At 62.0% G+C, this 56,066-nt stretch carries 55 protein-coding genes, 1 tRNA gene and 2 pseudogenes (1 of these 58 running past the window's edge); 17 read left to right on the top strand and 41 right to left on the bottom strand.

Annotation, left to right across the window (positions count from 1 at the left end; translation table 11 throughout):
- Together LB571_RS20980 and LB571_RS20985 are read right to left on the bottom strand one after the other, a co-directional pair.
- Nucleotides 1-2,107, bottom strand: partial view of an amylo-alpha-1,6-glucosidase gene (locus LB571_RS20980; protein WP_140616516.1) — the 5' portion only. It extends 56 nt beyond the left edge of the window; 2,107 of the gene's 2,163 nt are visible here — the first part of the coding sequence; it begins with the start codon at nt 2,105-2,107; the stop codon falls past the left edge of the window.
- Between the two features lie 45 nt (nt 2,108-2,152).
- On the bottom strand, nt 2,153-3,214 hold the full coding sequence (locus LB571_RS20985; protein ID WP_015317742.1) for a glycosyltransferase family 4 protein: 1,062 nt from the start codon (nt 3,212-3,214) through the stop codon (nt 2,153-2,155).
- Between the two features lie 217 nt (nt 3,215-3,431).
- Here LB571_RS20985 and LB571_RS20990 point away from each other — a divergent pair, with 217 nt between their 5' ends.
- The gene (locus LB571_RS20990; RefSeq protein WP_224527789.1) at nt 3,432-3,878 is read left to right on the top strand and encodes a hypothetical protein; all 447 of its coding nucleotides are present in this window, start codon (nt 3,432-3,434) and stop codon (nt 3,876-3,878) included.
- A 63-nt stretch (nt 3,879-3,941) separates the two neighbouring features.
- Here the strand turns inward: LB571_RS20990 and LB571_RS20995 are convergent.
- A tRNA-Lys gene (locus tag LB571_RS20995) sits at nt 3,942-4,017 on the bottom strand.
- 256 nt (nt 4,018-4,273) lie between these two features.
- Here LB571_RS20995 and LB571_RS21000 point away from each other — a divergent pair.
- A complete protein-coding gene (locus LB571_RS21000) occupies nt 4,274-4,744 on the top strand; it encodes a BA14K family protein (protein WP_224597631.1) in 471 nt (156 codons plus the stop codon).
- Between the two features lie 105 nt (nt 4,745-4,849).
- On the opposite strand, the pseudogene LB571_RS21005 reads toward LB571_RS21000, so the two are convergent.
- The 16 genes and pseudogenes from LB571_RS21005 to LB571_RS21080 all read right to left on the bottom strand — a co-directional run bounded on the left by LB571_RS21005 (nt 4,850) and on the right by LB571_RS21080 (nt 21,614).
- Nucleotides 4,850-5,325: pseudogene (locus tag LB571_RS21005) on the bottom strand (DUF6882 domain-containing protein).
- 32 nt (nt 5,326-5,357) lie between these two features.
- A complete protein-coding gene (gene glpK, locus LB571_RS21010; protein WP_224597638.1) occupies nt 5,358-6,851 on the bottom strand; it encodes a glycerol kinase GlpK in 1,494 nt (497 codons plus the stop codon).
- A 91-nt stretch (nt 6,852-6,942) separates the two neighbouring features.
- Entirely contained in the window at nt 6,943-8,670 is a 1,728-nt protein-coding gene (locus LB571_RS21015) for an ABC transporter substrate-binding protein (protein ID WP_015317738.1), read from the bottom strand.
- 79 nt (nt 8,671-8,749) lie between these two features.
- Nucleotides 8,750-9,037, bottom strand: coding sequence for a DUF2160 domain-containing protein (locus LB571_RS21020; protein WP_224597640.1), 288 nt, complete (start codon nt 9,035-9,037; stop codon nt 8,750-8,752).
- 2 nt (nt 9,038-9,039) lie between these two features.
- A complete protein-coding gene (locus LB571_RS21025; RefSeq protein WP_411908819.1) occupies nt 9,040-9,921 on the bottom strand; it encodes a carbohydrate ABC transporter permease in 882 nt (293 codons plus the stop codon).
- A gap of 37 nt (nt 9,922-9,958) precedes the next feature.
- Nucleotides 9,959-10,825 carry a carbohydrate ABC transporter permease gene (locus tag LB571_RS21030; protein ID WP_027044598.1) on the bottom strand — a complete coding sequence of 289 codons (867 nt, stop codon included), beginning with the start codon at nt 10,823-10,825 and terminating at the stop codon, nt 9,959-9,961.
- Nucleotides 10,826-11,893: an ABC transporter ATP-binding protein gene (locus LB571_RS21035; protein WP_140790183.1), complete on the bottom strand. Its 1,068-nt coding sequence runs from the start codon at nt 11,891-11,893 to the stop codon at nt 10,826-10,828.
- A gap of 10 nt (nt 11,894-11,903) precedes the next feature.
- Complete coding sequence (locus LB571_RS21040) at nt 11,904-12,983, bottom strand: ABC transporter ATP-binding protein (protein WP_140726882.1); 1,080 nt, start codon at nt 12,981-12,983, stop codon at nt 11,904-11,906.
- A gap of 41 nt (nt 12,984-13,024) precedes the next feature.
- On the bottom strand, nt 13,025-14,551 hold the full coding sequence (glpD, locus tag LB571_RS21045; protein WP_140616337.1) for a glycerol-3-phosphate dehydrogenase: 1,527 nt from the start codon (nt 14,549-14,551) through the stop codon (nt 13,025-13,027).
- Nucleotides 14,552-14,676: 125 nt separating this feature from the next.
- Nucleotides 14,677-15,444 carry a DeoR/GlpR family DNA-binding transcription regulator gene (locus LB571_RS21050; protein ID WP_224597643.1) on the bottom strand — a complete coding sequence of 256 codons (768 nt, stop codon included), beginning with the start codon at nt 15,442-15,444 and terminating at the stop codon, nt 14,677-14,679.
- 114 nt (nt 15,445-15,558) lie between these two features.
- Entirely contained in the window at nt 15,559-16,983 is a 1,425-nt protein-coding gene (locus tag LB571_RS21055) for a pyridoxal phosphate-dependent decarboxylase family protein (protein WP_224597646.1), read from the bottom strand.
- Between the two features lie 114 nt (nt 16,984-17,097).
- A complete protein-coding gene (locus LB571_RS21060) occupies nt 17,098-17,829 on the bottom strand; it encodes a peptidase (protein WP_023773863.1) in 732 nt (243 codons plus the stop codon).
- A gap of 32 nt (nt 17,830-17,861) precedes the next feature.
- The gene (locus LB571_RS21065) at nt 17,862-18,653 is read right to left on the bottom strand and encodes a transglutaminase domain-containing protein (protein ID WP_140821761.1); all 792 of its coding nucleotides are present in this window, start codon (nt 18,651-18,653) and stop codon (nt 17,862-17,864) included.
- Between the two features lie 64 nt (nt 18,654-18,717).
- Entirely contained in the window at nt 18,718-19,659 is a 942-nt protein-coding gene (locus LB571_RS21070; RefSeq protein ID WP_224597649.1) for an alpha-E domain-containing protein, read from the bottom strand.
- Nucleotides 19,660-19,793: 134 nt separating this feature from the next.
- Nucleotides 19,794-21,206 (bottom strand): circularly permuted type 2 ATP-grasp protein, encoded by a 1,413-nt coding sequence (locus tag LB571_RS21075; RefSeq protein WP_181166272.1) that lies wholly within the window; start codon nt 21,204-21,206, stop codon nt 19,794-19,796.
- Between the two features lie 171 nt (nt 21,207-21,377).
- Entirely contained in the window at nt 21,378-21,614 is a 237-nt protein-coding gene (locus tag LB571_RS21080; protein ID WP_010909609.1) for an Lrp/AsnC family transcriptional regulator, read from the bottom strand.
- A gap of 314 nt (nt 21,615-21,928) precedes the next feature.
- Between LB571_RS21080 and LB571_RS21085 the strand changes: the two genes are divergently transcribed.
- On the top strand, nt 21,929-22,348 hold the full coding sequence (locus tag LB571_RS21085) for a DUF4864 domain-containing protein (protein WP_224597652.1): 420 nt from the start codon (nt 21,929-21,931) through the stop codon (nt 22,346-22,348).
- A gap of 6 nt (nt 22,349-22,354) precedes the next feature.
- Here LB571_RS21085 and tgt read toward each other — a convergent pair whose 3' ends face one another.
- From tgt to coaD, 7 genes are all read right to left on the bottom strand, one after another.
- Nucleotides 22,355-23,485, bottom strand: coding sequence for a tRNA guanosine(34) transglycosylase Tgt (tgt, locus tag LB571_RS21090; protein WP_224597655.1), 1,131 nt, complete (start codon nt 23,483-23,485; stop codon nt 22,355-22,357).
- The gene (locus LB571_RS21095; RefSeq protein WP_224597658.1) at nt 23,478-23,747 is read right to left on the bottom strand and encodes a hypothetical protein; all 270 of its coding nucleotides are present in this window, start codon (nt 23,745-23,747) and stop codon (nt 23,478-23,480) included. Before LB571_RS21095 ends, tgt begins: the two co-directional genes overlap by 8 nt.
- On the bottom strand, nt 23,737-24,822 hold the full coding sequence (queA, locus tag LB571_RS21100) for a tRNA preQ1(34) S-adenosylmethionine ribosyltransferase-isomerase QueA (protein ID WP_224597660.1): 1,086 nt from the start codon (nt 24,820-24,822) through the stop codon (nt 23,737-23,739). The genes LB571_RS21095 and queA overlap by 11 nt, the downstream gene beginning before the upstream one ends.
- A gap of 6 nt (nt 24,823-24,828) precedes the next feature.
- Nucleotides 24,829-25,278: a DMT family transporter gene (locus tag LB571_RS21105; protein ID WP_015317721.1), complete on the bottom strand. Its 450-nt coding sequence runs from the start codon at nt 25,276-25,278 to the stop codon at nt 24,829-24,831.
- A 12-nt stretch (nt 25,279-25,290) separates the two neighbouring features.
- Nucleotides 25,291-25,803, bottom strand: a complete 513-nt coding sequence (locus tag LB571_RS21110) for a peptidylprolyl isomerase (protein WP_140726865.1) — start codon at nt 25,801-25,803, stop codon at nt 25,291-25,293.
- A gap of 27 nt (nt 25,804-25,830) precedes the next feature.
- On the bottom strand, nt 25,831-26,325 hold the full coding sequence (locus LB571_RS21115; protein WP_411961388.1) for a peptidylprolyl isomerase: 495 nt from the start codon (nt 26,323-26,325) through the stop codon (nt 25,831-25,833).
- Between the two features lie 108 nt (nt 26,326-26,433).
- Nucleotides 26,434-26,934, bottom strand: coding sequence for a pantetheine-phosphate adenylyltransferase (gene coaD, locus LB571_RS21120; protein WP_224597666.1), 501 nt, complete (start codon nt 26,932-26,934; stop codon nt 26,434-26,436).
- A gap of 194 nt (nt 26,935-27,128) precedes the next feature.
- Between coaD and LB571_RS21125 the strand changes: the two genes are divergently transcribed.
- Nucleotides 27,129-27,281, top strand: a complete 153-nt coding sequence (locus LB571_RS21125; RefSeq protein ID WP_015317717.1) for a hypothetical protein — start codon at nt 27,129-27,131, stop codon at nt 27,279-27,281.
- A 64-nt stretch (nt 27,282-27,345) separates the two neighbouring features.
- Here the strand turns inward: LB571_RS21125 and gyrA are convergent, their stop codons facing one another.
- Together gyrA and LB571_RS21135 are read right to left on the bottom strand one after the other, a co-directional pair.
- On the bottom strand, nt 27,346-30,144 hold the full coding sequence (gene gyrA, locus LB571_RS21130) for a DNA gyrase subunit A (RefSeq protein ID WP_224527805.1): 2,799 nt from the start codon (nt 30,142-30,144) through the stop codon (nt 27,346-27,348).
- A 235-nt stretch (nt 30,145-30,379) separates the two neighbouring features.
- Nucleotides 30,380-31,210, bottom strand: a complete 831-nt coding sequence (locus tag LB571_RS21135) for a helix-turn-helix transcriptional regulator (RefSeq protein WP_224597669.1) — start codon at nt 31,208-31,210, stop codon at nt 30,380-30,382.
- Between the two features lie 85 nt (nt 31,211-31,295).
- On the opposite strand from LB571_RS21135, the gene LB571_RS21140 reads away from it, so the two are divergent.
- The 3 genes and pseudogenes from LB571_RS21140 to LB571_RS21150 all read left to right on the top strand — a co-directional run bounded on the left by LB571_RS21140 (nt 31,296) and on the right by LB571_RS21150 (nt 32,964).
- On the top strand, nt 31,296-31,829 hold the full coding sequence (locus LB571_RS21140; RefSeq protein WP_140726854.1) for a hypothetical protein: 534 nt from the start codon (nt 31,296-31,298) through the stop codon (nt 31,827-31,829).
- Between the two features lie 32 nt (nt 31,830-31,861).
- Nucleotides 31,862-32,253: pseudogene (locus LB571_RS21145) on the top strand (VOC family protein).
- 81 nt (nt 32,254-32,334) lie between these two features.
- Nucleotides 32,335-32,964 carry a MarC family protein gene (locus LB571_RS21150; protein WP_015317712.1) on the top strand — a complete coding sequence of 210 codons (630 nt, stop codon included), beginning with the start codon at nt 32,335-32,337 and terminating at the stop codon, nt 32,962-32,964.
- 6 nt (nt 32,965-32,970) lie between these two features.
- Here the strand turns inward: LB571_RS21150 and LB571_RS21155 are convergent, their stop codons facing one another.
- Entirely contained in the window at nt 32,971-33,396 is a 426-nt protein-coding gene (locus tag LB571_RS21155; protein WP_015317711.1) for an OsmC family protein, read from the bottom strand.
- Nucleotides 33,397-33,523: 127 nt separating this feature from the next.
- Nucleotides 33,524-34,048 carry a single-stranded DNA-binding protein gene (locus tag LB571_RS21160; RefSeq protein WP_023773877.1) on the bottom strand — a complete coding sequence of 175 codons (525 nt, stop codon included), beginning with the start codon at nt 34,046-34,048 and terminating at the stop codon, nt 33,524-33,526.
- A 225-nt stretch (nt 34,049-34,273) separates the two neighbouring features.
- Between LB571_RS21160 and LB571_RS21165 the strand changes: the two genes are divergently transcribed.
- The 8 genes from LB571_RS21165 (at nt 34,274) to LB571_RS21200 (ending at nt 42,357) form a co-directional block, all read left to right on the top strand.
- Nucleotides 34,274-34,588: an ArsR/SmtB family transcription factor gene (locus LB571_RS21165; RefSeq protein WP_015317709.1), complete on the top strand. Its 315-nt coding sequence runs from the start codon at nt 34,274-34,276 to the stop codon at nt 34,586-34,588.
- Nucleotides 34,585-35,046 carry an SRPBCC family protein gene (locus LB571_RS21170; RefSeq protein WP_140664213.1) on the top strand — a complete coding sequence of 154 codons (462 nt, stop codon included), beginning with the start codon at nt 34,585-34,587 and terminating at the stop codon, nt 35,044-35,046. Before LB571_RS21165 ends, LB571_RS21170 begins: the two co-directional genes overlap by 4 nt.
- A 24-nt stretch (nt 35,047-35,070) precedes the next feature.
- Nucleotides 35,071-35,676: an ATP-dependent Clp protease proteolytic subunit gene (locus LB571_RS21175; RefSeq protein ID WP_015317707.1), complete on the top strand. Its 606-nt coding sequence runs from the start codon at nt 35,071-35,073 to the stop codon at nt 35,674-35,676.
- 87 nt (nt 35,677-35,763) lie between these two features.
- Nucleotides 35,764-36,063: a hypothetical protein gene (locus tag LB571_RS21180; RefSeq protein ID WP_140664216.1), complete on the top strand. Its 300-nt coding sequence runs from the start codon at nt 35,764-35,766 to the stop codon at nt 36,061-36,063.
- A gap of 697 nt (nt 36,064-36,760) precedes the next feature.
- Complete coding sequence (gene uvrA / locus LB571_RS21185; RefSeq protein ID WP_224597672.1) at nt 36,761-39,682, top strand: excinuclease ABC subunit UvrA; 2,922 nt, start codon at nt 36,761-36,763, stop codon at nt 39,680-39,682.
- Nucleotides 39,683-39,723: 41 nt separating this feature from the next.
- Nucleotides 39,724-40,191: a GNAT family N-acetyltransferase gene (locus LB571_RS21190; protein ID WP_224597714.1), complete on the top strand. Its 468-nt coding sequence runs from the start codon at nt 39,724-39,726 to the stop codon at nt 40,189-40,191.
- Between the two features lie 28 nt (nt 40,192-40,219).
- The gene (locus LB571_RS21195) at nt 40,220-41,026 is read left to right on the top strand and encodes a DUF72 domain-containing protein (protein WP_224597675.1); all 807 of its coding nucleotides are present in this window, start codon (nt 40,220-40,222) and stop codon (nt 41,024-41,026) included.
- Nucleotides 41,027-41,208: 182 nt separating this feature from the next.
- Complete coding sequence (locus LB571_RS21200; protein ID WP_224597678.1) at nt 41,209-42,357, top strand: sensor domain-containing diguanylate cyclase; 1,149 nt, start codon at nt 41,209-41,211, stop codon at nt 42,355-42,357.
- A gap of 37 nt (nt 42,358-42,394) precedes the next feature.
- Here the strand turns inward: LB571_RS21200 and LB571_RS21205 are convergent, their stop codons facing one another.
- The 6 genes from LB571_RS21205 to urtA form a co-directional block, all read right to left on the bottom strand.
- Nucleotides 42,395-42,571: a hypothetical protein gene (locus LB571_RS21205; protein WP_013531844.1), complete on the bottom strand. Its 177-nt coding sequence runs from the start codon at nt 42,569-42,571 to the stop codon at nt 42,395-42,397.
- A gap of 261 nt (nt 42,572-42,832) precedes the next feature.
- On the bottom strand, nt 42,833-43,528 hold the full coding sequence (gene urtE / locus LB571_RS21210) for an urea ABC transporter ATP-binding subunit UrtE (protein WP_015317701.1): 696 nt from the start codon (nt 43,526-43,528) through the stop codon (nt 42,833-42,835).
- A gap of 69 nt (nt 43,529-43,597) precedes the next feature.
- Complete coding sequence (gene urtD, locus LB571_RS21215; RefSeq protein ID WP_015317700.1) at nt 43,598-44,344, bottom strand: urea ABC transporter ATP-binding protein UrtD; 747 nt, start codon at nt 44,342-44,344, stop codon at nt 43,598-43,600.
- A 6-nt stretch (nt 44,345-44,350) separates the two neighbouring features.
- Complete coding sequence (gene urtC / locus LB571_RS21220) at nt 44,351-45,586, bottom strand: urea ABC transporter permease subunit UrtC (RefSeq protein WP_140821786.1); 1,236 nt, start codon at nt 45,584-45,586, stop codon at nt 44,351-44,353.
- Nucleotides 45,583-47,199, bottom strand: coding sequence for an urea ABC transporter permease subunit UrtB (gene urtB, locus LB571_RS21225; protein WP_224597681.1), 1,617 nt, complete (start codon nt 47,197-47,199; stop codon nt 45,583-45,585). The genes urtC and urtB overlap by 4 nt, the downstream gene beginning before the upstream one ends.
- Before the next feature lie 110 nt (nt 47,200-47,309).
- Entirely contained in the window at nt 47,310-48,590 is a 1,281-nt protein-coding gene (gene urtA, locus LB571_RS21230) for an urea ABC transporter substrate-binding protein (RefSeq protein WP_224528120.1), read from the bottom strand.
- 344 nt (nt 48,591-48,934) lie between these two features.
- On the opposite strand from urtA, the gene LB571_RS21235 reads away from it, so the two are divergent.
- The gene (locus tag LB571_RS21235; protein ID WP_015317696.1) at nt 48,935-49,342 is read left to right on the top strand and encodes a hypothetical protein; all 408 of its coding nucleotides are present in this window, start codon (nt 48,935-48,937) and stop codon (nt 49,340-49,342) included.
- A gap of 156 nt (nt 49,343-49,498) precedes the next feature.
- Here the strand turns inward: LB571_RS21235 and LB571_RS21240 are convergent, their stop codons facing one another.
- The 3 genes from LB571_RS21240 to LB571_RS21250 all read right to left on the bottom strand — a co-directional run bounded on the left by LB571_RS21240 (nt 49,499) and on the right by LB571_RS21250 (nt 52,121).
- On the bottom strand, nt 49,499-51,070 hold the full coding sequence (locus LB571_RS21240) for a GMC family oxidoreductase (protein WP_224597683.1): 1,572 nt from the start codon (nt 51,068-51,070) through the stop codon (nt 49,499-49,501).
- A gap of 46 nt (nt 51,071-51,116) precedes the next feature.
- The gene (locus LB571_RS21245; protein WP_015317694.1) at nt 51,117-51,647 is read right to left on the bottom strand and encodes a hypothetical protein; all 531 of its coding nucleotides are present in this window, start codon (nt 51,645-51,647) and stop codon (nt 51,117-51,119) included.
- A 78-nt stretch (nt 51,648-51,725) separates the two neighbouring features.
- The gene (locus LB571_RS21250; RefSeq protein ID WP_140664242.1) at nt 51,726-52,121 is read right to left on the bottom strand and encodes a VOC family protein; all 396 of its coding nucleotides are present in this window, start codon (nt 52,119-52,121) and stop codon (nt 51,726-51,728) included.
- A gap of 246 nt (nt 52,122-52,367) precedes the next feature.
- Between LB571_RS21250 and LB571_RS21255 the strand changes: the two genes are divergently transcribed.
- Entirely contained in the window at nt 52,368-52,667 is a 300-nt protein-coding gene (locus LB571_RS21255) for a ribbon-helix-helix domain-containing protein (RefSeq protein ID WP_015317692.1), read from the top strand.
- Here LB571_RS21255 and LB571_RS21260 read toward each other — a convergent pair.
- Nucleotides 52,664-53,377: a DeoD-type purine-nucleoside phosphorylase gene (locus LB571_RS21260; protein WP_140726833.1), complete on the bottom strand. Its 714-nt coding sequence runs from the start codon at nt 53,375-53,377 to the stop codon at nt 52,664-52,666. The two genes, LB571_RS21255 and LB571_RS21260, sit on opposite strands and share 4 nt — an antisense overlap.
- An 86-nt stretch (nt 53,378-53,463) precedes the next feature.
- A complete protein-coding gene (gene cckA / locus LB571_RS21265; protein WP_140716916.1) occupies nt 53,464-56,040 on the bottom strand; it encodes a cell cycle histidine kinase CckA in 2,577 nt (858 codons plus the stop codon).
- Nucleotides 56,041-56,066 lie beyond the last annotated feature (26 nt).

Genomic DNA, 56,066 nt, shown 5'->3' on the forward strand with positions numbered 1-56,066 from the left:
CGACACGATCCCCCACGCGCTGAAACGTCAGGTCCACCGCCACATGTCCCACCGAGAGATGGCGAATGACAAGATTGTCGATGCCGATCGGCAAGTGCGGCCGGGTCACGTGAATCTCGTTCGTCCAACCGTCGATCTGTAGGCCGAGGCAGGCCTGCATGAGCATGAAGGCGGAGCCCGCGGACCAGGCCTGCGGCAGGCAAGCCACCGGATAGGCAATCGGCGCCTCGCCGGCCGAGCGCGTGAACCCGCAGAACAGTTCGGGTAGCCGCATGTTGAAATGAACCGCGGATTCGAAGGTCCCGCTCATCAACCGCACCACGCTGTCGCGGATGCCGTATCGCGCCAGCCCGGCGGCGCAGATCGCGGTGTCGTGCGGCCAGATGGATCCGTTATGATAGGACATCGGATTGAAGAAGATCGCATCGTCCGCCAGCGTTCTCAGCCCCCAGCCGGAATGGAACGAAGCCGACAGCAGCTGGTCGGCGACCATGCGTGCGCGATCCGGATTGGGAAGGCCGACATAGAGCAGGTGACCCGCATTGGACGTGCGCACCTTGCAAGGCTGGCCATCGCCATCGATCGCCAGCGCATAGTAGCCAAGCTCTTCGATCCAGAAATGGCGTTCGACTTGTTGGCGAATGGCATCGGCGCGCAGCTCCCAATTCTCCGCCCGCTCCTCTTCGCCGCGCAGCCGTGCCAGCTTTGCCAATCCCCGAAATGCTGCAAAGACGTAACCCTGCACCTCGACCAGCGCGATCGGCCCTTTCGGAATGCGGCCGTCGGCATGGAAGACGGAATCGAAGCTGTCCTTCCATCCCTGGTTGGCAAGGCCGGATTCCGCGGCGCGCTGATAGGTAAGAAACCCTGTCGAACGGCTCGCTGTCTCGATCCACTCGGCGGCGGCGCACAGCGATGGCCAAAGGCCATCGATGAAAGCCGTGTCTCCCGTGCGGTCCGCATAGGCGCAGGCGAGATGGATGTAGAGGGGCGTCGTATCGACGCCGCCATAGTAGCGGCCGAACGGCAACTCGCTCAGCGCCGCCATCTCGCCCTTGCGGGTCTCGTGCATGATCTTGCCGGGCTCGGAATCGCTGAAGGGAGAGGTTTCGGTCGCCTGGTGCTGGGCGAGAAAGGCAAGCACGCCACGAGCCAGGCCGGGATTGAGCCAAAGCATCTGCAGAGCTGAAATCACGCCGTCGCGGCCGAAGGCGGTGGAGAACCACGGGATCCCGGCATATGGGTAAGGCCCGGTCGCCAGTTCCGTGGTGAGCAATGCCACATCGGCACGCGCCCGTTCCATCCAATCATTGAAGACGCGGCCTGAACTGTGCAGCGTTGCCCCATGCCGGCGCTTGGCGCGCATGCCGAAACGGGCGCGCGCCGCCGCGGCCCGGAAACGTTCACTTTGCGGGCGGGCCGTTGTCTTGCTCCCCACCTCCACATACAGCGTCTGGCGGCTGCGCTTGGTGACGGCAATGAAGAAATCCGCCCGCTCGGAGGTCAGTTGATCCGGGGGCTGTGAAAACGAAATGGCCGAGGTCCGCACGACCTTGTCCAGCCCTTCGTAGCGGAGCACGACCGAACTCTGGTCGATCTCGGCCGTGTGCGCGGTACCGCGCTTGGAGCGGGTCGAGCCCCGGACTTCGAACATGTCGCGAAAATCAACACCGAAGCGCAGTGACACCAAGACCGTCGAATGCTCCCGGCTATAGTTCGAGAGCGTGATGCGTTCATATAGCCTTTCCTGCCACAGAAGCCTGACCCGCTCGATATGGATCGCGCCCTGCGGAATCTGGCGGCCCGCGGCGCTCTCGATCGGCAGATTGGTCAGGTTGCTGGTGAACAGGACGTTGTCCTGGCTGAGCGATGCGCCCAGCAGCGACAACGATCGTCCGCCAACCGTCAGGCGAAATTCGGAGAGCACGCGCGTGTCGTCGCGGAAGAAGCCGTCGCCGGCGCCACGTATGTCGCCATAGGCGTCGGCGACGGCAAAGCAATCGCCATGCTTGAGAGCGTAAAGCCGATGCGGCTCCCTGGGCGCGGTTTCGTCCAGGGAAGCCAGTGCTATCGCAGGATCGAGCTTGCGCTCGTCGAGTTGGGTAATGGTCAAGAAGATTGTCCCGTGCTGGTTTCCGAACGGGTTGAAGATCTATGAGGCCCTGCTCTCTTCGTGGCCGGTGGTCAGCCGCGAATAGGCCTCGACATAATCCCTGGCCATTCTATCGGCCGAAAACCGCCTTTCGAAGGCCGTTCTTATTCGTCGCCTGTCGAGTTGCAGGAGAGCCGGCATCGAGGCGACGGCATCTTCGATGGTTTCGACGACAAAGCCAGTGACCCCATGATCGATGATCTCGGGCATAGCGCCGCAACTCCAAGCCATGACCGGGGTTCCGCACGCCATGGCCTCGATCACCGCAAGCCCGAAGGGTTCAGGCCAGTCGATGGGAAACAGCAAGGCGGCCGCATTGCCCAGAAACCGGGCCTTCTGGTCCTCACCAATCTCGCCGACATACTCGACCCGGTCGCCATCGATCAGCGGCTGCACGACTTCCTCGAAATAGGCGCGGTCGCCATCGCCGACCTTGGCGGCGAGCTTCAGTTTCAGGCCGGTTCGGCGGGCAATCTCGATTGCCCGGTCCGGCCGCTTGTCGCGTGACATTCTGCCGAGAAAAGCAAGGTAGGTACCGTCCGAACCGGCCTCGAAATCGGCCTCATAAAGGTCAAGCGGCAGCCCGTGATGGATCGTCGCCAGCCAGTTCGCGGATGCGAACCGCGCCCGCTGGCTGCGGGATATGGAAATCATGGGGAACCGCGGGAACCGGTCATAGGCTTGCGCGAGGTCCGCGTAATCCAGCCTGCCATGCGGCGTTGTCACCGTGCGCTGCGGCATATCACGGAAAAACGGGAAATGCAGGAAATGGCTCAGATGGAAATGCACGACGTCGAAGTCGTCGGCCCGTTTGCGCACTTCGTCGAGCATCGACAAATGTGCCGCGATCTCGGACTTCAGCGGACGCGGATCGAGACGAAGCGCCCTTTCGCGGCATGGCACCAGTTTGGCGGAGCTCTTCGTGTCGCCGCTGGCAAACAACGTCACCTCGTGGCCGAGATCGACGAGAGCTTCGGTAAGATACGAGATGATACGCTCGGTACCCCCGTAAAGTCGTGGCGGCACCGATTCGTAGAGTGGTGCGACATGGGCAATCTTCATGTCCCGGCGTCCCTCAATGAGCTGGTCATAGAGCCAAAATGCATCAAGGCCCGGATCGTTCCTATATCAGCGCAAGATGCGTCGAATGATCGATCCGTCCCCTGTTTGAGTAGATCCGCCGCCCTATTTCCTTCTGGTGCTGTCGACCTTGCGCTTGCGGCAGCCGAAGGAGGCCCAGATGCAGCAACCCAGGGATATCGCAGCGCGGCGCCTGAGCATGATCATCGAGCAATATGTCGAGGCCAGAAAACGGCATTTTGGCTTTGTGTCGACTGATCAGGCTGCCCGAGTGATCCGCAGAACCCTGAAGCCCGATCCTTCGGAGCCAGCGCTTTCCGATCACGACCTCGACGACATGGTCGCCGCCCTCGCCGTGAAGAACGGCCTGGCCGTCATCTTCGACCGTGGCGTGCGGGGACCGGCCAACGGCGCCGAGGCCGACCTGAACAGAAAGGAACCGATCATGCGAGCACCGACGGAGACCCCGGATGTTGCCGGCGCGGTGGACGCTATCCTGAGCGATCGCACTGCCCAGCTTTCGATGAGCGCGGTCATCTCGTTGCTGCGCGAACGGACCGGCACCAAGCGATCCGACGCGGATCTGACAGGACTGATCGCCAAGAAAGCCGCCGTTCTGGACGTGCACCTGTCAGGAGGCGTCTGAACGGTCGTTGAGCGCCGCAAGGATACATGGGCAAATCAAAAGCGCTGACATGTCATTTGACGATGGTGAGCGCGATGGGATTCGAACCCATGACCTACTGATTAAAAGTCAGTTGCTCTACCGGCTGAGCTACGCGCTCCCGCGGGCTCGAAAAGGCCGCCCTCGAAATTGCGCGGAACATAGGGAGAGTGCCGCGACCGGTCAACCGGAAAAGATGGGTTCCAAACCTGCTCTTTGCCCTAATTCGCCGCCTCTTGCTTGTTCCCCCGGGTTCTGGCGAGCAGTCCGGCGGTTTGGGTTTCGGTGCGGGAACGGCTGCCTACACGGCGGAACAAATCCGACGCACTGTCGTTTTTTGCCAAAGGGACGTTCGCCAAACCTCGAGGAGAATACCAATGAATAGAATTACAACGGGCCTGCTTGCCGCCACCCTTTCGGCGACATTCGTCGCGGCGGAGGTGGCGCCGGTCAACGCCCAGCCCAACTACGTGCCACTCTCCCAGGCGGCAGCGCCGGATGTGCAGACGGTGCAATACCGGGAGTGGAGGAGAAACCGCTCCTTCGACCGCAATTTCTCGCGCAATCGAAGCTTTAGCCGCAACGGTGACATGTATTGGAACGGGCATCGCGGCTATCGTGAATATCGCCGCGGCTATCGCCGTCATGGCGACTACTGGTTCCCGCTGGCCGCCTTCGCGACTGGCGCGCTGATCACCGGCGCGATTGTCAACAACGAGAACAACCGCGTCTATGAAGGCAACTCGCACGTTCAGTGGTGCTACGATCATTATCGGAGCTACCGCGCTTCCGACAACACCTTCCAGCCGAACAATGGTCCTCGTCGGGAGTGCCGCTCCCCTTACTGATCCGTATTGAGTATCAGTAGCTGGTAATGGTGAGTAAAGGCCCGCGTGTAGAAGACGCGGGCCTTGTCGCGTCTATCCTAACATGGTTGGCAGTGGTCGCGTTTGTCAGCTGGCCCAGCTCAGGCTCTTGATAACCAGGTAAAGACCGCCACCTTTGCCGCGGGGAGAGCGGTACGCTCCAACAGCGTCGCAAATCCGTACCATAGCCCCGCTGAGTTCCCATCCGAGTGCTTCGAGGTCGTCGTCGGTATCGACCACGTAAGCCTGCGCCAGCTCGTCGATGCCGTTCTGTTCCCCGAAGGATCGGACCTGCTTTGCGTCCGCAAGGAGTTCGTCGGCAGGTTGGAGTTCGCCCAGGCCCACAGCCAGTTGCCAGCCATTGTGCTCGTGGAACCTGCGATCTGGATTTCGGCGACGACCGCGACCTTCCCTTCCTGTGAAAACAGCAGCTTCCCCGTTGTCAGGTCGTAGTCATAGCGCGGCCAGTGCCCCAAGTGGAAATCCTTCTCCAGACGGGCGTTCTTCGCGGTAAGCTGTTCGAATGCCTCCGCGCACCAGTTGCTATACCATCCCGGCGTCATTTCCCCCTCGCCAAGCCCTCACCTCAAGGCGATTATGGCACGCTCAATGTCCGGCGCACAGCGTCCCGCCAGCCCGCCAATTTGACGGACCGGGTAGCGGATTCCATGTCGGGCACGAACCGCCGCTCCAGGGCCCAGGCCTTCGCGAATTCCCGCGCCTTCGGCCATACGCCGGCCTTCGAACCGGCAAGCCATGCCGCCCCCAGCGCGGTCGTCTCCAGAATTGTCGGCCGATCGACCGGCGCGTCGAGAATGTCGGCCAGGCGCTGCATGGTCCAGTCCGATGCCACCATGCCGCCATCGACCCTGAGCACCGTCTTTGCCTTGGCGCCCTTCCAATCCTTGTGCATGGCGTCGAGCAGGTCGCGGGTCTGGTAGGCGACGGATTCCAGTGCCGCGCGGGCAAACTCCGCCGGTCCGGTGTTGCGGGTCAATCCGAAAATCGCGCCCCGCGCCTCGGCATCCCAGTGCGGCGCACCGAGCCCGACAAAGGCCGGCACCAGATAGACGTTCTGCGTCGGATCGCCTTCCGCCGCGAGTTTGCCGCTCTGCTCTGCCTTGCCGATCACCTTGATGCCGTCGCGCAGCCATTGCACGGCAGCCCCAGCGATGAAGATCGAGCCTTCCAGCGCATAGGTGGTCTTGCCGTTCAGCCGATAAGCAATGGTGGTCAAGAGTCGGTTCTTCGACCGCACCAGGTCGCTGCCGGTGTTGAGCAACGCAAAACAGCCGGTGCCATAGGTGGATTTCATCATGCCCGGCTCGAAGCAGGCCTGACCAATCGTCGCGGCATGCTGGTCGCCGGCAACGCCGAGGATTCTGATTTCGGCGCCAAACAGGTTTTTCTCTGTTATTCCATAATCATCGGCGCAATCCTTGACTTCGGGCAGCATCGCGGCGGGGATGCGCAGGATGGCCAGCAGCTCCTCGTCCCAGGCATTCTCCGCAATGTTGTAGACCAGCGTGCGCGAGGCGTTGGTGGCATCCGTGGCGTGAACCTTGCCGCCGGTCAGCCGCCAGATCAAAAAGCTGTCGATGGTGCCGGCGAGCAGCTCGCCCTTCTCGGCACGCTTCCTCGCGCCCTTCACCTTGTCCAGCATCCAGGCGATCTTGGTGCCGGAGAAATAGGGGTCGAGCAGCAGGCCGGTCTTGCGGGTGAATTTCTTCTCAAGCCCCTGCTTCCTGAGCTTCTGGCATAACGGTGCGGTGCGCCGGTCCTGCCAGACAATGGCGTTGTGAATCGGTTTGCCGGTCGCTTTGTCCCAGATGACGACCGTCTCGCGCTGGTTGGTGATGCCGATCGCAGCCACATCCGAAGCGTCGCGGCCGGCATTCTTCAGCGCGGCCCTCACCGTCTCAATGACGCTCGACCAGATCTCCTCCGGATCGTGTTCGACCCAGCCTGAGGCCGGATAGTGCTGGGCGAATTCCTTCTGTCCGCTGCCCGCGACATTCATCGTGCCGTCGAACAGGATCGCCCGTGTCGATGTCGTTCCCTGGTCGATCGCAAGCACCAAACCGCTCATTCTGCATCCTCCGCCTTGACAAAAAGAAGGGAGACGGCAACGCGCCGCCTCCCTCAATTTCACACGGGCGCGAACGCCCGCATAGATCGTCTTACTTTTGCCAGCTCTTGACCAGTTCGTCGTAGTTGATGGTGACCGGCTTTTCCTTCTCGTTCTCGATCTTGAGCTGAGGCGCGAGATTGCCCTTCTTGACCGCGTCGGCGTTCCAGTAGGCGAGATCATGCTCTTCGGCCATCTTCGGGCCGATATCGCCCTGGACACCCGATTTCTCGATGCGGCTCATGACCTTCTCCTGCTCGCCGCAGAGCGAGTCCATCGCTTCCTGCGCCGTCTTGGCTCCGGACGACGCATCGCCGATTGCCTGCCACCAGAGCTGAGCCAGCTTCGGATAGTCAGGCACGTTGGTGCCGGTCGGGGACCACTGCACACGGGCGGGTGAGCGGTAGAACTCGATCAGGCCGCCGAGCTTCGGCGCACGTTCGGTGAAGCTCTTGTCGTGGATAGTACTCTCGCGGATGAAGGTCAGGCCGACATGGCTCTTCTTCACGTCCACGGTCTTCGAGGTGACGAATTGCGCGTAGAGCCAGGCGGCCTTGGCGCGATCGGTCGGCGTCGACTTCATCAGCGTCCAGGAACCCACGTCCTGGTAGCCGAGCTTCATGCCGTCCTTCCAGTAGACGCCGTGCGGCGACGGCGCCATGCGCCACTTCGGCGTGCCATCGTCGTTCAGCACCGCCTTGGCGCCGGCGTCGACCATCGAAGCGGTGAAGGCGGTGTACCAGAAGATCTGCTGGGCAACCGCCCCTTGCGCCGGCACCGGGCCGGATTCGGAGAAGGTCATGCCTTGCGCTTCGGCAGGCGCGTAGGCTTTCAACCAGTCGAGATACTTCTGGATCGAATAGACCGCCGCAGGACCATTGGTATCGCCGCCGCGGGCGGTGCAGGAGCCGACAGGGCGTGAATTCTCGTCGACCTTGATGCCCCACTCGTCGACCGGCAAGCCATTCGGCAGGCCCTTGTCGCCATTGCCGGCCATCGACAGCCAGGCGTCGGTGAACCGCCAGCCCAGCGACGGGTCCTTCTTGCCGTAGTCCATGTGGCCATAGACCTTCTTGCCGTCTATCTCGCGACCGGTGAAGAATTCGGCGATGTCCTCATACGCCGACCAATTGACCGGAACGCCGAGGTCGTAGCCGTATTTCGCCTTGAAGTCGGCCTTGTTCTTCTCGTCGTTGAACCAGTCGTAACGGAACCAGTAGAGGTTGGCGAACTGCTGATCGGGCAGTTGGTAGAGCTTCTTGTCGGGAGCCGTCGTGAACGAGGTGCCGATGAAGTCCTTCAGGTCCAGGTTCGGATTTGTGACGTCCTTGCCCTCACCCGCCATCCAGTCGGTCAGATTGCGCACCTGCTGGTAGCGCCAGTGGGTGCCGATCAGGTCGGAATCGTTGACCCAGCCGTCATAGAGGTTCTGGCCGGTCTGCATCTGCGTCTGGATCTTCTCAACGACGTCGCCTTCCTGGATAACGTCATGTGTGATCTTGATGCCGGTGATGGCGGTAAAGGCCGGCGCCAGCACCTGCGATTCATACTGGTGGGTGGCGATGGTTTCAGAGACGACCTTGATGTCCATGCCGGCGAACGGCTTGGCGGCGTCGATGAACCATTGCATTTCGGCTTCCTGATCGGCGCGCGAAAGCGTCGACAGGGGGCCGATTTCCTTGTCCAGGAAGGACTTGGCTTCGTCCATTCCGGCATAGGCATTGCCTGCCCCCAGCAACAGGACAAGGGCGGTCGTTGACGTTAAAAATTGCCGTCGCATTAGTTTCCTCCACAGTTTTAAGTTTCAAGTGCGATCTGGAGCAGTCGCCGGCACGCGGCCGCTCCAACAGTTTCCCCCTCTATACGTAGCGGAACACGCCGACGGCGTAGACCACGGAGAGAGCGAGAGCCCACCAAAGGTTGGATCCGACGAGACCCAGCCAAGCGAGATGAATAAAGGCACTGCCAAGCAGCGACAGAAACAGGCGATCGCCGCGTGTCGTCTCGAAGCGCAGTATGCCGACGCGCGGATTGCCGCCTGGCGAGGCGTATTCCCAAGCGGCCATGCCGCACAGCAACAGAAGAATGGTGGCGAAGAAAGCGGCCGTCGGCCACGTCCACGCCATCCAGGAGAGGTCGAGATTCATGATCATACCCTCCCCAGGGCGAAGCCCTTGGCGATATAGTTGCGGACAAACCAGATGACGAGCGCGCCAGGGATCAGCGTCAGCACGCCGGCTGCGGCAAGGAGGCCCCAGTCCATGCCGGCGGCCGATACGGTGCGCGTCATGGTGGCGGCGATCGGCTTGGCGTCGGTGGTGGTCAGCGTGCGCGCGATCAACAGTTCCACCCATGAGAACATGAAGCAGAAGAAGCAGGCGACGCCGATGCCGCTGGCGATCAGCGGCATGAATATCCTGACAAAGAAACGCGGGAACGAATAGCCGTCAATATAGGCGGTTTCATCGATCTCCTTCGGCACGCCCGACATGAAGCCTTCGAGGATCCACACCGCCAGCGGCACGTTGAACAGGCAGTGCGCCAGCGCCACCGCAATGTGCGTGTCGATGAGGCCGAAGGCCGAATAGAGCTGGAAGAACGGCAGTGCGAACACGGCCGGCGGCGCCATGCGGTTGGTCAGCAGCCAGAAGAACAGATGCTTATCGCCGAGGAAACGATAGCGCGAGAAAGCGTAAGCCGCAGGCAGCGCCACCGACACCGAAATCACCATGTTCATGACGACATAGGTGATCGAGTTGATGTAGCCGGAATACCAAGCCCTCTGCGTGAAGATGGTGACGTAGTTGGCGATCGTCGGCGTGTGCGGGTAGAGCGTCATCGAGTTGACGATCTCGGCATTGGTCTTGAAGCTCATATTGATGAGCCAGTAAATCGGCAGCAGAAGTACGATGATGTAGAGCGTCGGCACGATCCACCACCAGCGCGATTCCTCGCCGCGCCGGCGCATGCGCCTGTCGAGATCGCTCTGCGACAGTGTACCGGCGAGACTTTCCGAGGCGGTCCCGTTCATCGAATTGCGCTCGGTTCGTTCATTGGCGCCAGCCATTTCAGCGCTCCGCGTCGTAATTGGTCATCACGGTGTAGAACACCCATGACAACAACAGGATGATGAGGAAGTAGACCAGCGACATGGCGGCCGCCGGGCCAAGGTCGAACTGGCCGAGCGCCGTCTTGACGAGGTCGATCGACAGGAAGGTCGTCGAGTTGCCCGGCCCGCCGCCGGTGACGACGAACGGTTCGGTGTAGATCATGAAACTGTCCATGAAGCGCAGCAGCACGGCGATCAAAAGCACGCGCTGCATCTTCGGCAGCTGGATGTAGCGGAATACCGCCCAGCGCGAGGCCCCGTCGATCTTTGCCGCCTGGTAGAAGGCATCGGGGATCGAGACCAGCCCGGCGTAGCAGAGCAGCACGACAAGGCTTGTCCAGTGCCAGACATCCATGACGATGATCGTCACCCAGGCATCGAACGGATCCTGCACGTAATTGTAGTCGATGCCGATCGCGTTAAGGTAATAGCCCAACAGTCCGATGTCGTTGCGTCCGAACACCTGCCAGATAGTGCCGACGACATTCCACGGGATCAGCAGTGGCAGCGACATCAGCACCAGGCAGACCGGCACGCCCCAGCCCTTCTTCGGCATGTTGAGCGCGATGAAGATGCCGAGCGGCACCTCGATCGCCAGGATGATAAAGGAAAAGATCAGGTTGCGAACCATCGCTTCCCAGAAGCGGCTGGATGAAAGCAGTTCCTCGAACCATTCGGTGCCGGCCCAGGTGAAGACATTGTTGCCGAACGTGTCCTGCACCGAATAGTTGACCACCGTCATCAGCGGTATGACGGCGGTGAAGGCCACCAGCACCAGCACCGGCAGCACGAGGAACCAGGCCTTGTTGTTCCAGGTCTTGTCCATCTATGCCCCCATCTCGACACGCCAGGAATCGGCATAGATGTTGATGCCGGCCGGATCGAACCGCACCTTCGGTTCGGCTGGCACGGTCTCGTCCTCACCGATGACGGCAGCGATGTCCCTGCCTTCCAGCTTGGCGCGAACCACCTTGTGGCGGCCGACATCCTCGACCTTGGTGATCGAGACGGCCATGCCGTCCGGGCCGAGCCGCACATATTCGGGGCGAATGCCGAGTTCGACGGCGCCGCCGGCGGCTTTGGGCGCGCCCGGCAGTTCGATACGCTGCGAGCCGAGCGTCGCCGTCTTGCCGTCGATCGCCACAGGCATGACGTTCATGCCCGGCGAACCGATGAAATAACCGACAAAGGTATGGCGCGGCCGCTCGAACAGTTCGGCCGGCGTGCCGATCTGCACGATGCCGCCATCATACATGACGACGACCTGGTCAGCGAAGGTCAGCGCCTCGGTCTGGTCGTGGGTGACATACACCATCGTGTAGCCGAAGCGGCGATGAAGCTGTTTCAATTGCGAGCGCAGCACCCACTTCATATGCGGGTCGATGACGGTCAGCGGCTCGTCGAACAGGATGGCGTTGACGTCCGACCGCACCAGGCCGCGGCCGAGCGAGATCTTCTGCTTCTGGTCGGCGGTCAGGCCCCTGGCCTTCTTCTTGGCCCAGGACGCCAGGTCGATCATCTCCAGCGTCTCGCGCACCTTGCGGTCGACGTCTGCCTCCGGCACGCCGCGATTGCGCAGCGGGAAGGCCAGATTGTCATAGACAGTCATGGTGTCGTAGATGACCGGGAACTGGAACACCTGCGCGATATTGCGCTCCTGCGTCGACAGGGTGGTCACGTCCCTGCCGTTGAACAGCAACTGGCCATGCGAGGGATGCAGCAGCCCCGATATGATGTTGAGCAGCGTGGTCTTGCCGCAGCCGGACGGCCCGAGCAGCGCGTAGGCACCACCATCCTCGAAAGTGTGATGCACTTCGCGCAGCGCGAAATCGGCATCCTTGCGCGGGTTCGGTAGATAGGAATGCCTGACATGGTTGACGTCGATGCGCGCCATATCGTCCTCCTCAAGCCGCCAGCTTCGGCGCGGTTACGGCCCGGCCGTGCTCGTCGAAGACCATGATGTGACGTGGATCGATGAACACTTCGACCACCGCGTCTGTCTCGAAATCCCTGATGCCATGGGTCAACATCACCCAGCGTACATCGGCAAAGTCGAGATGGATGAAGCTTTCGGACCCGGTGATTTCCGTGATGGTGACTTTCGCCCGCACCGGCACCGCGGAGGCATTGGGCCGGTCGAGCGAAAGATGGTGCGGCTGGAAGCCGACCGTATAGTTCGCATCGGCGATGTCGACGAGATCAGCGGGCACCGGCAGCTTGACGCCGCCCTCCAGCAGAAAATCCGCCCCCTTCTTGGCCAGCACGATGGTGTTGAGCGGCGGATCGGCGAAGGTCCTCGCCGTCACCAGGTCGACCGGTTTGCGGAACACGTCGATGGTCGGCCCAAACTGGGTGATGCGGCCTTCCGACAGCGTTGCCGTATTGCCGCCGAGCAGCAGGGCCTCATGTGGCTCGGTGGTGGCATAGACGAAGATGGTACCGGCGGCCGCGAATATCCTCGGCAGTTCGGCTCGCAATTCCTCGCGCAATTTGTAGTCGAGATTTGCAAGGGGTTCGTCGAGCAGCACAAGGCTGGCATTCTTGACGATGGCGCGCGCCAGCGCGGTGCGCTGCTGCTGCCCGCCCGACAGACTGAGCGGCGTGCGGTCGAGATAGGGGGTCAGTTTGAGGAGTGCCGCCGCTTCGCGCACCTGGCTGTCGATCTTGCCCTGCTCGACGCCGGCCACCTTGAGGGGTGAGGCGATGTTGTCATAGACGGTCATCGCCGGATAATTGATGAACTGCTGGTAGACCATGGCGATCTTGCGCTTCTGCACAGGCGTGCCAGTGACATTCCGGCCGTCGAACCAGACCGAGCCGGAGGTCGGCACATCGAGGCCGGCCATCAGCCGCATCAGGCTGGTCTTGCCTGAAAGTGTGGGCCCGAGCAAAACGTTGAGCGAGCCGTGCTGAAGCGTCAGCGACACGTCGCGGATGTGCTCGACCGCACCGACCGTCTTGGTGACGTTCCTCAGTTCTAGCATGACGCCTCCTCCCAGGCTTTCCGCATCAGCTCAAAACCTCTTCATTCGGCGGCCGCGACGTGCTGCCGGCTTATGCCGCGCATGAATTCATCGAGTGCCGCGACCTGCTCGCGGTTAAGATGCAGGCCGCGCTTGGTTCGCCGCCACAGCACGTCTTCCGCCGTGACAGCCCATTCGTTTTCAACGAGATAGCGCACCTCGGCTTCGTGGAGATCGCCACCGAAATTGCGGCCGAGATCGGCAATCGACTTGGCCAAGCCGAGCAGCACCTGTACACGCGTTCCATAGAGCCTCGTCAGCCGGCGCGCCAAGCGCTGGTCGAGGAAAGGATAGGCGCTTTTCAGCTTCGCCACCTGCGCATCGAAACCCGTGGCCGGAAAATCGCCGCCCGGCAGCGGCGCATCTGATGTCCACGGCTTGCCGCGCTTGCCGAGAAAACCTTCGATCTTCTCCAGCATCGATTCCGACAGCCGGCGATAGGTGGTGATCTTGCCGCCAAACGCGTTGACCAGCGGCGCGGCGCCGTCGCCGCCATCCGCCTTCAGCACATAGTCACGTGTCGCTTCCTGCGCCTTGGAGGCGCCGTCATCGTAGAGCGGACGCACGGCCGAATAGGTCCACACGATGTCGGAACGCTTGACGGGAACCGCGAAATACTCGCTCGCCGCGGCACAGAGATAGTCGATCTCGGTGTCGCTGATCCTCACATCATGTGGGTCGCCGGGATAATCCTGGTCGGTGGTGCCGATCAGCGTGAACTCGTCCTCGTAGGGGATGGCGAAGATGATGCGGCCGTCCCTGTTCTGGAAGAAATAGGCGCGCGGGTCGTCGAACTTCTTGGCGATGACGATGTGGCTGCCCTGCACGAGGCGGACATTGTGCACGTCGTTGAGGCCGACGACGCCGGACAGCACGTGGTCGACCCAAGGACCCGCCGCATTGACCAGCAACCGTGCCTTGACCTCGTCGGTCTCGCCGGTCCGCAGGTCCTCGATCTTTATCGCCCAGATTCCGCCCTCGCGGCGCGCTCCAACCACTTTGGTGCGAGTCCGGATCGTTGCGCCCCGGTCAGCGGCGTCACGAGCATTCAGCGCCACCAGCCGCGCGTCGTTGACCCAGCCATCCGAATATTCGAAAGCCTTTTTGAACAGCGGCTTCAAAGGCTTGCCCGCCGGGTCGCTTGCCATGTCGAGCGTTCTGGTCGCCGGCAGCAACTTGCGCCCGCCGATGTGGTCGTAAAGGAAAAGGCCGAGCCGGATCAGCCAGGCCGGGCGCAGGCCCTTGGCATAGGGCAGCACGAAGCGCATCGGCCAGATGATGTGCGGAGCGTTCTTCCACAGAACCTCGCGCTCCATCAGCGCCTCGCGCACCAGGCGGAATTCATAGAATTCGAGATAGCGCAGCCCGCCATGGATCAGCTTGGTCGAACCGGACGAGGTTCCGCTGGCGAGATCGTTCATTTCGGCGAGAAAGACCGAGAACCCGCGTCCGACCGCATCACGGGCGATGCCGCAGCCATTGATGCCGCCACCTATGACGAAAATGTCCCGGACTGAAGATGTATCCACTAACTCCTCCACGATTTCGCATTGCACCATTTTTGCTCTTTTGCGAAACCGTGGCGGAATTATTTCGAACTCATAACGAATGTCAAACGAAATATCACACGCCTGTGAGAAGACCGTGAATTGCGTCAGCCAAGCGACGTCTCGATCAGCTGAACCTCGGTCTCCTGGCAGATCCTGCGCACCGACGGGATGTCGCAGCGATCGGTGATGAAGGTGTTGACCTGCGACAGATGGCCGATACGCACAGGCGCCGTGCGTTCGAACTTGGTCTGGTCGGAAACCAGGATGACATGCCTGGCATTGGCGATGATCGCTTGCGCCACCTTCACCTCGCGGAAATCGAAATCGAGCAACGCGCCATCATGATCGATAGCCGAGGCGCCGATGACGGCATAGTCGACCTTGAACTGCCTGATGAAATCGACCGCCGCCTCGCCGACAACACCCCCGTCGGAGCCGCGCACCACGCCGCCCGCAATCACCACCTCGATCGAGGGATAGATGCGCATCCTATTGGCAACATTGATGTTATTGGTGATAACCATCAGGCCGTCGTGATCGAGCAGTGCCTTGCTGACCGCCTCTGTCGTGGTGCCGATGTTGATGAACAGCGAGGCGTTGTCGGGAATCAATCTGGCCGCCGCGCGGCCTATCGCTTCCTTCTCGTCGGCCGCGATCTTGCGCCTGGCTTCATACTCCATGTTCTCGATACCGGACGGGAACAAGGCGCCGCCATGGACTCGCGAAAGCAGCCGCTGGTCGCACAAATCGTTGAGGTCCTTGCGTATGGTCTGCGGCGTCACGTTGAAATGCGTGGCCAGGTCATCAACCAGCACGCGGCCGTTGTCCTTGGCCATCTGGATGATCTCGGCATGGCGCGGCGACAGATACATAAGGCAAGCTCCCGTTTTCGTTTTTCTTGCTTATAATAGAAAACGAAACCGATGAAAAGGTGCAAGCCGGCTAACGAAATCTGATGATTGTACGGGTGAACCTCGGTGCCACCTTCATCCAGCCTTTTCAGGCCGTGCACGCGCAATTTCGGTAATGGCGGTGAAAGCGGCATCGACGTCTCCCGCCGTCGCGTCGAACTGGCCGACCTGGAAGCGGATCGCCACCTTCCCATCGACCTTCGTTTGCGTCAGGTAGATGCGGCCATCGTCGTTGATCGCATTGACGAGCCGCAGATTGTGCTCGTCGGCATCGGCGCCCGAGGCAGCCTTGTGCCGGAACGAAAACAGCGACAGCATCGGCTCGGTGACGATCTCGAAATCCACCTCCCTTGCCAGCCGAGCGGCAAGGCCCTCGCTCCAGGCGACATGGTTGCGGATCATGGTTCGCAGGTTTTCCAGCCCATGCGCGCGCAGCAGAAACCAAAGTTTCAGCGCCCGGAAGCGCCGACCAAGCGGCACCGACCATTCGGAATAGTTGATGATGCCGTCGCGGCCATGTGTCTTAAGGAATTCGGGCTTGATGGCCAGCGTGCGAACGAGGTCCTCGGGCTGGCGAATGAACTGCATCGAGCAGTCGAATTGCGCGCCCAGCCATTTGTGGGGGTTGAAGACGATGGAATCCGCCAGCTCGGCGCCGGCCCAGAAATGCCGGTACTCCGGGCAGATCATCGCCGACCCGGCCCAGGCGGCATCGACATGCAGGTAGAGCCCATGCCGACCGGCGACTGCCGCAATTGCTGAAATATCGTCCGTGCCCCCGGTGCTGGTGCCGCCGACGCTGGCGATGATGCCGGCGGGCAACATGCCGGCCGCGCGGTCGGCGACGATTGCCGCGTCGAGTGCGGCTGCGTCCATGGCGCGAAAACGGCCGGCGACAGGAATGCGCACGAGATTGTCCTCGCCTATGCCTGACACCCAGATCGCCCGATCGATCGAAGTGTGCACCTGGTCGGAGGAATAGATGCGCAATCGGCCCTGCCCGGCCAATCCTTTTTTGTTGCCTTGCCAGTCCAGCGCCCGCTCGCGCATCGTCAACACCGCATTGAGTGTCGCCGACGAGGCCGAATCCTGGATAACGCCGGAGAATCCTTCCGGCAGGCCGAGCGCCTGGCGCATCCAGTCGACGGTCCGCATTTCAAGCTCGGTCGCCGCCGGCGAGGTCTGCCAGAGCATGCATTGCGCGGCCATCGCCGACACCAGATATTCAGCCACCACCGAGACCGGCGCCGCGTTGGCCGGGAAATAGGCGAAGAAGCGCGGGTGCTGCCAATGCGTCATCCCCGGCACGATCTTCTCTTGGAAATCGGCGAAAATCCTGTCCATCGACTCCGCGTCTTCGGGCGGCGACGCCTCGATGCTCCTGAAAATGTCGCCCGGCTCGATCAGCGGCCGCACCGGCCGCTCACGCAAATTGTTGCGATAGTCGGCGCCCCAATCGGCGGCGCGTTGCGACCATTGCCGGAAATCATCATTGTTCATCTTGTCCTCCCGACAGGTCATTCGCTGCCGGTGGTAGCCGCCGGCTCCTCAAGATCGGATATTAGTCACCATGTGAAATATTTGAAGCCGCCGACGGGCGGCGAGATATTCGGACTAGCCAGGAAAATCCGGCAGGCTGGCGAAGGCCGTCTTCAGCGCATTCGACCATCCATCGGAGATCGTGCGGTAATACTGGTCGTCCTGGCCGATCCGCTTTTTAAGGCCGACCTGAAAGGCGTCCTGCTCCAGGAAAAGCAGGTCGAGCGGCAGGCCGACCGACAGGTTCGACTTCAGCGTCGAATCGAACGACACCAGAAGCAGTTTCACCGTCTCGGCCAGGCTCATCGTCTTTTCGTAGGCGCGAATGATGATCGGCTTGCCGTACTTGGTTTCTCCGATCTGGAAGAACGGCGTGTCCTCGGTCGACTCAATGAAATTGCCTTCGGGGTAGATCATGAACAGGCGTGGCGGGCTGCCCTTGATCTGCCCGCCCAGGATGAAGGAAGCATTGAAATAGGAATCAGCCTTCTCGCCGGCGGGCGACGATTGCGCGATCACTTCCTTCACCGTGTCGCCGAGCAGCCGCACCGTCTGGTACATGGATGGCGTCTCGAGCAGCTTCTCATGACGGTCGGTCACCGCCTTTGTGCGTTCGTCGAGCAGGCTGACCACGGCCTGTGTCGTCGCCAGGTTGCCAGCCGACATCAGCACGATGACGCGCTCGCCCGGCTGTTCCCAGACATGCATCTTCTTGAAGGTCGAGATCGAATCCATACCGGCGTTGGTACGCGTGTCCGACATGAACACGAGCCCGCGATCGATCTTGAGGCCGACGCAATAGGTCATGGAATCTCTTAAAGGCGGTAATCCCTGGGGGATTACTGCTCTACCGTGACGGTGACCGCAAGCAGTTCTTCCGCTTGTCCCAGTCGAATTCCCGACACCGGCGAAGCGTCACGGTAGTCGCGACCGGTGGCCACCTTCACATAGCGTTCGTCGGGAGAAATACCGTTGGCGGGGTCGAAGGCAACCCAGCCGAGGCCCGCGACATGCGCTTCGGCCCAGGCGTGGCTTGCCGCCTGCTCCACCGCATCCATCATCAGATAGCCGCTGACATAGCGGGCCGGAAATCCCATGGCGCGCGCGGCGGCGGCAAAGATGTGGCTATGGTCCTGGCAGACTCCGGTTTTCAGTACCAAAGCTTCCTCGGCCGAGGTCGTCGCATTGGTTGTTCCCGGCGTGTAGGCGACGCGCTCGCCAATGACGGCCATCAGCCGGTGCAGCCTGTCAAGGTCGGTGCCCTTGCCGACCGCCTCGGTAAGATCACGGATGCCGCCGCCTATCATGGTCAAAGCGGTCTCCTGCGCGAACAACCAGAGTGGCGCGAAGCCCTGATGAGGCCCGCAAACACCCGATGTATCGCGCGTCACCACCTCGCCCAACGCTTCGACTGTGATGAAGTCATGGTCACCCTCGACGCTCAACAGCCTGTTGTCGTTGCCGTAGTGGTCGGTAAATCGCACTTCCTCGCGCGCACCGTCGACCTTCAGCGCCCAGGACAGCACGGTCTGAGTCGGCCCGCTCACGGGAAGCAGCCGCAGCCTCTGGAGCAGATACTGCACCGGTGCGTCGTAGCGGTATTCGGTCCGGTGCGTGATTTTCAGCCGCATGGCCATCTTCCGTTCGCGTGCATGATCTCTAGCGAAAACCGATATCCACTTCCCGGGATCATGCTCAATAAAACCTGTAGTCCTGCGCGATCTCGTCGCCGAGCCTGGTGTTGTCGCGAATAAACCCGGCCAGGAACTCGTGCAGCCCGGCGTCGAATATGTCCTTGATCGATCCTGCTTGCAGCATTGCCTGCGTCTTTTCCGCTGTCGCATGGCAGGCATGGCGCTCGCCATAGTCGTCGCCCAGGAACTTCAGATGCTCTGCCAGGAAGCGATAGCAGAAGGTCAGCGATCGCGGCATGCGGACGTTGAGAATCAGGTAGTCGGCGATGTTGGTCGGCTTATAGTCGGCATCATAAACCCAGCGATACGAGCGATGCGCCGACACCGAGCGCAGGATCGATTCCCACTGATAGTTGTCTAGCGTCGAGCCGACCCAGGAGATCGACGGCAACAGCACGTAGTATTTCACGTCGAGGATGCGCGCGGTGTTGTCGGCGCGCTCGACATAGGTGCCGAGCTGCGAGAAATCGAAGATCTCGTTGCGCAGCATGGTGCCGTAAAACGAGCCGCGGATCAGCGCGGTCTCGCGCTTGATCGCGTCGAGCACGTTGGGCAGGTCGCGCTCGTCTATCGGCCTCGCCAGCATCCGTTTCAGCGCCATCCAGGCTTCGTTGATGCTCTCCCACGTCTCGCGCGTCAGCGCGGTGCGCACCATGCGCGCATTGTTGCGGGCGGTCTCGATCGACGACATCGTGCTCGATGGGTTCGACGTGTCGCGCAAGAGGAAATCAGAGACATTGGCGGCGGTATAGTCCGGGTATTTCTGCTTGAAGGTGACGTCGGAGCCGGCGCTGAGCAGCACCGAATTCCACTCCTCCGACGCGCTCTGGGTGCGGGTGAGCGCCATGCGCAGCCCGGCGTCGACCAGCCGCGCCATGTTTTCCGCCCGCTCAATATAGCGGTTCATCCAGTAGAGCCCGTTGGCGGTGCGGCCGAGAAGCATGGGAAGGCCCTTCGGGCTAGTGAGTAGGGATTAGTGAATAGTCAGTAGTAAATAGTTAAATCCATATGAGATGTGGCATGCGCTTTCCCTCTGTAGCTGACTACTCACTACTCACTAATCCCTACGTGTTCAGCTCAATCATCCAGCACCCAGGTATCTTTCGTCCCGCCGCCCTGGGAGGAGTTCACCACCAGTGAGCCTTCCTTCAGCGCAACGCGCGTCAGGCCGCCGGGCACGATCTGGATGCGATCCGAGACCAGCACGTAGGGCCTGAGATCGACATGGCGCGGCGCCAGCCCCTTTTCCGTCAGGATCGGACAGGTCGAGAGCGCGAGCGTCGGCTGGGCGATGTAATTAGACGGTTTGGCCTGCAGCTTCTTGGCGAAATCCTGACATTCCTTCTTGGTCGCCGCCGGGCCGACCAGCATGCCGTAGCCGCCGGAACCATGCACTTCCTTGATGACCAGTTCGTGGATATGCTCGAGCACATATTTCAGGCTGTCCGGTTCCGAACAGCGCCAGGTCGGGATGTTGCCGAGGATCGCCTTGCGGCCGGTGTAGAATTCGACGATCTCGGGCATATACGAATAGATCGCCTTGTCGTCGGCTATACCCGTGCCAGGCGCATTGGCGATGGTGATATTGCCGGCGCGGTAGACATCCATGATGCCGGGTATGCCAAGCGCTGAATCCGGCCTGAAAGTCAGCGGATCGAGGAAGGAATCATCGACGCGGCGGTAAAGCACGTCGATCTGCTTGTAGCCTTCGGTGGTGCGCATCGCGACATGGCCGTCGACGACGCGCAGGTCCTGGCCCTCTACAAGCTGCACACCCATCTGGTCGGCAAGGAAAGCGTGTTCGAAATAGGCGGAATTGAAACTGCCCGGCGTCAGCACCGCAATGGTTGGGGCACCCTTGGTGTTCTGCGGCCGCACGGCCGCCAGCGACTGGCGCAGCAGCTGCGGATAGTTCTCCACTGGCCGCACCTTGATCTTCTGGAACAGCTCGGGGAACAGCTGCATCATCGTTTCGCGGTTCTCCAGCATGTAGGAGACACCGGACGGCGTGCGCGCATTGTCTTCCAGAACGTAGAACTCGTCCTCGCTGATGCGAACAATGTCGACGCCGATAATGTGGGTATAAACGCCGGCCGGCGGCCGCACGCCGATCATCTCCGGCAGGAAGGCTTCGTTCCTGGCGATCAGATCTCTTGGCACGCGGCCAGCGCGCAGGATTTCCTGGCGATGGTAGATGTCGTCGAGGAAGGCGTTCAGCGCCTGTACGCGCTGCTCGATGCCTTGCGTCAGGCGCCGCCACTCATTGCCTGAAATGATGCGAGGGACGATGTCGAACGGGATCAGCCGTTCGGAGGCTTCCTGTTCGCCATAGACGGCGAAGGTAATGCCCGTCTTGCGAAAGACGCGTTCGGCGTCCTGCATCTTCTCGGTAAGCCTGGCTGGATCCTGCTCCTTCAGCCAGCGATCGTAAGCCGAATACGGTCTTCTCAATCCGGAGACTTCCGGAAGCATTTCATCGAACGCTGCCAATCGCATACTCCCCTGTGAAGCCATTTCACTGGCGTCGTGGGAGAAAATCAAGCGCAATCGGTGATTTGGGGGAAGCGGACGATCAGTATGTTGCGGCTGCCTAAAATTAAGGCAGCCCAAATACGAGCTTGGTCAGCCTTTGCCTCGTGCCGGGGCAACTGACTCGCACTGTTAGAAGGCGCGGAAGGTGACGACGGTGAACGTGTCCTTGATGCCGGGAAGAATCTGCACCTTCTCGTTGACGAAATGGCCGACGTCTTCTTCGTCGTCGACATAGAATTTGGCGAGCAGATCGTAGTTGCCGGCGGTGGAGTAGATTTCCGAGGCGATCTCGGCGTCGGCAAGCGCGCTGGCAACCTCATAGGATTTGCCCAGCTCGCATTTGATCTGCACGAAAAACGCCTTCATGGCTTCGTCCCGCTAAACTTCCAGGTCCAAGCGGCCCTTCTGGCAGACTGGAGGCAGCCTTTCAAGCACTGGAATGCGCGCTTGGCCGGCGCGGGGTCCCGGCCACCGCCTCGCGCGGCTCCGCAACCGGCATGCCGTGCTTGCAGAGCCTGCCGCCGATCACCAGCGCGGGCACGCCCTGCAATCTCGTTCGGCTTCTGCACCGAGGCGCGACGAATATTGGCGGCCGCTGAAACCGTGAGGCGCCCTGGCACGTATGTTAGGATGTCTCCTGGAACTTCTGGAGGCGGTTCGAGGGACGGTGGAGACAAGCCATGCGCCGCGGCTTTTTCGCATTTGCGTTCGTTTCGCTCATGTTGGCTTCCCAGGCGTTTGCCGGAGATGCCGAGATCAAGGCTGGCCAGTCCGTCATCGACGGTCAGTTGAAGGCCCTCATCGCCGATGACGGCGCCAAGGCCTACAGCTTTGCCGCCCCGAACGTGAAACAGATATTCCCGACCGTCGATGCCTTCATGAATATGGTGACCAACGGCTACCCGCCTGTGCGCAAACCCCAGTCCTATGCTTTCGGCAAGGTCGAGCAGACTGGTCCCGGTTCGATCGTCCAGCAAGTGCTGATCGTCGGCCCCGACGGCAAGGACTACGAGGCGGTCTACACGCTGCAGCAGCAGCCTGACGGCACATTCCAGATCACCGGCTGCAGCCTGCGGGCGTCGAACTCGCTCAGCACCTGAACGGGTCTACAGCGCCGGGATATCGCCCCTCGCCCAACCCTCTGATATCTCGGCCCCGCGTGCCTCGAAGCCGCCGGTCTCGATCGCGGCGCGGATATCCTGCATAAGCTTTTGGTAATACGAAAGATTGTTCCAGGTCAGCAGCATCGCGCCGAGCGCCTCCTGCGAGCGCACCAGATGGTGCAGATAGGCACGCGAATAATCCCTGGCTGCCGGGCAGTCGCTCTCTTCATCGAGCGGGCGCGCATCGTCGGCATGGCGGGCGTTGCGCAGGTTGACCTTGCCGCGCCTAGTATAGGCCAGCCCGTGCCGGCCGGCGCGCGTCGGCATCACGCAATCGAACATGTCGATGCCGCGGGCAACCGATTTCAGGATATCGTCCGGGGTTCCCACGCCCATCAGATAGCGTGGCTTGTTATCTGGCAGTTCGGGACAGGTGATGTCGAGCATATCGAGCATCACCGCCTGCGGCTCGCCGACGGCCAAGCCGCCGACAGCATAGCCCTTGAGCTCCATCGCGCTCAGCGCCTGTGCCGAGCGCACCCTGAGCGCCGCGTTGTCACCACCCTGCACGATGCCGAACATCGCTTTGCCGGGCTGGTCGCCGAACGCCTTCTTGCAGCGCTCCGCCCAGCGCAGCGACAGTTCCATGGCGCGCTCGATCTCCTTGATCTCGGCCGGCAGCGCGGTGCATTCATCGAGTTGCATCTGGATGTCGGAATCGAGCAGACCTTGAATTTCGATCGAGCGTTCCGGCGACATCTCGTAGGCCGCGCCATCGATGTGCGAGCGGAACGTGACGCCCTTTTCTGTCAGCTTCCTCAGCTTCGACAGCGACATCACCTGAAAACCGCCGCTATCGGTCAGGATCGGGTGCGGCCAGCGGGCGAATTCGTGCAGACCGCCGAGCCGCGCCACGCGCTCGGCCCCGGGCCGCAGCATCAGGTGATAGGTGTTGCCAAGGATGATGTCGGCGCCAACGCCGCGCACCTGGTCCATGTACATGGCCTTGACCGTGCCACCGGTGCCGACCGGCATGAAGGCCGGCGTACGAATCTCGCCGCGCGGCATGTCGATCAGGCCGCGCCGCGCCTTGCCATCGGTCGCCAACACCCTGAAGGTGAAATTCTCAGCCATTGAATTCCTTGTCGAATACCGGCGCATCCGGCGCCTGCTCGTCGAGCGACTGACGGTATTGGATGCAGCCGCGCATGAATTTTGGCCAGGGCGGCACCGCGATTGACGGCTCGGTCCTTTCCGGCAGCAGGTCCCACAGGTCGGGGTGATGCCAGCAGAGGTCATGATCTGATGTATCGCGGTGCGCGCGAATGCCGGCGCGCAGCCTTTTCACTTCCGCGATCAGCTTGTCGCGGTCGAAGGTCTGCAGATCATCGTCCATCGTTCTCCTCCCTGAACAAAAGACTGGCGTCTCCATAGGAATAGAACCTGTAACCGCTCTCGATGGCATGCGCATAGGCCGCACGCATCGTGTCGAGGCCACTGAAAGCCGAGACCAGCATGAACAGCGTCGAGCGCGGCAGATGGAAGTTGGTCATCAGCATGTCGGCCGTGCGAAAGCGGTAGCCGGGCGTGATGAAGATGTCGGTCGGTCCGGACCACGGCGCCAGCGTGCCGTCTTCACGCGCCGCACTCTCGAGCAGGCGCAGCGAGGTCGTACCGACGGCAATGACGCGCCCGCCCCTCGCCTTCGCCGCATTGAGCGCATCGGCGGTCGCCTGGCTGACCGAGCCGATCTCGGCATGCATCTTATGGTCCGCGGTATCGTCCGCCTTGACCGGCAGGAACGTACCGGCGCCCACATGCAAGGTGACGAAGCGGCGTTCGACCCCTTTGGCGTCCAGCGCCGCGAAAAGCGCCGGCGTGAAGTGCAGGCCCGCGGTGGGCGCCGCTACCGCGCCTTCTTCCCGGGCATAGATGGTCTGGTAGTCGGCACGATCGCGCTCGTCGTCATCGCGCTTCGAGGCGATGTAGGGCGGTAGTGGAATGTGGCCGACCGCGTGCAGCGCTTCGTCGAGGAAAGGACCGGATAGATCAAAGCCGAGCAGCGCTTCGCCGCCCTCGCCTTTTTCGATCACGGTGGCGTCGAGCTGGCCGAGGAAACAGGAATTGCCGTCATGGCCGAAATGGATGCGGTCGCCGGCGGCAATGCGCTTGCCCGGCCGCATGAAGGCCAGCCAGCGGTCCGGCGCCATGCGCATGTGCAGCGTGGCCTCGACCTGCGACTGTGCTTCGCCGCGCCGCCTGATCCCCTTCAACTGCGCCGGAATGACCTTGGTGTCGTTGAAGACCAGCACGTCGCCGGCACGGAGCAAGAATGGCAGGTCGCCAACCGTCCTGTCCTCCAGCCTCTTGCCCGGCTTGACCACCAGCATTTTGGCGCTGTCGCGCGGTTCTGCCGGGCGAAGCGCGATGCGCTCCTCCGGCAGGTCGAAGTCAAAGAGGTCGACGCGCATTGGGACTCAAAACAGCCGAACGAGCAGCGCTCCGGCCAGCAGAAGCACCGCGCCGGCGACGCGGCCGAGCGAGATTTCACGCACGGCGACCCCAAGGAAGCCGACGCGGTCGATGAGCATACCCGCGAGCAGCTGGCCGGCCACCAGGAACGCCATCAGGGCGGCCGCGCCGATGCGCGGCGTCAGGATCGTCGAAAGCGTGACATAGAAGCCGCCAAGCATGCCGCCGGCGACAAACAACCAGGGCGCGGGCGCCTTCCAGTCGAGCGAGATGCCCTGCAGCTTCACCACCGTGACGGAGATGATGCCAAGCACGATCGCGCCCGACAGGAACGAAAACGCTGCCGCCGCGACCGGGAGACCCAAGCCGCGCGCAAGCTGCGAATTGATCGGCGCCTGGATGGCAATGAAGGCGCCGGACAGGATGCCGAGAAGCGACCATACGACGCCCATCATTGTCGTTTGTCCTTACTGGATGTCGGCCGCGACCTTTAGGGACACGATCTTGTCGGGATCCTGCACCGGCTCGCCGCGCTTGATCTTGTCGACATTGTCCATGCCCTCGATGACCTGGCCCCAGACCGTGTACTGGCGGTTGAGGAACGCGGCGTCGTCGAAGCAGATGAAGAACTGCGAATTGGCCGAGTTCGGGTTCTGCGAACGAGCCATCGAGCAGGTGCCGCGGCCGTGGTTTGCGTTGGAGAACTCGGCCTTCAGGTCAGGCTTTTCCGAGCCGCCCATGCCGGCGCGAGACGGCGCGAAGCTGGGCTTGCTGGAATTGCCGAATTTCACGTCGCCGGTCTGCGCCATGAAGCCTTCGATGACGCGGTGGAAGACGACGCCGTCATAGGCGCCTTCACGCGCCAATTCCTTGATGCGGGCGACATGGCCAGGAGCCAAATCGGGAAACAGTTCGATGACGACCTTGCCCTTGGTCGTTTCCATGATGAGCGCGTTCTCGCGGTCCTTGATCTCAGCCATGTCAGATATCCTTTTGTAAAATTGGAACTATTTGTCGGCGGCGATGCGCACTTTGATCATCCGGTCGGGATCGATGACCGTGCCATTGTCCGCCTCGTCGCCCTTCTTGATCTTGTCCACCAGGTCCATGCCGCTGACGACATTGCCGACAATCGTATACTGGCCATCGAGCGGCGGCGCCGGTGCGAACATGATGAAGAACTGCGAATTGGCGGAGTTCGGATCCTGCGAACGGGCCATGCCGACCACGCCGCGCTTGTAATGCTCGGCCTGCGAGAACTCGGCAGGCAGGTCGGGCAGGTCGGAGCCGCCGGTGCCGACGGCCTGGGCATTGAAACCCTTATTCATGTTGCCGAACTTGACGTCGCCGGTCTGCGCCATGAAGCCGTCGATGACACGGTGGAATGCGACATTGTCGTAGGCATGGTCACGCACCAGCTTCTTGATCTGCGCGACATGCTTGGGCGCCAGATCGGGGCGCAGCGCGATGGTCACGTCGCCATCTTTCAGCGTGATGATCATCGTGTTTTCCGGATCTGCGGCATAGGCCGAGACCGATGCGGTCACGAGGCCGACGAGCACAACAAGGAATGAGGCGAGCCTTTTGAGCTGCATGAGGGTTCTCCGAGCTTATTTCGCGAATTTTGCGGTGAGCGCGCCGGCCACGGCCGCCGGCACGAAGGGGCGGATGTCGCCGCCCATCGAGGCTATCTGGCGCACAAGTGTGGCGGTAATGGTGCGCACCGACGGGCTGGCGGGCAGGAAAACCGTCTGCAATTCAGGCGCCATGGTTTCGTTCATGCCGGCCATTTGCATTTCGTAGTCGAGGTCGGTGCCGTCGCGCAGACCGCGGATCATGATCGAGGCGCCTTCTCTCTTGGCCGCATCGATCACCAGCCCATCGAAGGCGACCACCTTGATGCGAGCGCCGTCACGGCCGAATTCGGCCTTCGCGGCGGCTTCGATCAACTGCACCCGATCCTCGAACGAAAACAGCGGCTTCTTGCCCGGATGAATGCCGATCGCGGCATAAACAATGTCGGCAACCGCCAGCGACGCTTTCAGCACATCGAGATGGCCGTTGGTCAGCGGGTCGAAGGAGCCGGCATAAAGGGCGATGCGTTCGGTCATGGCGGAGCTTCTAGCGAGCCTCTATCACAAAGGCAAATCCGATTGGCAGGCGGCCCATGAACCTTTTCCGGCACATGAACGACAGATGAACACGCTGATCACGAAGCCTTCACGCAGCGTTCACTAGGCTGCACCCTTAATAAGATGAAACCAAAGTCCCATATCTCCGTTGTAAGGCGCAGGAGAACACGCACATGCTGATCTACATGCTCGCCACCGCAATGACCGTCGCCATGCTGATCGCCACAGTATTCGGGCTGCATCAGGAAGCACAGCGCATCCGCGTCAAGGCCACCACCAAGCGCTTCGAAGGCTTTGGCCTGCGCAAGCCGTATCGCCACTACTAAGACAGTCCGCAACGCTGCCGCGCCGGCCGACAGGCCGGCGTTGCTATGTCAAACGTACCAGGAACTATTCGGCGTTGTCCGGACCGCTGTCATTCGAATCCGGCCCCGCGCCACCCTCGACGGCCTCTTCCACTTCCTCGTCCGATTGCGGCTCCGAAATCCGCTCGACCGAAACCACCTTTTCACCTTCAGCCGTGTTGAAGATGGTCACGCCCTTGGTGGCGCGGCTGGCGAAACGGATGCCGTTGACGGGTACCCGGATGACGGTGCCGCCATCCGACACCAGCATGATCTGATCGTCATTGCCGACCGGGAAGGTTGCCACCAGCTGGCCGATTTCGGCTGCCTTGGACACGTCGGTGGCACGGATGCCCTTGCCGCCGCGGCCGGTCAGGCGGAAATCGTAGGACGACGAGCGCTTGCCGTATCCATATTCAGTCACCGTCAGCACGTACTGCTCATGCGCCTTGAGGAATTCGTAGCGGTCGTCTGGAAGCTCGGTCTCCTCGCCGATCTCCTCATTGGTGAGCGCGATCTCTTCTTCCTCTCCGGCTGTCTCGGCGGCAAGCCGCCGCTCCGACGCCGCCCGCTTGAGGTAAGCGGCGCGTTCCGCCGGTGAAGCATTGACATGCTCGATCACCGACATGGAGATGATGCGGTCGGTTTCAGCCATGGTTATGCCGCGAACGCCGACGGAATTGCGGCTCTGGAAGACGCGCACGTCGCCGACGGAGAAGCGAATGCACTGGCCCGAATTCGCCGTCAGAAGCACGTCGTCATTGTCGGTGCAGGTCTCGACGCCGAGAATTTCGTCGCCCTCCTCCTCCAGCTTCATGGCGATCTTGCCGTTGCGATTGACCTGGACGAAGTCGGACAATTTGTTGCGGCGCACGGTGCCGCGCGTCGTGGCGAACATCACGTCGAGATCGCCCCAGCTCGTCTCGTCCTCGGGCAGCGGCATGATGGTGGTGATGCGCTCGCCCTGCTCCAGCGGCAGCATGTTGATCAGCGCCTTGCCGCGTGACTGCGGGTTGCCGATCGGCAGCCGCCAGACCTTTTCCTTATAGACGATGCCGCGCGAGGAGAAGAACAGCACCGGCGTGTGGGTGTTGGCCACGAACAGCCGGGTGACGAAATCCTCTTCCTTGGTCGACATGCCGGAGCGGCCCTTGCCGCCGCGGCGCTGCGCCCGATAGAGCGACAGCGGCACGCGCTTGATGTAGCCGGAATGGCTCACCGTCACGACCATGTCCTCGCGCTGGATCAGATCCTCGTCTTCCATGTCCGCGCCGCCATCGGTGAGCTCGGTGCGGCGTGGCGTGCCGAATTCGTCGCGCACGGCGGCGAGCTCGTCCTTGACGATCTGCTGGATGCGCGCGCGCGACGACAGAATGTCGAGGTAGTCCTTGATCTCGTCGCCGATCGTATTCAACTCATCGGCGATTTCGTCGCGGCCAAGCGCGGTCAGGCGCTGCAGGCGCAGTTCGAGGATAGCGCGCGCCTGTTCCTCGGACAGATTGTAGGTGCCGTCCTCGTTGATACGATGGCGCGGATCGTCGATCAGGAGGATCAGCGATTCAACGTCACCCGAGGGCCAGCGCCGCTCCATCAATTGCTCGCGCGCCGTCTGCGGGTCCGGCGCGGTGCGGATCAGCTTGATGACCTCGTCGATGTTGGCGACGGCGATGGCCAGGCCAACCAGCACATGGGCGCGGTCCCGCGCCTTGCGCAGCAGGAACTTCGTCCGCCGGCTGATCACCTCCTCGCGGAAGGTGACGAACGCCTTCAGCATGTCGGTCAGGTTCAGCAGCTCCGGTTTGCCGCCGTTCAGAGCCACCATATTGGCGCCGAAAGAGGTCTGCAGAGGCGTGAACCGGTAGAGCTGATTGAGGACGACGTCGGCAACGGCGTCACGCTTGAGCTCGATGACGACGCGATAACCCTGGCGGTCGCTTTCGTCGCGGATGTCGGAAATGCCCTCGACGCGCTTGTCGCGCACCAGTTCGGCCATCTTCTCGATCATCGAGGCCTTGTTCACCTGGTAGGGAACCTCGGTGATGATGATCGATTCGCGGTCATTGCCGCGCTGTTCGATGTTGACCTTGCCGCGCATGACGATGGAGCCGCGGCCGGTGGAATAGGCGCTGTAGATGCCGGAACGGCCAAGCACGATGCCGCCGGTCGGAAAATCGGGGCCCGGAATGATCTCCATCAGCGCCGGCAGGTCGATCGCCGGATTGTCGATGACGGCAATAGCGGCGTTGCAGACTTCACCGAGATTGTGCGGCGGAATGTTGGTGGCCATGCCGACGGCAATGCCGCCCGAACCGTTGACCAGCAGATTGGGAAAGCGCGCAGGCAGAACCTTCGGCTCGGTGTCCGAAGCATCATAAGTGTCCTGGAAATCGACGGTATCCTTGTCGATGTCCTCCAACAGCTCGTGCGCGACCTTGGTCAGGCGCGATTCGGTGTAGCGCATCGCCGCCGGCGGATCGCCGTCGATCGAACCGAAATTGCCCTGCCCGTCGATCAGCGGCACGCGCAACGACCAGTCCTGCGCCATGCGCACCAGCGCGTCATAGATCGAGGCGTCGCCATGCGGATGGTATTTGCCCATCACGTCGGCTACGGGGCGCGCCGATTTCACATATTTGCGGTTCCAGTGGTAGCCGCTCTCATGGGCGGCATAGAGGATGCGACGGTGCACCGGCTTCAGGCCGTCGCGCACATCGGGCAGCGCACGGCTGACGATCACGCTCATGGCGTAATCGAGATAGGAGCGCTGCATCTCCTCGATGATGGATATCGGCTCGATGCCGCTGGGGCCGCCGTCTGTGCCGCGCGGTGTCTTCTGGTCGGTCAAATCGGATCACAATCTAATCAGGAATCACTCGCTGCTTATATAGGAAGCGAGGCCGAAACTCCAATGTCCGCGGCACTTTTCCAGTGTCAATTTTGGTGGTAATTTCAAATGGATACCACTGATTGCGACGATATGGCCAAGGCGCTTTCGCCGCCACCAAGGCAAAAGCCGGCAATGGACCGTTTTCCCCAGACGAACGCCGCGAGCGCGATCAATTGGACCTCGTGGCAACTTTTCAGCGGCTGCCAACCCGCCCGGACCGATACCGGCCCGGCGTCTCGCCCATGCCCCGCCGAAACCGGCGGTTGAAAGTCGACAGATCGTTGAAGCCGGCTTCGAAAGCAATTGCCGAGATGGCATCGTTGGACGTGCGCAATCGCACCGCCGCGCGATGCAATCGGGTCCTGAGCAGGTACTGATAGGGCGTCATGCCGGCAACCTGCCGGAAGGTGCGCAGGAAATGATAGGGACTGGTCGCGGTCTCATCCGCCAACGCTGGAAGCGAGACCGGTCCGTCGGCATCCAGTTCGATCCGCCTCACCGCCTCGGCAACCCTTTTCTGATCGCGGCGGCTTGGATCGCGACTGGCATGCCTTGCGCCTGAGATTGTCGCCACGGCGGCACCCGCGATGCGCAGGGCGAGTTCCTCGAAGGCGCCTGCGTCGGCCATGTCGCGCGCGGCTTCCGCCTCGGCCAGCAGCGGTGCGATGGCGGGTAACGGCGGCAGGCGGGGCGTCTCGAAAGTAAGCTTCCCAGCGCCCGGTACGTCGGCGACGATCCGGTCCATATAGGCCGGCCCGAAATGGAAGGAGAGGCAACGGTCGCCGCTGCCATGCTCGTGCCCGCATTCGTAGCATGTGCCGGAATTGCCAAGCAGGAGGCTGCCTGGCGCGAGCATTGCGGTGCCTTGCTGTGCGCGATAGCGGAACGTGCCACTGGTGACCGCCGCGACGCAAAAATCCCGATGGACTTCCTCGAACGGCCGATCGCCGGCGCTGGCCGTGCAGATCACATCCGCCACGTGCCAGCCAGGTCCGGATGCAAGGGTATTCGCGGTCGCCGTCATGGCTGAAATATAGCAATTTTTCCCAAGCCCAAAACCCCGGCGGCACCTATTGCTCGCGGTCTCCTGACAAGAAGAGATCGCAGCCATGCCCGACCAATCCACATTTGCCGAAGCCTTGCACAGTCCCGGACCGATCCAAGGGCTTGCCGAAAAACTGAGCCTTTACGGCCGCTTCGTCGGTGCGTGGACGTTTGACGCCGCGCGCCATCTCGAGGACGGCACGGTGCTGACCGGACGCGGCGAGGTGCACTTCGGCTGGGCGCTGGAAGGCCGCGCCATCCAGGATGTCTGGATCCTGCCCGCGCGTGACGCCGGCCCCTCGCCATCGCTTGGCAAATGGACCTTTTACGGCACGACGCTGCGGGTCTATGACCCCGGAATCGATGCCTGGCACATCTTCTGGAGCGACCCGCGCAACCAGTATTTCAGCCGTCAGCTCGGCCGCGCCGAAGGCGGCACGATCGTGCAGGTCGGCGCCGACGGCACTGGTTCCTCGGTACGCTGGAGCTTTTCGCGCATCACCGAGAATTCCTTCCGATGGCTCGGCGAGCGCTCGCATGACGGCGCGGACTGGCACCTCGAAGTCGAGTTCCTGGCGCGTCGTCAATCTGAAAGATGACCCCACAACCCTTAGTAACAATGGAGAAAACCATGTTCGATCATACTCGATCGGCGTTAGCGACGTCACTGCCTCCAAACGTTTCTACGATGCCGCGTTGAGGCCGCTCGGCTTCACTTGCGTCAGCCAATCGCCGGGTTCGCTCGGCTATGGTGTCCAGGCTGTCGCGCCCCAGGCTGTCGCGCTGTGGGTCAACGAGGCGGCGCGCCCGGTGCCGGCGGACGAAAGATCCGGCCTGCATTTCTGCTTCGCCGCGCCGACACGGGATAGCGTCGGTGCCTTTCATGCCGGGGCGTTGCGCGAAGGCGGCAGCGACAATGGCGGACCGGGCCTGCGCGCCGACTATGGCGAGAACTATTACGCGGCCTTCGTTGTCGATCCGGACGGCTATCGCCTGGAGGCCTATTGCGGCGCTGCCGCCTAACCTGCGGTTCTGACTGTTCCCACCGACCGGGCTTTGCTCTACCAATGTGGGTACGGGCTTGGCCCGGCGGGAGGGTCAGCGATGCCGAGTTTCGACAGCCTGTTCAATGCCTTCGTCACCATTCTCGTGACCATCGATCCGCCTGGGCTGGCGCCTCTGTTCCTCGCCGTGACGCGCGGCATGAACCGCGAGGAGCGCAGCCAGGTTTCCGTGCGCGCCTCGGTCATCGGTTTTCTGGTGATGGCGCTGTTTGCGGTGGCCGGCGCATCGATCCTGTCGGTGTTCGGCATCACCTTGCCGGCGTTCCGTGTCGCCGGCGGGTTCCTGCTGTTCTTCATCGCCTTCGAAATGGTGTTCGAGCGCCGGCAGGACCGCAAGGAAAAGATCGGCGACGTCGCCATCACCAAGGACATGATCCACAACATCGCCGCCTTCCCCCTGGCGATCCCGCTGATCGCCGGCCCCGGCGCGATTTCAGCGACGGTGCTGCTCTCAGGCTCGTTTCAGGGTTTTGCGGCGCAGGCGGCCCTGGTCGGCATCATTCTTGTCTGCCTCGTCATAACCTATCTGGTGTTCGTGCTGTCGGAACGCATCGACCGCATCCTCGGCCAGACCGGCCGCTCGATCCTGACCCGCCTGCTCGGGGTTATCCTGGCGGCACTGGCCGTGCAGTTCGTGGCAGATGGCATCAAGGCGCTGATGGCCTCGTAGGCCCGCTTATTTTGCGGTCGTATCGATGACTTCAAAGTCGTGGGTAATCGTCGCGGTCTTGGCCATCATGGCGGAGGCCGAGCAGTATTTTTCGATCGAAAGGTCGATTGCCCGCTTGACCTTGTCGCTGGACAGCGCCCGCCCCTTGACGATGAAATGCATATGGATGCGGGTGAACACTTTGGGATCGGTTTCGGAGCGGTCGGAATCGAGCTCGACCACGCAATCCTCGACGGCCTCGCGCCCCTTTTCGAGGATATGGACGACATCATAGGCCGAGCAGCCGCCGGTGCCGATCAGCACCAGTTCCATCGGGCTCGGTCCCGGCGTCTTGCCTTCCGGGCCTGACGCCGTGCCCAGCACGACCTTGTGGCCGCTGCCGGACTCGCCGACGAAGGTGCGCTCCTCGACCCATTTTACCCGTGCCTTCATCGCCAGTCCTCTTACGTCTCTGATCGCGCCAACGTCAGCTCAAAACCACCATGCAAAACCCCGAAAGTCCATGCGGACCCTCGGGGCATATCAAGTAAAGGCATTCGCTATTTGGTGCGGCTTTCGATCAGAACGGAATTTCGTCGTCCAGTTCGCGCGACGAACCACCGCCACCGCCGCCCCTGGGAGCGTTGCCGCCACCACGGTTGAACCCTTCGTTCGGGCTCGACTGGCCGAAATCGGAACCACGGCTGCTGCCGCCACCGCTGTAGCCGCCAACCTGACCGCCCTCACCCTGGCCACGCGCGTCGAGCATCTGCAACTCGCCGCGGAATTTCTGCAGCACGACTTCGGTCGTGTATTTGTCGGCACCGGTCTGGTCCTGCCATTTGCGCGTCTGCAGCTGGCCCTCGACATAAACCTTCATGCCCTTCTTCAGATACTGCTCCGCCACCTTGGCGATGCCCTCATTGAAGATGACGACGTTATGCCACTCGGTCTTTTCCTTGCGCTCGCCGGAATTCTTGTCGCGCCAGCTTTCCGACGTCGCGATGCGAATGTTGACGACCGGCTCGCCCGAGTTCAGGCGGCGGATTTCAGGGTCAGCGCCGAGATTGCCGACCAGAATGACCTTGTTGACGCTACCCGCCATGATATTTCTCCGCGCTATCCGAAACAAATTTTTGTCGCAGCACCTTACAGGCTACGCACGTCAGCCGCTTGCCAAGGCTGGCTTTTCCCACAAGGTTTTTGTTCCCTTTTCGTTCCTATATGCACCGCCGCCAATTGTCAAGGAATGGCAGCAATGCCGGAACGCCGCATATGGGTCTCAAAACAGCGCTTGCCAAATCGATAAGTATCGACTTATGCTTTTGTCATGATCGAAGCAGAGATTTTCCGCGCCTTGGCCGACCCGACACGCCGCGCCGTCTTTGAGCGTCTCGCCACAAGCGAGATGAGCGTGTCGGAATTGCGCAGCGGCCTGACGGTGTCGCAACCGGCGGTGTCGCAGCATCTGGCGGTGCTGCGGGGCGCCGGCCTCGTGGTCGAGCGGCGGGCCGGCCGCAACGCCTATTATCGTGCGGATCCGCAGGGGCTTGCCCCGCTGCTCTCATGGATCGAACGCTACCGTACCTTCTGGCCGGAGCGCATCGAAAGGCTGAAGACGGTTTTGAAGGACATGGATCAATGAACAGCCAAAGCGAAGTCTCTCCCGATGCGATTGAGTTCGAATGCGATCTTGCCGAGCCGCCGGAAAAGGTTTGGCGGGCGCTGACCGTGCCGGAACTGCTCGCCGCCTGGATGATGCCCAACGACATCAGACCGCAGACCGGCAGCCGCTTTGCCTTCGCCGGTCAAGACGCGGCGATCGAATGCGAGATTCTCGATGCCGAGCCCGAACGCCTGCTGCGCTATTCCTGGCGCGAGCGGTCGGACGATGCCGCGCACCCACTCGACAGCACCGTCACCTTCACACTCGCCCGAACCATTTCCGGCGGCACGCATCTGCGCATCGTCCATGACGGCTTTGCTCGCAAGGCGATGCCGGCCGTGGCCATGGCGGGGGCAGGCTGCCGGCTTTCGCTGCACGGGACCGGCACGCCTCTAGCCGCGAACACCCCACGCCTTCTGCTGCTGCACGCGGCTTGAACACGGAAAATTGGAGACAGAAAAATGGGCGGTGTTGCCAGTCTTGTGCCGATGGTAATCGAGCAATCGAGCCGCGGCGAACGCGCATTCGACATTTTTTCGCGGCTGCTGCGCGAGCGCATCGTCTTCGTCAACGGGGAGATTAACGATGACGTCTCGGCGCTGGTCTGCGCGCAGCTTTTGTCGCTGGAGTCGGACAATCCCGAGAAGGAGATCTCGCTCTACATCAACTCGCCCGGCGGCATGGTGACCAGCGGCTTCGCCATCTACGACACCATGCAGTATATCAGCTGCCCGGTGTCGACCGTATGCATGGGCTTTGCCGCGTCGATGGGATCGTTCCTGCTGATGGCGGGCACCGCCGGGCGCCGCATCGCACTACCCAACGCCACCATCCTGCTACATCAGCCGCTGGGCGGCTTCCAGGGCCAGGCTTCCGACATCCAGCGGCACGCCGAACGCATCGGCCAGACCAAACGCCACATGACCGAACTCTACGCCCAGCATTGCGGCCGCAGCTATGAAGACGTCGAGCGCACGCTCGACCGCGACCATTTCATGACCGCCCGCGAGGCCCAGGCCTGGGGCATCGTCGACCATGTGTTCGACACCCGCAAAAAGGCTGCGTAAGACCAGAGTGAGGTCAAATCCTGCTGCTTGTCGAAGATTTGACGATGCCGCTCTGGCTCCGGTGGCGGCAGGCCCCTATAACAAGGGATGACCGACACTCATCGATCAAGAACATCGCACCGTGTCACGGCCGCCATGGTGCTTGCTATCGTCGGCCTTGTGTCCAGGTCGGCACTTGCCGACGAGGCCTCGTCGTCGGTTCGGAAAGGCGCCCTGCCCGGCGTAACCGGCGACTATCGCATCGCAAAGCCGGCCCCGGTGCCCGAACCCGACGACGCGTTCCCCAGCAGCGGCAACGGGCAGTTCAAGATCGGCAATACCGATGTCAGGATTTCCGGCAGCATCACCGTCGATGTCGGAGTTGGCGGGACCAAGCCACCCAGATAGGCAAAGATCGGGCCTTCCAACTGGAGCCCGCCAAAAGAACAGCCCCGCCGTGCCTTGGGCAAACGGACGGGGCTTTTCTGGATCTCAAATCCATTTTTGCCGGGAGTGTACTGCCGGCGTTTGATTTCGGATGCTTCGCGGCATTCAGCCGACGATCCGACTAGCAGTCTCTGATTTTCAGGGATACGGCAGGTCACGGTTTGTCGGGTGGCGCAAACGCCTGCCCTCGGCACTTATGCCTGCCGCGGCTCCAGTAACAACTGGAGCCCTGGGGGACTATCCGGTGGCGTCATGCTCCGCTCCTCTTGTCCGTTGCGACATTGTCGTCGTGAAGCGCAAATCGCAAATGCCTGCGGCGTCTCGCAGGCCGCCTTGGGGCGGCGAGGCCATCGATAGACGGCCGGCTTCGCTGACTTCGCAAGACTGCTCCCGTGAGTTGGCCGCGTCAACCATCAATAGCCGGTTACGGAAAAATGTGATCGCCGGGAGCTTACGTTCGGGTCAGCTTCCGCACAGCTTTGTCAGGAGCGTGTTCGGCCTTTGTTCTTTCCGCTTGCCCCCTCGCGCGAAAGGCGGTTAAACGACTTCTGTCGAGAATTGTGGCGTCTCTCGACGTGGCGGCAAAAATAACTACATAGGGAATGGCCGGGGAAACCCGCCGATCCCACAAATTCCAGATCTGAGGCGGCGACCTGACATGGCCGACCATAAATATCTTTCCATTCGCGGGGCGCGCGAACACAATCTGAAGAATGTCGATCTCGACCTGCCGCGTGACAGCCTGATCGTCATGACCGGCCTGTCGGGCTCCGGCAAATCGTCGCTTGCTTTCGACACCATCTATGCAGAAGGCCAGCGTCGCTATGTCGAGAGCCTCTCGGCCTATGCCCGGCAATTCCTCGAAATGATGCAGAAGCCGGACGTCGACCAGATCGACGGCCTGTCGCCGGCCATCTCGATCGAGCAGAAGACCACGTCGAAGAACCCGCGTTCGACGGTCGGTACCGTCACCGAGATCTACGACTATATGCGCCTTCTGTTTGCCCGCGTCGGCGTGCCCTATTCGCCGGCCACCGGCCTGCCGATCGAGAGCCAGACGGTCAGCCAGATGGTCGACCGGGTGCTGGCCGTCGAGGAAGGCACGCGCCTGTTCCTGCTGGCGCCCATCGTGCGCGGCCGCAAGGGCGAATATCGCAAGGAACTGCTGGAGTTGCAGAAGAAGGGCTTCCAGCGCGTCAAGGTCGACGGCGTCTTCTATGAAATCGCCGATGTGCCGGCGCTGGACAAGAAATACAAGCACGACATCGACGTCGTCGTCGACCGCATCGTCGTTCGCGGCGACCTTGCCACAAGGCTTGCCGACTCCATCGAGACGGCGCTGAAGCTGGCCGAGGGGCTGGCAGTGGCCGAGTTCGCCGACAGGCCGCTCGATGCCAGCCAGACTGGCGAGGATTCGGTCAACAAGTCGAAGAACGAGACGCATGAGCGCATCCTGTTCTCGGAAAAGTTCGCCTGCCCGGTTTCCGGCTTCACCATTCCGGAAATCGAGCCCAGGCTGTTCTCCTTCAACAACCCGTTTGGCGCCTGCCCGACCTGCGACGGTCTCGGCAGCCAGCGCGCCATCGACCCCAACCTCGTGGTGCCGGACGAGAACGTGTCGCTGCGCGACGGCGCCGTCAGCCCATGGGCGAAATCGACCTCGCCCTATTACTCGCAGACGCTCGAGGCATTGGGCAAGGCGTACGACTTCAAGCTCGGCGACAAGTTCAAGGATCTTTCAGCGCAAGCCCAGGAAGCGATCCTGCGCGGCACCGGCGAGCGCGAGATCACCTTCCAGTATGATGACGGCCTGCGCTCCTACAAGACGACCAAGACCTTCGAAGGCGTCATCCCCAATCTCGAGCGCCGCTGGAAGGAGACCGAATCCGCCTGGATGCGCGAGGAGATCGAGCGTTTCATGTCGGCAACGCCCTGCCCGGTCTGCAAGGGCTACCGGCTGAAGCCGGAGGCGCTGGCGGTGAAGATCGCCGGCAAGCACATTGGCGAAGTGACGGAACAGTCGATCCGCAACGCCGACAAATGGTTCACCGACCTGCCGGCGCAGCTCAACGACAAGCAGAACGAGATCGCTGTCCGCGTCCTGAAGGAAATCCGCGAGCGTCTGCGCTTCCTCAACGATGTCGGGCTCGACTATCTCACCTTGTCGCGCAATTCCGGCACGCTGTCGGGTGGCGAAAGCCAGCGCATCCGGCTGGCCTCGCAGATCGGCTCAGGCCTGACCGGCGTGCTCTACGTGCTGGACGAGCCGTCGATCGGCCTGCACCAGCGCGACAATACCCGCCTGCTCGACACGCTCAAGCACCTGCGCGACATCGGCAACACCGTGATCGTCGTCGAGCATGACGAGGACGCCATCCTGCATGCCGACTATGTCGTCGATATGGGTCCGGCCGCCGGCATCCATGGCGGCGTGATCATCGCCCAGGGCACGCCGCAGCAGGTGATGGCCAATCCCAATTCGATCACCGGCAAATATCTGTCGGGCGCGCTCGAAGTGGCAACGCCCGGCGTGCGCCGCGAGGCGAAGAAAAACCGGCGGCTGAAGATCGTCGGCGCGCGCGGCAACAATCTGAAGAACGTCACCGCCGAAATCCCGCTCGGCACTTTCACCGCCGTCACCGGCGTGTCGGGCGGCGGCAAGTCGACCTTCCTGATCGAGACGCTGTTCAAGGCGGCCTCGCGCCGCATCATGGGCTCACGCGAGCATCCGGCCGAGCATGACCGCATCGAGGGATTGGAGTTCCTCGACAAGGTCATCGACATCGACCAGTCGCCGATCGGCCGCACGCCGCGTTCGAACCCCGCCACCTATACCGGCGCCTTCACGCCGATCCGCGACTGGTTCGCCGGGCTACCGGAAGCGAAGGCGCGCGGCTATCAGCCCGGCCGTTTCTCCTTCAACGTCAAGGGCGGCCGCTGCGAGGCCTGCCAAGGCGACGGCGTCATCAAGATCGAGATGCACTTTTTGCCCGACGTCTACGTCACCTGCGACGTCTGTCACGGCAAGCGCTACAACAGGGAGACGCTCGACGTGCTGTTCAAGGGCAAGTCGATCGCCGACGTGCTCGACATGACCGTCGAGGAAGGCGTCGATTTCTTCGCCGCCGTACCCGGCGTACGCGACAAGCTGGAGACGCTGAAGCAGGTCGGCCTTGGTTACATCCATATCGGCCAGCAGGCGACGACGCTGTCCGGCGGTGAAGCGCAGCGCATCAAGCTCGCCAAGGAACTGTCGCGCAAGGCGACCGGCAAGACGCTCTACATCCTCGACGAACCGACCACAGGCCTGCACTTCCACGACGTCGCCAAGCTGCTGGAAGTGCTGCACGAACTGGTCGACCAGGGCAATACCGTCGTCGTCATCGAGCACAATCTCGAAGTGATAAAAACCGCAGACTGGGTGCTCGACCTCGGCCCCGAGGGCGGTGATGGCGGCGGCGAACTGGTCGCCTCGGGCACGCCGGAAGCGATCGTGCGCGAAAAGCGCAGCTACACCGGCCAGTTCCTGAAGGAACTGCTGGAGCGACGCCCCGGAGGCAAACGCGAAGCGGCGGAGTGATGGGTAAGGATGATCTCATCACGGTCCAGAGCAGCTTTGGCATGAGGCTTGCCGGCCCCGAAAATCTCGCCGCGATCGTCGCGCTGACGCAAGCCGCCTACGCTCCCTACAATGCCATACTCGATGCACCGCCGATCCCCGTTACCGAGGACTACGCGCCGCGTATTGCCCTGGGCCAGGTCTGGCTGCTGGGGAGCGGCGATGAACTTGCCGGAGTGATCACGCTGGAGCGGCATGAAGATCACGCGATGATCTTCTCCGTCGCGGTGTCGCCTGCCTTCCAGGGCAAGGGGTTCGGTATTGCATTGCTGAAGCACGCTGACGAGCAGGCGCGGCAGTGGGGCCTGCCGGAGATACGGCTCTACACCAATGCGAAAATGGAACGAAACATCGCGCTCTATCTCGCTTACGGCTATCGCGAAACGGGTCGCCGGCCCAATCCCTACCGGCCAGGGTGGATACTCGTCGACATGGCCAAACCCGTCGACAACAGATCCACCACGGCCTGATCGCTTTTAGATATCTGGGAGGACGACAATGAGCAAATCGGGAACAATCCGCGCCGGCATGGGCGGCTGGACCTTCGAACCCTGGGACACGTCCTTCTATCCGGACAAGCTGTCGAAGGCCAAGCAGCTGCAATACGCCAGCCGCCAGGTGCCGAGCATCGAGGTCAACGGCACTTATTATTCGAGCTTCAAGGAGCCGACCTTCGTCAAATGGGCCAACGAAGCACCTGACAATTTCGTCTATTCGCTGAAAGGCAACCGCTTCGTTACCAACCGGCGCGTGCTGGGCGAGGCCGGTGACTCGATGATGCGTTTCCTGGGTTCCGGCGTTGCCGCGCTCGGCGACAAGCTGGGACCGATCCTGTGGCAGTTCGCTCCGACCAAGAAGTTCGATCCGGACGATTTCGAGGCGTTTCTGAAGCTGCTGCCGGAAAAGCAGGATGGTGTCGCGCTGCGCCACGCGCTGGAAGTGCGCAACGACAGTTTCATCGTGCCGGAATTCCCAGCGCTCGCCCGCAAATACAAGGCGGCGATCGTCTATGCCGATCATGCCAAATATCCTGACATCGCCGACATCACTGGCGATTTCATCTACGCCCGGCTGCAGACCGGCTCGGATGACAATCCGGACTGCTACACGCCAAAGGGCCTCGACGAATGGGCGGCGCGGGCCAAGATCTGGGCGCAAGGCAAGCAGCCGGCGGATCTGCGGCGCGCCGACCCTGCCAGCGACGCGCCGGTCCAACCGCGCGACGTGTTCGTCTACTTCATCACCGAGGGCAAGGTGCGGGCGCCGTTCGGGGCGATGGCATTGATGAGGCGCGTAGCCGACTGAAAAGGCATCAGTTGGTTTCCAGCCACACACAATAGGCGCATAGCCTGTGCGTATTAGCGTAGCAAAGCGCCTGTTCCTGGGCATCTTCGCCACGATCGTAACCTTATCGACACTTCCTTGCCGCATGAATGCGCCGACGCCAAGCCGCAGAGCTGGGGCCGCCGCCGGCAGGGAAAGAGGGCATGTCGCTCGACTACACGTCACTTCTGCTGGCCGTCGGTTTCTCGGCCGCTTGCCTCAGCCTGACATTGTTCGGCATGTGGCTGACCGCCCGCTCGGAAAAATTCCTGCTGACATGGGCGATCAGCCTGGTGTTCGTGGTCGGCGATATTGTTATCTATGACGCCTATATCGGGATGCCGGGACGCCTGCTCGGCATCGCCACCTCCGCGTTTCTGCTGATCGGCTTTTCGACCATGCTGGGTGCGGCCTATCAGTTCCGAACCGGCGCCTCGCCACTGCCGCGGACCCTGTGGGGTTGCTATTCCCTGGCGATAGCGTTGCCCCCCATGGCTCTGGGCTACGATGGCCTCGGCTTCGTGGCAGAGAACATGTTTGCCGCCGTGCTCCTGTTCGCCACGGCTTTCGAATACTGGAAGGGCCGTGATGAGGCACCCGCCCTGACGATCGGCATCACCGCGCTCTATTCGGCCACGGCCACCTCCTTCGGGCTCTGCGCCATGGTTCTCGCCTGGGAAGGAAAACTGGTGCTCGGACATGCACCAAGCAACTGGGCCGAGGAGTTCAGCCTCGTCGTGGTTATCGCCAGCATGACAGGTATTGGCGCGCTCTCGCTTGCCCTCAATCAGGGGCGTCTGGCGAGGCACCACCATCGCAACGCCCAGACGGATTCCCTGACCGGCCTGCTCAACCGGCGCGCGCTGTTCGACATGCATGGCCATGTCCCGGTCGGCGCCTTTACCGCGGTGGTCGTCTTCGACCTCGACAACTTCAAAACCATCAACGACGAATTCGGCCATGCGGCGGGCGATGAAGTGCTGAGGGTGTTCGCCAACGAGTTGGTAGCCAACCTTCGACCGGCCGACGTCGCCGCGCGCATGGGCGGCGAGGAATTCGCGCTGGTACTGAAGCGCACGCTGCCGGAGGCGGTCGAGGAAGCAGCCGAGCGTATCCGGGCGGCTTTCGCGACGCGACTGATAGAAACCGAAACCGGTTCCCTCACCTGTACGGTCAGCGCCGGATTTGCGTTTGGCAGCAAAGAGGGGATCAGCCTGGACAAGGTACTCAGCGCCGCCGACAAGGCGCTCTATGACGCCAAGCGCGGAGGCCGCAACCGCGTCACCGCCTCGCCATTCCGACGCGCGAGCTAAACGCGCGTATCATGCCAAGCCCGCCGGGCGACATGCATTAGGCCGCCATGACGATTTCATTGAAGGTATCGAGATCGACATAGAAGACCTTGGTGATCTCCTCGATCAGGTCGTCGTAGTCACAGCCCTGTGACCTCAGAATGTTGATGGCGGCGATGATGTCGACGCGTTCGGTAAGCCGCCGCTTCTGGTAGTCTTCGACGTAACGTTCCATGGCTGTCCCTTAGCCTGTGTGCCCAAACGCGTTTGAACGACAATCAGATCGGGAAGGTAGGAAGCCTTGCTTGCGTGGAACTTGCAGGGCCTTTGCCGCGCCGCGATCTGCGATAACCAGACTGATACGGAAACGGCCGACTCACAAAGCCACGGAAACACTAGCATGCGATATTGCATGTGCCAGAGACGCAGATGATGGATGTAGGAAATATTGGTCTTGCCAATAACTTCAAATCTTCAATGAAGTCTGGCGCCGATTCTAGACCGTGAGGAATTTGCGGACATCAGCCCGGTCTAAATCTTCCGCTGGGCCGGTGTGGACGATCTGGCCGCGATCCATGATGTTGACCTCGTCGGCGAGTTCGCGGCAGAAATCGAGATACTGTTCGACCAGCAGCACCGCAATGCCGGCCTGGTCGCGCAGATAGCGTATGGCGCGGCCGATATCCTTGATGACAGAGGGCTGGATGCCTTCGGTCGGCTCGTCGAGCACCAGCAGCTTCGGCCGCATCACGAGTGCCCTGCCGATGGCGAGCTGCTGTTGCTGGCCGCCGGAAAGATCGCCGCCACGGCGGCCAAGCATCTGCTTCAGCACCGGAAACAGCTCGAAGACGTGCGCAGGCACGTTGCGGTCGGCGCGCTTCAAGGGCGCGAAGCCGGACTCGAGATTTTCCCGCACGCTGAGCAGCGGAAAGATCTCCCTGCCCTGCGGCACGAATGCGATGCCCGACCGGGCGCGGTCATACGCCGCGCTCCGGTCGAGCGCCTTCCCCTCGAAGGCAACGCTTCCGCTCGTCAGCCGGTTATGGCCGACGATCGATCTCATCAAACTGGTCTTGCCGACGCCGTTGCGGCCGAGCACGCAGGTGATTTTGCCCGCACCCGCCTTCAGCGACACCCCGCGCAACGCCTGGGCGGCGCCGTAGTGCAGCGTGGCATTGGAAACCTCGAGCATGTCAGCGCCTTCTCCAGAACCGAAGAAACGACATGTCGAAGTGATGGAATTGCACCCGCCAGACCATGCTCATCTCCCCAGATAGACTTCGACGACGCGCTCGTCGGCCGAAACGAAATCGAGCGTCCCTTCCGAGAGCACCGAGCCTTCATGCAGGCAGGTAACCTTGACGCCGAGTTCGCGGACGAAATGCATGTCGTGTTCGACGACAATGACTGAGTGGTCACGGGCGATATCCCTGAGCAGCCGCGCGGTTTCCTCGGTCTCGGCATCGGTCATACCGGCCACCGGCTCGTCGACCAGCAGCAGCTTCGGGTCCTGCGCGAGAAGCATGCCGATCTCCAGCCACTGTTTTTGCCCATGGCTGAGATTGGCCGCCAATTCCCTGCGTTTGTCGCCCAACCGGATGATGCCAAGGATGTCATCGATCTGCCGCGCCTCGGCGGGCGATTGGCGATGGAACAGCGCCGGGAAGATCGAACGCGGCCCCTTCAGCGCCAGCATCAGGTTTTCTTCGATCGTGTGGCTTTCGAAAACGGTCGGCTTCTGGAATTTGCGGCCGATGCCCATCATGGCTATCTCGGCTTCGTCATGCCTGGTCAGGTCCACCTGGCCGTCGAAGAACACTTCGCCCTCATCCGGCCTCGTCTTGCCGGTGACGATGTCCATCATCGTCGTCTTGCCGGCGCCGTTGGGGCCGATGATGGCGCGCATCTCGCCCTTGTCGAGCACCAGGGACAGATTGTTGATGGCGCGAAAGCCGTCGAAGGACACTGAGACGCCGTCGAGATAGAGGATAGTGTTGGATTTGCTCATGGTCGCTTACTCCGCCGCCTGCGGTTCGGGGTCGGACCAGGACCACTCGCCTGGGTTTCTCGCCGGCGAGCGAGCGGGCTTCGAGGTCGCGGACGCGATGCCAACCTCGGCGCCGGCTTCTTCAGCCAGGGACGCCACGCGCAGCGCCCTGGCATTGCCGCGCCAGCTGTCCCACATGCCGATGATGCCCTTGGGCAGGAGCAAGGTGACGGCGACGAACAGGCCGCCGAGCGCGAACAGCCAGAATTCCGGCAGCACGCCGGTGAACCAGGATTTGCCGGCATTGACCAGCAACGCGCCGATGATCGGCCCGACAATGGTGCCGCGGCCGCCGACCGCCGCCCAGATCACCACCTCGATCGAATTGGCCGGCTCGAATTCGCCTGGATTGATGATGCCGACCTGCGGCACGTAGAGCGCGCCGGCAATGCCTGCCATGACGGCCGAAACGGTAAAAGCGAACAGCTTTACGTTCTCCGCCCGCCAGCCGAGGAAGCGCGTGCGGCTCTCGGCGTCGCGCACGGCCATCAGCAGCTTGCCGTATTTGGAGCCGACGATCGCCCAGGTGATGAAAACGGCGAGTGCCAGCATCACCGCGCTGGCCGCGAACAGTGCCGAACGGGTGGTATCGGCCTGCACGTTGAAGCCCAGAATATCCTTGAAATCGGTCAGGCCGTTATTGCCTCCGAAACCCATGTCGTTGCGGAAGAAGGCAAGCAGCAGCGCATAGGTCATCGCCTGGGTGATGATGGAGAGGTAGACACCGGTGACGCGGCTGCGGAAGGCGAACCAGCCGAAGATGAAGGCAAGCAGGCCGGGCACCGCCAGCACCATGATGGCGGCGAACCAGAAATGGTCGAAACCGGTCCAGAACCAGGGCAATTCCTTGTAGTTCAGGAACACCATGAAATCGGGCAGGATCGGGTTGCCGTAGACGCCGCGCGAGCCGATCTGGCGCATCAGATACATTCCCATCGCATAGCCGCCGAGCGCGAAGAAGGCGCCGTGGCCGAGCGAGAGGATACCGCAATAGCCCCAGACCAGATCGAGCGAGAGCGCCAGCAGTGCATAGCAGAGATATTTGCCGGTCAGCGCCACGATGTAGGACGGAATGTAGAAGGCGCTTGTCGGCGAGACGGCCAGGTTAAGCACCGGCACGATTATAGCCACCGCCAGCAGGATGAAGATGGTGATGGCGATGCGGCGATCCGCGCCGGCGGCAAAGAAGCGTCCCGATATCATGCTTCCACCGCCCTGCCCTTGAGCGCGAACAGGCCTCGCGGGCGCTTCTGGATGAACAGGATGATCAGCACCAGCACGACGATCTTGCCGAGCACCGCGCCGGCATAGGGCTCGAGAACCTTGTTGACGATGCCGAGCGAAAAGGCGCCGACCAATGTACCCCAGAGATTGCCGACACCGCCGAAGACGACCACCATGAAGCTGTCGATGATGTAGCCGCGACCAAGATTGGGCGAGACATTGTCGATCTGGCTGAGCGCGACGCCGGCGATACCGGCAATGCCGGATCCCAGCGCGAAGGTCAGCGCGTCGACCCAGGGCGTCCTGATGCCCATCGAGGCGGCCATGCGCCGGTTGGCGGTGACGGCGCGCATCTGCAGCCCCCAGGGCGTGCGCTTCATTACATAGAGCAACATGCCGAACACCGTGAGCGCGAACACCAGAATCCACAGCCGGTTCCAGGTGATGGCCAATTGTCCGACGTCGAAGGAGCCGGACATCCAGGACGGATTGCCGACCTCCTGGTTGGTCGGTCCGAAGATCGAGCGCACCGCCTGCTGCAGGATGAGCGAGACGCCCCAGGTTGCCAGCAGCGTCTCCAGCGGCCGGCCGTAGAGGAACCGGATCACGCCGCGCTCGATGACGAGACCGACGAATGCCGCGACCAGGAAGGCGAGCGGCAGCGCGATCACCAGCGACCAGTCGAACAGGCCGGGAAAGGACGTCCGGATCACTTGCTGGACGACGAAGGTCGTATAGGCGCCAAGCATCACCATCTCGCCATGCGCCATGTTGATGACGCCCATGACGCCGAAGGTGATGGCAAGCCCGATCGCTGCCAGCAGCAGCACCGAACCCAGCGAAGTCCCGTACCAGATGTTCTGTCCGGCATCCCACAAGGCCAGCGTCGAATTGATGTTGGCGATCGCTGCGGTCGCCGCGTCCTTGACCGCGCCGGAGGCACTGGCCTCGACCGAAGTGAGCAGCGAAACCGCGTCGCGGTCGCCACGCGCGCCGATCAGGGCGACCGCGGCGAGTTTGTCGGCCTCGGGCCTGTCGGAAACAAGCACCGAGGCCGCGCGGGCCTGTTCGAGCAGAGCCTTGACGCTGGCCACGGTCTCGCTGGCGATTGCCGTGTCGAGTGGCTCGATGTTGGCTGCGTCGGGCGTCTTGAACATGGTGCGGGCGGCGGCCAGCCGCACGGCCGGATCCTTGGCGCCAAGCGTCAGCGTGCCGAGCGCATCGCGGATGACGCGGCGCAGCGTGTTGTTGACCTTGATCTTGGCGACGTCGCCCTTGGCCGCCTCGCCGGATGCTTCGCTGCTGAGCGGATCGAAAAGCTGGAGGCTTTCGCCGGTTTCCTTGCCGACGAAGACCAGGGAATCCGCCTTGCGGATATAGAGATTGCCATCGGCGAGTGCCGAAAGCGGGTGTTCGACCAAGGGATCGCCGGTGGCGGCGAGGTCATGCACGACGGCTCCGGTCTCGGAAAAGCCCTTGGCGGTCGCGAACTTGGCGATGATGGCGCGCAGATCGGCTTCGCCTGCGCCCGACGACGACAGTGTCGCCAGCAGGAACAACAGCGTCAGGCCAATCGTGCGGATCAAGGTCATCGGCTTGAGTTAACCCTTGAAGATTTGAAATGGGCGCGTCCGGACAGTGGAGGAAACCGTCCGGACGCGTGCGGTCTTGGGCTTGGCATGAAGGCCCAGCCCGGGGAGGATCAGTTTGTGCCCTTGCCGCCGCACTTGCCGGTGGCAACGTTGAAGTTGCCGCACGACAGCGGCTTGCGCCAATCGGAGATCAAATCCTTGGAGTCCGGCAGGTAGTCGGACCATTCGTCGCCCATCACAAGGCCGGGCGTGCGCGAAACCGTTTCGAACTGGCCGTCGGCCTGGATTTCGCCGATCAGCACCGGCTTGGTGATGTGATGGTTCGGCATCATCGTCGAGTAGCCGCCGGTCAGGTTTGGCACAGAAACGCCGATCATGGCGTCGATGACCTTGTCCGGATCGGTGGTGCCGGCCTTCTCAACCGCCTTCACCCACATGTTGAAGCCGATATAATGAGCTTCCATCGGGTCGTTTGTGGTGCGCTTGTCGCTCTTGATGAACTTGTGCCAGTCGGCGATGAACTTCTTGTTCTCGGGCGTATCGACGCTCTCGAAATAGTTCCAGGCGGCGAGATGGCCGACCAGCGGCGCGGTGTCGAGACCGGCCAGCTCTTCCTCGCCGACCGAGAAGGCCATGACCGGGATGTCCTCGGCCTTGATGCCTTGGTTGCCGAGTTCCTTGTAGAACGGCACGTTGGCATCGCCATTGACGGTCGAGACGACGGCGGTCTTCTTGCCGGCCGAGCCGAATTTCTTGATCGCCGAGACTTCGGTCTGCCAGTCGGAGAAGCCGAATGGCGTATAGTTGACCATGATGTCTTCGGCCGCGACGCCCTTGGCCTTCAGATAGGCTTCGAGGATCTTGTTGGTGGTGCGCGGATAGACGTAGTCGGTGCCTTCGAGCACCCAGCGCTTCACCGAACCGCCGTCCTCGCTCATCAGGTAATCGACGGCCGGAATGGCCTGCTGGTTCGGCGCGGCACCCGTGTAGAAGACATTGCGCTCGCTTTCCTCGCCCTCATACTGGACCGGATAGAACAGGATATTGTCGAGTTCGGAAAACACCGGCAGCACCGACTTGCGCGACACCGAGGTCCAGCAGCCGAACACCGCGGCGACCTTGTCCTTCGAGATCAGCTCACGCGCCTTTTCGGCGAACAGCGGCCAGTTGGAAGCCGGATCGACGACGACCGCTTCGAGCTTCTTGCCGAGCAGGCCGCCCTTGGCGTTCTGCTCGTCGATGAGCATCAGCATGGCGTCCTTCAGCGTCGTCTCTGAAATCGCCATCGTGCCCGACAGCGAATGAAGAATGCCGACCTTGATCGTATCATCGGCGGCCCTGGCCGGAGCAGACATCACCAGGCCGGCGGCAACTACGCTCGCCGAGAACATTTTTGCTATTGTCGAGAAATTACCCCTCATGCGGAAGACTCCCAAGCTGGTTTGATTGCACCGCGACTATGCAATGCAACCCCCGTGCCAACCGCTGAAGGCATGCGGAAAAGCGCAAAATAGATACATGTTATCAGTGCGTTGCTATATTAGATTGAACGAAACAAAGAGAGCCGGTTAAAAATTGATTGAGGGAAATTTGCGCAATGCACAAGGCATATGCCTAAGTTTTGCCCATTTTCTTTAGATGCCTATATTTTGATCTCGAAGGCAGATCGCCGACGGCAAATGTTGCGGCGCGGCGCAAAAATAGGGCAAGCTTGGTCGTTCAAGCGGACGGCATCATGACATCAGCCATTTCACGCATATTCATCGGCATAGTGGCTCTGGCGGCGGCAACCGGAGCGGCCCGAGCCGACTTCAGCGACGGCAGGATGCCCGACGGCATCTATCACTGCGAGGCCTACCTGCTCGGCATGTTCCTCAACCTCGGCGACATCACCATCAAGGGAAACGTCTACAACGGCCCGGTCACGTTCGGGACCGCGCAGCAGGGCTACAACTACCAGATGGATGCAAACGGCGTGATCTCCTGGTTGGGACCAGTTGGCGGTTACACCACTGGCGGCAACTCGCTCTCGCTCACCCAGGCAACGCTGGACGGCCAGAGTCCGCCCTCCTTCGACATCATCATGAAGCAGCCCGACGGCGCCTTCACCGCCACGACCTGCACCAGGGGAAGCAATCAATAGATCTTCCCTGGCAATGACACCGCCTCGGTCTGCAACCCTGCCCGTCTTCTCATCTCATCTGGATGTTGCCGAAGGACCGCCAGCCGGTCGGCGCCTGAGGCCATGAAAAAAAGGCGCGGAACTGGTCAAGTTCCGCGCCAGCAGGCAGTCGGGAGGTCAGATGGTTTTCGCCGACATCTGCGCGGCGATATAGTCGGCCTGGCGGATCGCCAGCGACACGATGGTCAGGGTCGGGTTTTCGGCCGCACCCGTCGTGAACTGGCTGCCGTCCGACACGAACAGGTTCTTGATGTCGTGTGCCTGGCCATGCTTGTTGACGACGCCGTCGGCGGCCTTCTCGCTCATCCGGTTGGTGCCGAGATTGTGCGTCGAGGGATAGGATGGCGTCGGGAAGGTGCGTGTGGCGCCGACCGCATCGTAAAGCGCGGTGGCCTGCTTGTAGGCATGATTGCGCATCGCCGTGTCGTTGGCATGGTCGTCGAAATGCACATCGGCGATCGGCATGCCGTGCTCGTCCTTCTCGTCGCCATGCAGCGTGATGCGGTTCTCCTCGCGCGGCATGTCCTCACCGACGATCCACAGGCCGGCCATGTGGTCGTAGTGGTCGAGCGCGGTGGTGAAGGAACGCCCCCAGCCGCCAGGGTTCAGGAAGGCAGCCATGAAGGGCAGGCCGAGCGACAGCGTCTCGAACTCGTAACCGCCGACAAAACCGCGTGACGGATCATGGCGCGCCTCATCACGGATGATGCCGGCCATGGTGGTGCCGCGATACATGTGCACTGGCTTGTCGAAGATGGCATAGACCGATCCCGTGGTATGCCGCATGTAGTTCTTGCCCACCTGCCCCGACGAGTTGGCAAGGCCGTGCGGGAACTTGGCTGATTCGGAATTGAGCAGCAGGCGCGGGCTCTCGATCGAATTGCCGGCGACCGCCACGATGCGGGCCTTCTGCTCCTGCAGCTTGCCGTCCTTGTCGGCATAGACGACGCCGGTGACCTTTCCAGAGGCGTCATGGTTGATCTTGATCGCCATGGCGTTCGGCCGGACCTCGAGGTGGCCCGTCGCCTCGCCCTTCGGGATTTCGGTATAGAGCGTCGACCATTTGGCGCCCCATTTGCAGCCCTGGAAGCAGAAGCCGGTCTGCTGGCAGGAATTGCGGTCGTCGCGCTCCACCGAGTTGATCGCCATGTTGCCGGTATGGCATTCCTTGTAGCCGAGCTTGTCGGCGCCGGCCTTCAGCACCTTGAAATTGTTGTTGCCCGGCAGGCGCGGCCAGCCATTGGTGCCGGTGACGCCCATCTTGGCTTCCGCCTTGGCGTAATAGGGCTCCATCTCGGCCAGCGTCACCGGCCAATCCAAAAGGTTGGCGCCTTCCAGCTTGCCGTAGGTCGACAGCGTCTTGAACTCATGCTCCTGGAAGCGCAGCGATGCGCCTGCCCAGTGCGTGGTCGAGCCGCCGACCGACTTGACGATCCAGGCCGGAAGGTTGGGAAAATCCTTGGCCACGCGCCAATCGCCGGATGTGGTGCGCTTGTCCGTCCAGGCGAGCTGAGCGAACGAATCCCACTCGTCGTTGATGAAGTCCTCATATTCGTGGCGGGCACCGGCCTCGAGGATGACGACATCGATGCCCTTCTGCGCCAGTTCGTTGCCGAGCGTGCCGCCGCCGGCGCCGGAGCCGATGATGACGACCACGCCGTCGTTTTTCAGATCAAATGCTGCTGCCATGGTTTCCTCCCATGAAATCAATTGAATGCGGTTGAGGCGAAGCGGGTCAGAGCCACTCGATGTCGCTGAATCCCCGCGCGATGTAGCCGCCCTTGGAATAGGATTCGCCCTCGTAGCCGAAGATCGGCCAGACCTCCTTCTGGTTGTAGAGGCTGACGACAAGACCGCCGCGAACCGCCTGGAAGAAGGCCGTACCCTCAATGTCCCTGAGCAGCGCGACCCGCTGCTCTTCCCAGCCGAGCCCGCGATAACCGCCCTCGCCGGCTCTCTTGTCGAGATCGGCGATCCCGTTTTCGATAAGCTCCTTGTGAGCCTTGTCCTTGGCGGCCATCTCATCATGGCCCTTGACCGCGACGGCGTAATATTTGTCAGGGACTTGGTCATGCGGGTAGATATCGCGCGCCAGCTGGATCAGCGTCGCCATTGTCTCGGGCTTCAGAGCCGAGGTTTCCAGCCCCCAGGCATGTTGCGGACTGATGACGGCGCTGCCGGAAATGACGAGCAGCGCGCCGACGCCGCCGCGTTTGAGAAGTTCGCGCCGTGAAAGCCCGGGCTTCCCCTCGTGGATCGTGACCATGTTTTCCTCCCTGCTTGCTGTTCGCACTCGAAAGAGTGCCGTTGCTGGCGCCGCGCCGGTCCGCGCGGCCGGTTGTCCCTATTGGAAGCGCCCTCCGCGCTGCAGGACCTCGACCTTGTAGCCGTCGGGGTCCTCGATGAAGAAGAAGCGGGCGATGAGCGACCCGTCGCGGCTGAATTCGACGATCTTCTTCGGATTGAGGCCGAGTGCGCCGAGCCGATCATGTTCGCTGTCGAGATCGGCGACCGAGACCGCGAGGTGACCATAGCCGTCGCCCAGCGCATAGGGCTCCGCGCGCCCCTTGTTGACGGTCAACTCAACCTCGAAAGGCGCATCGGCATTGCTGAGGTAGACCAGCGTGAAGGTCTCGAAGTCCAGTCGTTGGGCGACCTCAAGGCCGAATGCCTTGGTGTAGAAATCGATGGAGCGGGCTTCGTCGAGAACCCGGATCATGGTGTGGATTGCCTTCGCCAAATCAGACTCCGCAGCTTCATGCTTTCGAAGGTGATTATGCGCGCCGGTGAAGAAAGGTGGTGGCAGCCGACTACCACGCATGGGGTTGGAAAAACGGATATGCCCATCCCAAGGACGTAAGTCTGCCAAGGACGAAAGTCTGATTGCCGTTGACGACCTTCCGGTCGATGATGAAACCGCAGGCAGTGTTCAAAAGGCACCGACCGCCCCGTCGGCGCCCAAGACCAACAAAAACGGGAGGTAACGATGTGCAGAGTCTTTGCCGCACAGGATCCGGAAGGCTATCGTCAGATCAACCGGTCGATCCGCATTGACGGACATTCGACGAGCATCCAGCTCGAGGTCACGTTCTGGGCCTTGCTCGACGAAATCGCCGAAAGCCAGAACCTGACGACGCCGAAATTCATCTCGAAGCTCTACGACGAAGCCATCGAGATCAACGGCGAGATCCCTAATTTCGCGTCGATGCTGCGCACCACTTGCGCACTCTATCTACGCGGCCACCGACCATCCATGGAGGAGGTGTTGAAGCGAGAGGCCGCCTAGCGCCCTTCCGTGGCGACTTCGAGCGCGAGCCGGCTCATGTCCGTGAAAAGCGCCTGGCGTTCGGAATAGTCGGTCTGTTCGCCGGTAAGCAGATTGTCGACGACGGTCAGCAGCGACAACGCCCTCGCGCCGAAATGGGCCGATATGCGATAGAGAGCGCTGGTTTCCATGTCTACCGCCAGCGCCCCGAGCGCCCTTGCGTCGGCATAACGGGCACGCGCTTCAGGATGGTAGAATATATCGGTGCAGGCTGTCAGGCCGGCGTGGTGGTCGATGCCAAGTGCGGCTGCCTTGCTCAATGCGCTAGCCAGCAGCGCCGGATCCGGGCCAACATCGGCTACGTAAAGGCCAAAAACTCGACCGCTCTCGGTATTTTCAGGCCGTGCCGATTGCGAGATCACAAGGCTGCGCAGCTTTGCCTCGGCGCTCAGGCTGCCGCAGGTACCGGTGCGGATCAGTGTTCGGACGCCATAAAAGTCAAGCAGTTCATGGGCGTAGATCAGGAAGGATGAAACGCCGATGCCCGTCGCCTGAATGCTGACAGGCTTGCCGCGAAACAAGCCGGTAAAGCCGAGAGCGCCGCGTCGGCGATTGACGCAGCGCGATGCCTCCAGGAATGTCTGCGCCATCCACTCCGCGCGCTGCGGGTCGCCCGGCAACAAAACCGTGTCGGCGTAATCGCCCTTGCCTGCCTCGATGTGTGGCGTCAACAGCCGCTCCCCCAAGCCCGCCTGCTGTATTTTCAACAATCATGGCGTTGTTACGGCGTTGTGCAAGAGCGCGGCATTGGAAGCACCTAGGATTCAAGGACATCCTTGACGATCGTGGCCAGTTGCTTGAGCGAGAACGGCTTTGGCAGGAAGCCGAAATGCGCCTCCGCCGGCAGGTTCCTGGCGAAAGCGTCCTCGGCATAGCCGGAGACGAAAACGAACTTGATGTCCGGCTGGCGTTTGCGCAACTCACCGAGCAGGGTCGGCCCGTCCATTTCCGGCATCACCACGTCGGAAACGACGATGTCGACCTTGCCGCCCAGCGCTTCGAACACTTCCAGCGCCTCGACGCCCGAGGATGCCTCGTGAACGGTATAGCCGCGCGAGGTCAGTGCCCGCATGCCGCCCATGCGCACGGCATCCTCATCCTCGACCAGCAGGACCGTCGCCGACCCGGACAGATCCTTGGTGCTATCGGCCGGTTTGACTGCCGCTGCCGCCGGCGCTTCACCGGCTTCGGCTGCCGTTTTCGCTTCCACGATGTGACGCGGCAGGAAGATGCGGAAGGTGGACCCCTTGCCGACTTCGGAATCGCAGAAAATGAAACCGCCGGTCTGCTTGATGATGCCGTAGACCATGGACAGGCCAAGGCCCGTGCCCTTGCCGACCTCCTTGGTGGTGAAGAACGGCTCGAAGATCTTCTTCAGCACGTCGGGCGCGATGCCTGAACCCGTATCCTCGACTTCGACCACCACATAGTCGGCGGCCGCGAGTTCGCGATAGGGAAAGCTCTTGCATTCCTCGGCGGTCACGTTGCGGGTGCGCACGGTGAGATCGCCGCCCGCCGGCATCGCGTCGCGCGCGTTGACCGCCAGGTTGACCACCACTTGCTCGAACTGCCCGATATCGACCTTGACCGGCCACAGGTCGCGGCCGTGGTCGACCTTGAGCTTGATGTCGTTGCCGACGAGCCGGGCAAGCAGCATCCTGAGATCGGCGAGCACGTCGGTGAGGTTCAGCACTTCCGGCCGCAGCGTCTGCTTGCGCGAGAAGGCCAGCAACTGCCTGACCAGGGAGGCCGCGCGATTGGCGTTCTGCTTGATGTTCATGATGTCGGGGAAGGACGGATCCGATGGCCGGTGATTGGTCAAAAGCAGGTCGGACGCCATGATGATGGCGGTCAGCACATTGTTGAAGTCGTGCGCGATGCCACCGGCGAGCTGGCCGACGGCCTGCATCTTCTGGCTTTGCGCCATCTGCCCTTCGAGCGCCTTCTGCTCGGTCGTCTCGACGGCGTAGACGATGGCCGCTTCCTCGGCTCCTTCGCCGCCGGTGCCATCGGCCACGGCGTTGACGTAGAAACGGATATGCCGCTCATCATTGCCGGGCAGCACGGTCTCGATCGGATCGATGTCGGCCTGCCGCTGCCGGGCTTTCTCGAAAGCCGCGGCAAAGGCCGGCCGGTCGCGGTCATGGATCACCGTGTCGAGCCGCACGCGGCGATCCACGGCATCGCGGTCGACGACCGAGGAAAACAGCGACAGGAACGGTGCGTTGGTGCGCAGGATGCGCCCGCTGGCATCGACACCGGCAATCGCCATCGGCGTCGAATTGAAGAAGCGGGTGAAGCGCACTTCCGAGGCGCGCAGGTCGGCCGAGGCATCCTCGCCCTGTGTGCGGTTGAGCACGATGGTGCGGGTTGGCCCGCCGACGCCCTCACGGCTGGCCGAAACGCGATGCATGAAGCGCACCGGCAGCGCCTCGCCGGTCATCGTCGTCAAGTCGAGATCGATGACCGCATTGCGCGTCGTCCCGGGGTCCGCCTTGACGGAGCGCACCAGCGCCATGCCGTCGCCGGCAACAATATCGGGCAAGGCGACGGCGCCGGGGGTGAAGCTGGCGAGATCGATGCCCAGCCATCCGGCGAGCGTGGCGTTGATGTAGGTGACGCGGCCGTCCTGGTCGGCCGAAAAGAAGCCGGCCGGCGCGTGGTCGAGGTGGTCGATTGCCTTCTGCAGATCGAGGAAGAAACGCTCCTGCTCGGCCCGCTCTTGCGAAATGTCGGCGAGCTGCCAGGCCAGCATCGGCAGCCGCTGGCCCGGAACGCTGAACGCGCGGGCGCGTGCCCGGTACCAGCGCGCGCCCGGTTCGGCGCCGGGCCGGATCGATTGCGCGAGCCGGAACTCGCCGTCGCCCGGCTGCCCGTCACGCAAGCCGGACGCCAGCCGGTAAATGGTCACCGAGGCTTCGGGGACATCGGAGAGCAATCCTTCGACCGTCTTCAGGTCAGCGGCCGATGAGGCGCCGGTCATATCGGCATAGGCGCGGTTGGCGTAGACGACGCGACCCTTGGTGTCCGTGACCAGCAGGCCCTGCGACATCGAATCGACGAAGGCCTTGGACAGTTCGTCGCCCGTCGAGCGTGGTGTGATCTGCACGAAGCCGATCGCGGTCGCGAACAGGAAGCCGACACCGATCATCGCCAGTACGCCGAGCATGCCGAGCAGGAACGGATCGCCGAGGCGCTCGCGGAAAAGGCCGAAGACGATTGCGGCGCCCGTCAGGACGACGATGAAGATGATAAGCCGGGTGACCGCGCCCGGTCGCGTATTCTGGTCGACGATCGGTGCCGGATAGAAATCGCCGCGCGCTTCCTTGGCCATATGCCCCCTGCTCATGAAATCCGATG

Origin of the sequence: Mesorhizobium sp. BR1-1-4 (genome assembly GCF_020165375.1) — a bacterium.
GTDB classification, from domain to species: Bacteria; Pseudomonadota; Alphaproteobacteria; order Rhizobiales; family Rhizobiaceae; genus Mesorhizobium; species Mesorhizobium australicum.

Excerpts from the sequence above, each read along its gene's own strand:
- LB571_RS20985 (WP_015317742.1), bottom strand. The coding sequence starts at position 3,214 with ATGAAGATTGCCCATGTCGCACCACTCTACGAATCGGTGCCGCCACGA.
- LB571_RS20990 (WP_224527789.1), top strand. The coding sequence starts at position 3,432 with ATGATCATCGAGCAATATGTCGAGGCCAGAAAACGGCATTTTGGCTTT.
- LB571_RS21000 (WP_224597631.1), top strand. The coding sequence starts at position 4,274 with ATGAATAGAATTACAACGGGCCTGCTTGCCGCCACCCTTTCGGCGACA.
- glpK (WP_224597638.1), bottom strand. The coding sequence starts at position 6,851 with ATGAGCGGTTTGGTGCTTGCGATCGACCAGGGAACGACATCGACACGG.
- LB571_RS21015 (WP_015317738.1), bottom strand. The coding sequence starts at position 8,670 with ATGCGACGGCAATTTTTAACGTCAACGACCGCCCTTGTCCTGTTGCTG.
- LB571_RS21020 (WP_224597640.1), bottom strand. The coding sequence starts at position 9,037 with ATGAATCTCGACCTCTCCTGGATGGCGTGGACGTGGCCGACGGCCGCT.
- LB571_RS21025 (WP_411908819.1), bottom strand. The coding sequence starts at position 9,921 with ATGAACGGGACCGCCTCGGAAAGTCTCGCCGGTACACTGTCGCAGAGC.
- LB571_RS21030 (WP_027044598.1), bottom strand. The coding sequence starts at position 10,825 with ATGGACAAGACCTGGAACAACAAGGCCTGGTTCCTCGTGCTGCCGGTG.
- LB571_RS21035 (WP_140790183.1), bottom strand. The coding sequence starts at position 11,893 with ATGGCGCGCATCGACGTCAACCATGTCAGGCATTCCTATCTACCGAAC.
- LB571_RS21040 (WP_140726882.1), bottom strand. The coding sequence starts at position 12,983 with ATGCTAGAACTGAGGAACGTCACCAAGACGGTCGGTGCGGTCGAGCAC.
- LB571_RS21050 (WP_224597643.1), bottom strand. The coding sequence starts at position 15,444 with ATGTATCTGTCGCCGCGCCATGCCGAGATCATCCAGATGGCCAAGGAC.
- LB571_RS21055 (WP_224597646.1), bottom strand. The coding sequence starts at position 16,983 with ATGAACAATGATGATTTCCGGCAATGGTCGCAACGCGCCGCCGATTGG.
- LB571_RS21060 (WP_023773863.1), bottom strand. The coding sequence starts at position 17,829 with ATGACCTATTGCGTCGGCCTCAAGATCGATCGCGGGCTCGTGTTCATG.
- LB571_RS21065 (WP_140821761.1), bottom strand. The coding sequence starts at position 18,653 with ATGCGGCTGAAAATCACGCACCGGACCGAATACCGCTACGACGCACCG.
- LB571_RS21070 (WP_224597649.1), bottom strand. The coding sequence starts at position 19,659 with ATGCTTCTCGGCCGCACCGCCAACGGGCTCTACTGGATGAACCGCTAT.
- LB571_RS21080 (WP_010909609.1), bottom strand. The coding sequence starts at position 21,614 with ATGAAGGCGTTTTTCGTGCAGATCAAATGCGAGCTGGGCAAATCCTAT.
- LB571_RS21085 (WP_224597652.1), top strand. The coding sequence starts at position 21,929 with ATGCGCCGCGGCTTTTTCGCATTTGCGTTCGTTTCGCTCATGTTGGCT.
- tgt (WP_224597655.1), bottom strand. The coding sequence starts at position 23,485 with ATGGCTGAGAATTTCACCTTCAGGGTGTTGGCGACCGATGGCAAGGCG.
- LB571_RS21095 (WP_224597658.1), bottom strand. The coding sequence starts at position 23,747 with ATGGACGATGATCTGCAGACCTTCGACCGCGACAAGCTGATCGCGGAA.
- queA (WP_224597660.1), bottom strand. The coding sequence starts at position 24,822 with ATGCGCGTCGACCTCTTTGACTTCGACCTGCCGGAGGAGCGCATCGCG.
- LB571_RS21105 (WP_015317721.1), bottom strand. The coding sequence starts at position 25,278 with ATGATGGGCGTCGTATGGTCGCTTCTCGGCATCCTGTCCGGCGCCTTC.
- LB571_RS21110 (WP_140726865.1), bottom strand. The coding sequence starts at position 25,803 with ATGGCTGAGATCAAGGACCGCGAGAACGCGCTCATCATGGAAACGACC.
- LB571_RS21115 (WP_411961388.1), bottom strand. The coding sequence starts at position 26,325 with ATGATCATCACGCTGAAAGATGGCGACGTGACCATCGCGCTGCGCCCC.
- coaD (WP_224597666.1), bottom strand. The coding sequence starts at position 26,934 with ATGACCGAACGCATCGCCCTTTATGCCGGCTCCTTCGACCCGCTGACC.
- LB571_RS21125 (WP_015317717.1), top strand. The coding sequence starts at position 27,129 with ATGCTGATCTACATGCTCGCCACCGCAATGACCGTCGCCATGCTGATC.
- LB571_RS21135 (WP_224597669.1), bottom strand. The coding sequence starts at position 31,210 with ATGACGGCGACCGCGAATACCCTTGCATCCGGACCTGGCTGGCACGTG.
- LB571_RS21140 (WP_140726854.1), top strand. The coding sequence starts at position 31,296 with ATGCCCGACCAATCCACATTTGCCGAAGCCTTGCACAGTCCCGGACCG.
- LB571_RS21150 (WP_015317712.1), top strand. The coding sequence starts at position 32,335 with ATGCCGAGTTTCGACAGCCTGTTCAATGCCTTCGTCACCATTCTCGTG.
- LB571_RS21155 (WP_015317711.1), bottom strand. The coding sequence starts at position 33,396 with ATGAAGGCACGGGTAAAATGGGTCGAGGAGCGCACCTTCGTCGGCGAG.
- LB571_RS21160 (WP_023773877.1), bottom strand. The coding sequence starts at position 34,048 with ATGGCGGGTAGCGTCAACAAGGTCATTCTGGTCGGCAATCTCGGCGCT.
- LB571_RS21165 (WP_015317709.1), top strand. The coding sequence starts at position 34,274 with ATGATCGAAGCAGAGATTTTCCGCGCCTTGGCCGACCCGACACGCCGC.
- LB571_RS21170 (WP_140664213.1), top strand. The coding sequence starts at position 34,585 with ATGAACAGCCAAAGCGAAGTCTCTCCCGATGCGATTGAGTTCGAATGC.
- LB571_RS21175 (WP_015317707.1), top strand. The coding sequence starts at position 35,071 with ATGGGCGGTGTTGCCAGTCTTGTGCCGATGGTAATCGAGCAATCGAGC.
- LB571_RS21180 (WP_140664216.1), top strand. The coding sequence starts at position 35,764 with ATGACCGACACTCATCGATCAAGAACATCGCACCGTGTCACGGCCGCC.
- uvrA (WP_224597672.1), top strand. The coding sequence starts at position 36,761 with ATGGCCGACCATAAATATCTTTCCATTCGCGGGGCGCGCGAACACAAT.
- LB571_RS21190 (WP_224597714.1), top strand. The coding sequence starts at position 39,724 with ATGAGGCTTGCCGGCCCCGAAAATCTCGCCGCGATCGTCGCGCTGACG.
- LB571_RS21195 (WP_224597675.1), top strand. The coding sequence starts at position 40,220 with ATGAGCAAATCGGGAACAATCCGCGCCGGCATGGGCGGCTGGACCTTC.
- LB571_RS21200 (WP_224597678.1), top strand. The coding sequence starts at position 41,209 with ATGTCGCTCGACTACACGTCACTTCTGCTGGCCGTCGGTTTCTCGGCC.
- LB571_RS21205 (WP_013531844.1), bottom strand. The coding sequence starts at position 42,571 with ATGGAACGTTACGTCGAAGACTACCAGAAGCGGCGGCTTACCGAACGC.
- urtE (WP_015317701.1), bottom strand. The coding sequence starts at position 43,528 with ATGCTCGAGGTTTCCAATGCCACGCTGCACTACGGCGCCGCCCAGGCG.
- urtD (WP_015317700.1), bottom strand. The coding sequence starts at position 44,344 with ATGAGCAAATCCAACACTATCCTCTATCTCGACGGCGTCTCAGTGTCC.
- urtC (WP_140821786.1), bottom strand. The coding sequence starts at position 45,586 with ATGATATCGGGACGCTTCTTTGCCGCCGGCGCGGATCGCCGCATCGCC.
- urtB (WP_224597681.1), bottom strand. The coding sequence starts at position 47,199 with ATGACCTTGATCCGCACGATTGGCCTGACGCTGTTGTTCCTGCTGGCG.
- urtA (WP_224528120.1), bottom strand. The coding sequence starts at position 48,590 with ATGTTCTCGGCGAGCGTAGTTGCCGCCGGCCTGGTGATGTCTGCTCCG.
- LB571_RS21235 (WP_015317696.1), top strand. The coding sequence starts at position 48,935 with ATGACATCAGCCATTTCACGCATATTCATCGGCATAGTGGCTCTGGCG.
- LB571_RS21240 (WP_224597683.1), bottom strand. The coding sequence starts at position 51,070 with ATGGCAGCAGCATTTGATCTGAAAAACGACGGCGTGGTCGTCATCATC.
- LB571_RS21245 (WP_015317694.1), bottom strand. The coding sequence starts at position 51,647 with ATGGTCACGATCCACGAGGGGAAGCCCGGGCTTTCACGGCGCGAACTT.
- LB571_RS21255 (WP_015317692.1), top strand. The coding sequence starts at position 52,368 with ATGTGCAGAGTCTTTGCCGCACAGGATCCGGAAGGCTATCGTCAGATC.
- cckA (WP_140716916.1), bottom strand. The coding sequence starts at position 56,040 with ATGGCCAAGGAAGCGCGCGGCGATTTCTATCCGGCACCGATCGTCGAC.